Origin of the sequence: Mycobacterium sp. SP-6446, from assembly GCF_001954045.1 — a bacterium.
Taxonomy (GTDB): domain Bacteria; phylum Actinomycetota; class Actinomycetes; order Mycobacteriales; family Mycobacteriaceae; genus Mycobacterium.
In genome coordinates this window covers 1-53,616 of sequence record NZ_MBEM01000154.1, presented here as the reverse complement: position 1 = coordinate 53,616, position 53,616 = coordinate 1, and the positions used below count along the sequence as shown (strand labels likewise).

The 53,616-nt window shown below is 68.3% G+C and carries 62 protein-coding genes and 1 riboswitch (1 of these 63 only partly in view); of the genes, 37 read left to right on the top strand and 25 right to left on the bottom strand.

Features of this window, described 5'->3' with window-relative positions:
- Positions 1-2,185 carry the 3' portion of a DNA translocase FtsK gene (locus A5736_RS14275; protein WP_254848362.1) on the top strand. The gene continues 290 nt to the left of window position 1, outside the view, so the window shows 2,185 of its 2,475 coding nt (coding positions 291-2,475); the start codon falls outside the window, past its left edge; it ends in the stop codon at positions 2,183-2,185.
- Positions 2,186-2,199: 14 nt separating this feature from the next.
- Here A5736_RS14275 and A5736_RS14270 read toward each other — a convergent pair whose 3' ends face one another.
- On the bottom strand, positions 2,200-2,715 hold the full coding sequence (locus tag A5736_RS14270; RefSeq protein WP_076122044.1) for an amino-acid N-acetyltransferase: 516 nt from the start codon (positions 2,713-2,715) through the stop codon (positions 2,200-2,202).
- Positions 2,716-2,772: 57 nt separating this feature from the next.
- Here A5736_RS14270 and pgsA point away from each other — a divergent pair, with 57 nt between their 5' ends.
- From pgsA to A5736_RS14250, 4 genes are all read left to right on the top strand, one after another.
- Entirely contained in the window at positions 2,773-3,363 is a 591-nt protein-coding gene (gene pgsA / locus A5736_RS14265) for a CDP-diacylglycerol--glycerol-3-phosphate 3-phosphatidyltransferase (protein ID WP_198938112.1), read from the top strand.
- A gap of 104 nt (positions 3,364-3,467) precedes the next feature.
- On the top strand, positions 3,468-3,818 hold the full coding sequence (clgR, locus tag A5736_RS14260; protein WP_076246883.1) for a transcriptional regulator ClgR: 351 nt from the start codon (positions 3,468-3,470) through the stop codon (positions 3,816-3,818).
- 96 nt (positions 3,819-3,914) lie between these two features.
- Positions 3,915-4,742, top strand: a complete 828-nt coding sequence (gene pspA / locus A5736_RS14255) for a phage shock protein PspA (RefSeq protein WP_076122046.1) — start codon at positions 3,915-3,917, stop codon at positions 4,740-4,742.
- 18 nt (positions 4,743-4,760) lie between these two features.
- Positions 4,761-5,585, top strand: coding sequence for a hypothetical protein (locus A5736_RS14250; protein ID WP_076246881.1), 825 nt, complete (start codon positions 4,761-4,763; stop codon positions 5,583-5,585).
- Positions 5,586-5,592: 7 nt separating this feature from the next.
- Here the strand turns inward: A5736_RS14250 and A5736_RS14245 are convergent, their stop codons facing one another.
- Together A5736_RS14245 and A5736_RS14240 are read right to left on the bottom strand one after the other, a co-directional pair.
- Complete coding sequence (locus A5736_RS14245; protein WP_076246880.1) at positions 5,593-5,991, bottom strand: DUF5313 domain-containing protein; 399 nt, start codon at positions 5,989-5,991, stop codon at positions 5,593-5,595.
- An 18-nt stretch (positions 5,992-6,009) separates the two neighbouring features.
- A complete protein-coding gene (locus tag A5736_RS14240) occupies positions 6,010-6,441 on the bottom strand; it encodes a limonene-1,2-epoxide hydrolase (protein ID WP_076122048.1) in 432 nt (143 codons plus the stop codon).
- A gap of 53 nt (positions 6,442-6,494) precedes the next feature.
- Between A5736_RS14240 and A5736_RS14235 the strand changes: the two genes are divergently transcribed.
- Both A5736_RS14235 and A5736_RS14230 read left to right on the top strand, forming a co-directional pair.
- The gene (locus A5736_RS14235; protein ID WP_076246918.1) at positions 6,495-7,661 is read left to right on the top strand and encodes a glycosyltransferase; all 1,167 of its coding nucleotides are present in this window, start codon (positions 6,495-6,497) and stop codon (positions 7,659-7,661) included.
- Between the two features lie 17 nt (positions 7,662-7,678).
- Positions 7,679-7,885: a DUF3046 domain-containing protein gene (locus tag A5736_RS14230; RefSeq protein ID WP_139333312.1), complete on the top strand. Its 207-nt coding sequence runs from the start codon at positions 7,679-7,681 to the stop codon at positions 7,883-7,885.
- A gap of 34 nt (positions 7,886-7,919) precedes the next feature.
- Here the strand turns inward: A5736_RS14230 and A5736_RS14225 are convergent, their stop codons facing one another.
- Positions 7,920-8,594 (bottom strand): (2Fe-2S)-binding protein, encoded by a 675-nt coding sequence (locus tag A5736_RS14225; RefSeq protein ID WP_076246877.1) that lies wholly within the window; start codon positions 8,592-8,594, stop codon positions 7,920-7,922.
- A gap of 38 nt (positions 8,595-8,632) precedes the next feature.
- Positions 8,633-8,776: riboswitch (cobalamin riboswitch) on the bottom strand.
- A gap of 165 nt (positions 8,777-8,941) precedes the next feature.
- Here A5736_RS14225 and recA point away from each other — a divergent pair.
- From recA to A5736_RS14205, 4 genes are read left to right on the top strand one after another with little or no spacing between them, the layout of a single operon-like run.
- Positions 8,942-9,994: a recombinase RecA gene (recA, locus tag A5736_RS14220; protein ID WP_076063692.1), complete on the top strand. Its 1,053-nt coding sequence runs from the start codon at positions 8,942-8,944 to the stop codon at positions 9,992-9,994.
- A complete protein-coding gene (gene recX / locus A5736_RS14215) occupies positions 9,948-10,481 on the top strand; it encodes a recombination regulator RecX (RefSeq protein ID WP_083667418.1) in 534 nt (177 codons plus the stop codon). The genes recA and recX overlap by 47 nt, the downstream gene beginning before the upstream one ends.
- A 44-nt stretch (positions 10,482-10,525) precedes the next feature.
- Positions 10,526-12,022, top strand: coding sequence for a tRNA (N6-isopentenyl adenosine(37)-C2)-methylthiotransferase MiaB (gene miaB / locus A5736_RS14210; RefSeq protein ID WP_076122052.1), 1,497 nt, complete (start codon positions 10,526-10,528; stop codon positions 12,020-12,022).
- Positions 12,019-12,636, top strand: coding sequence for a hypothetical protein (locus tag A5736_RS14205; RefSeq protein WP_076246874.1), 618 nt, complete (start codon positions 12,019-12,021; stop codon positions 12,634-12,636). Before miaB ends, A5736_RS14205 begins: the two co-directional genes overlap by 4 nt.
- Here A5736_RS14205 and A5736_RS14200 read toward each other — a convergent pair.
- Complete coding sequence (locus tag A5736_RS14200; protein ID WP_076246873.1) at positions 12,633-13,961, bottom strand: DUF349 domain-containing protein; 1,329 nt, start codon at positions 13,959-13,961, stop codon at positions 12,633-12,635. The genes A5736_RS14205 and A5736_RS14200 overlap by 4 nt on opposite strands.
- A gap of 305 nt (positions 13,962-14,266) precedes the next feature.
- Here A5736_RS14200 and A5736_RS14195 point away from each other — a divergent pair, with 305 nt between their 5' ends.
- The 7 genes from A5736_RS14195 to A5736_RS14165 all read left to right on the top strand — a co-directional run bounded on the left by A5736_RS14195 (position 14,267) and on the right by A5736_RS14165 (position 23,230).
- Positions 14,267-15,229 carry a DMT family transporter gene (locus tag A5736_RS14195; protein WP_076122055.1) on the top strand — a complete coding sequence of 321 codons (963 nt, stop codon included), beginning with the start codon at positions 14,267-14,269 and terminating at the stop codon, positions 15,227-15,229.
- A gap of 30 nt (positions 15,230-15,259) precedes the next feature.
- Complete coding sequence (locus A5736_RS14190) at positions 15,260-15,949, top strand: hypothetical protein (RefSeq protein WP_076246871.1); 690 nt, start codon at positions 15,260-15,262, stop codon at positions 15,947-15,949.
- 8 nt (positions 15,950-15,957) lie between these two features.
- Positions 15,958-16,899 carry a tRNA (adenosine(37)-N6)-dimethylallyltransferase MiaA gene (miaA, locus tag A5736_RS14185; protein ID WP_076246916.1) on the top strand — a complete coding sequence of 314 codons (942 nt, stop codon included), beginning with the start codon at positions 15,958-15,960 and terminating at the stop codon, positions 16,897-16,899.
- A gap of 4 nt (positions 16,900-16,903) precedes the next feature.
- Entirely contained in the window at positions 16,904-17,788 is an 885-nt protein-coding gene (dapF, locus tag A5736_RS14180) for a diaminopimelate epimerase (protein WP_076246869.1), read from the top strand.
- Positions 17,789-17,834: 46 nt separating this feature from the next.
- Positions 17,835-19,286 (top strand): GTPase HflX, encoded by a 1,452-nt coding sequence (gene hflX, locus A5736_RS14175; RefSeq protein WP_076246868.1) that lies wholly within the window; start codon positions 17,835-17,837, stop codon positions 19,284-19,286.
- A 90-nt stretch (positions 19,287-19,376) separates the two neighbouring features.
- Complete coding sequence (locus A5736_RS14170; protein ID WP_076122059.1) at positions 19,377-20,537, top strand: acyl-CoA dehydrogenase family protein; 1,161 nt, start codon at positions 19,377-19,379, stop codon at positions 20,535-20,537.
- 407 nt (positions 20,538-20,944) lie between these two features.
- Complete coding sequence (locus A5736_RS14165; protein ID WP_254848361.1) at positions 20,945-23,230, top strand: hypothetical protein; 2,286 nt, start codon at positions 20,945-20,947, stop codon at positions 23,228-23,230.
- Between the two features lie 9 nt (positions 23,231-23,239).
- On the opposite strand, the gene lexA is transcribed toward A5736_RS14165, so the two are convergent.
- A complete protein-coding gene (gene lexA, locus A5736_RS14160) occupies positions 23,240-23,944 on the bottom strand; it encodes a transcriptional repressor LexA (RefSeq protein ID WP_076246865.1) in 705 nt (234 codons plus the stop codon).
- A 327-nt stretch (positions 23,945-24,271) separates the two neighbouring features.
- On the opposite strand from lexA, the gene A5736_RS14155 reads away from it, so the two are divergent.
- From A5736_RS14155 to A5736_RS14145, 3 genes are all read left to right on the top strand, one after another.
- Positions 24,272-24,766: a LysM peptidoglycan-binding domain-containing protein gene (locus tag A5736_RS14155; protein WP_076122173.1), complete on the top strand. Its 495-nt coding sequence runs from the start codon at positions 24,272-24,274 to the stop codon at positions 24,764-24,766.
- 157 nt (positions 24,767-24,923) lie between these two features.
- Positions 24,924-25,403 (top strand): transcriptional regulator NrdR, encoded by a 480-nt coding sequence (nrdR, locus tag A5736_RS14150; protein ID WP_076122062.1) that lies wholly within the window; start codon positions 24,924-24,926, stop codon positions 25,401-25,403.
- Between the two features lie 9 nt (positions 25,404-25,412).
- Entirely contained in the window at positions 25,413-25,898 is a 486-nt protein-coding gene (locus A5736_RS14145; RefSeq protein ID WP_076122063.1) for a peroxynitrite isomerase, read from the top strand.
- Between the two features lie 23 nt (positions 25,899-25,921).
- Here A5736_RS14145 and A5736_RS14140 read toward each other — a convergent pair whose 3' ends face one another.
- The 3 genes from A5736_RS14140 to A5736_RS14130 are packed head-to-tail and all read right to left on the bottom strand — an operon-like array spanning position 25,922 to position 28,684.
- Complete coding sequence (locus tag A5736_RS14140) at positions 25,922-26,608, bottom strand: PhzF family phenazine biosynthesis protein (RefSeq protein ID WP_076246863.1); 687 nt, start codon at positions 26,606-26,608, stop codon at positions 25,922-25,924.
- A gap of 36 nt (positions 26,609-26,644) precedes the next feature.
- Positions 26,645-27,676: an alpha/beta fold hydrolase gene (locus A5736_RS14135; protein ID WP_076122065.1), complete on the bottom strand. Its 1,032-nt coding sequence runs from the start codon at positions 27,674-27,676 to the stop codon at positions 26,645-26,647.
- A gap of 33 nt (positions 27,677-27,709) precedes the next feature.
- Complete coding sequence (locus A5736_RS14130) at positions 27,710-28,684, bottom strand: proteasome assembly chaperone family protein (RefSeq protein WP_076246861.1); 975 nt, start codon at positions 28,682-28,684, stop codon at positions 27,710-27,712.
- A gap of 206 nt (positions 28,685-28,890) precedes the next feature.
- Here A5736_RS14130 and A5736_RS14125 point away from each other — a divergent pair, with 206 nt between their 5' ends.
- Complete coding sequence (locus tag A5736_RS14125) at positions 28,891-29,709, top strand: serine protease (protein WP_076246859.1); 819 nt, start codon at positions 28,891-28,893, stop codon at positions 29,707-29,709.
- A gap of 1 nt (position 29,710) precedes the next feature.
- Here the strand turns inward: A5736_RS14125 and sthA are convergent, their stop codons facing one another.
- The gene (gene sthA / locus A5736_RS14120) at positions 29,711-31,117 is read right to left on the bottom strand and encodes a Si-specific NAD(P)(+) transhydrogenase (RefSeq protein ID WP_139333311.1); all 1,407 of its coding nucleotides are present in this window, start codon (positions 31,115-31,117) and stop codon (positions 29,711-29,713) included.
- Positions 31,118-31,230: 113 nt separating this feature from the next.
- Here sthA and A5736_RS14115 point away from each other — a divergent pair, with 113 nt between their 5' ends.
- The gene (locus A5736_RS14115; protein ID WP_076246914.1) at positions 31,231-32,289 is read left to right on the top strand and encodes a DUF4192 domain-containing protein; all 1,059 of its coding nucleotides are present in this window, start codon (positions 31,231-31,233) and stop codon (positions 32,287-32,289) included.
- Positions 32,290-32,310: 21 nt separating this feature from the next.
- Here the strand turns inward: A5736_RS14115 and A5736_RS14110 are convergent, their stop codons facing one another.
- From A5736_RS14110 to A5736_RS14100, 3 genes are all read right to left on the bottom strand, one after another.
- A complete protein-coding gene (locus tag A5736_RS14110; RefSeq protein WP_076063733.1) occupies positions 32,311-33,006 on the bottom strand; it encodes a metal-dependent transcriptional regulator in 696 nt (231 codons plus the stop codon).
- A gap of 132 nt (positions 33,007-33,138) precedes the next feature.
- Complete coding sequence (gene sigB / locus A5736_RS14105) at positions 33,139-34,128, bottom strand: sigma-70 family RNA polymerase sigma factor SigB (protein ID WP_256386104.1); 990 nt, start codon at positions 34,126-34,128, stop codon at positions 33,139-33,141.
- 129 nt (positions 34,129-34,257) lie between these two features.
- Positions 34,258-34,701, bottom strand: coding sequence for a DUF3099 domain-containing protein (locus A5736_RS14100; protein WP_139333308.1), 444 nt, complete (start codon positions 34,699-34,701; stop codon positions 34,258-34,260).
- A gap of 53 nt (positions 34,702-34,754) precedes the next feature.
- On the opposite strand from A5736_RS14100, the gene A5736_RS14095 reads away from it, so the two are divergent.
- Complete coding sequence (locus tag A5736_RS14095) at positions 34,755-34,994, top strand: DUF3039 domain-containing protein (protein ID WP_076063738.1); 240 nt, start codon at positions 34,755-34,757, stop codon at positions 34,992-34,994.
- On the opposite strand, the gene A5736_RS14090 is transcribed toward A5736_RS14095, so the two are convergent.
- A complete protein-coding gene (locus A5736_RS14090; protein ID WP_076246855.1) occupies positions 34,995-35,969 on the bottom strand; it encodes a YihY/virulence factor BrkB family protein in 975 nt (324 codons plus the stop codon).
- A 65-nt stretch (positions 35,970-36,034) separates the two neighbouring features.
- A complete protein-coding gene (locus A5736_RS14085; protein WP_076063742.1) occupies positions 36,035-36,220 on the bottom strand; it encodes a hypothetical protein in 186 nt (61 codons plus the stop codon).
- Between the two features lie 138 nt (positions 36,221-36,358).
- Here A5736_RS14085 and A5736_RS14080 point away from each other — a divergent pair, with 138 nt between their 5' ends.
- Entirely contained in the window at positions 36,359-36,760 is a 402-nt protein-coding gene (locus A5736_RS14080) for a DUF952 domain-containing protein (RefSeq protein ID WP_076246853.1), read from the top strand.
- Here A5736_RS14080 and A5736_RS14075 read toward each other — a convergent pair.
- Positions 36,727-37,122, bottom strand: a complete 396-nt coding sequence (locus tag A5736_RS14075) for a RidA family protein (RefSeq protein WP_076246851.1) — start codon at positions 37,120-37,122, stop codon at positions 36,727-36,729. The two genes, A5736_RS14080 and A5736_RS14075, sit on opposite strands and share 34 nt — an antisense overlap.
- 94 nt (positions 37,123-37,216) lie before the next feature.
- Here A5736_RS14075 and A5736_RS14070 point away from each other — a divergent pair, with 94 nt between their 5' ends.
- From A5736_RS14070 to A5736_RS14060, 3 genes are all read left to right on the top strand, one after another.
- Positions 37,217-37,630, top strand: coding sequence for a nuclear transport factor 2 family protein (locus tag A5736_RS14070; RefSeq protein ID WP_076246850.1), 414 nt, complete (start codon positions 37,217-37,219; stop codon positions 37,628-37,630).
- 42 nt (positions 37,631-37,672) lie between these two features.
- Positions 37,673-38,026, top strand: a complete 354-nt coding sequence (locus A5736_RS14065; protein ID WP_076246849.1) for a DUF732 domain-containing protein — start codon at positions 37,673-37,675, stop codon at positions 38,024-38,026.
- A gap of 64 nt (positions 38,027-38,090) precedes the next feature.
- Positions 38,091-38,429 (top strand): hemophore-related protein, encoded by a 339-nt coding sequence (locus A5736_RS14060; RefSeq protein ID WP_076122077.1) that lies wholly within the window; start codon positions 38,091-38,093, stop codon positions 38,427-38,429.
- An 11-nt stretch (positions 38,430-38,440) separates the two neighbouring features.
- On the opposite strand, the gene A5736_RS14055 is transcribed toward A5736_RS14060, so the two are convergent.
- Positions 38,441-39,979 (bottom strand): RNA polymerase sigma factor, encoded by a 1,539-nt coding sequence (locus A5736_RS14055; protein ID WP_076122174.1) that lies wholly within the window; start codon positions 39,977-39,979, stop codon positions 38,441-38,443.
- Positions 39,980-40,156: 177 nt separating this feature from the next.
- The gene (ppgK, locus tag A5736_RS14050) at positions 40,157-40,966 is read right to left on the bottom strand and encodes a polyphosphate--glucose phosphotransferase (RefSeq protein WP_076122081.1); all 810 of its coding nucleotides are present in this window, start codon (positions 40,964-40,966) and stop codon (positions 40,157-40,159) included.
- A 79-nt stretch (positions 40,967-41,045) separates the two neighbouring features.
- Between ppgK and A5736_RS14045 the strand changes: the two genes are divergently transcribed.
- Positions 41,046-41,918, top strand: coding sequence for an inositol monophosphatase family protein (locus tag A5736_RS14045; RefSeq protein WP_076246846.1), 873 nt, complete (start codon positions 41,046-41,048; stop codon positions 41,916-41,918).
- Between the two features lie 14 nt (positions 41,919-41,932).
- Here the strand turns inward: A5736_RS14045 and cei are convergent, their stop codons facing one another.
- Positions 41,933-42,583, bottom strand: coding sequence for an envelope integrity protein Cei (gene cei, locus A5736_RS14040; RefSeq protein ID WP_076122083.1), 651 nt, complete (start codon positions 42,581-42,583; stop codon positions 41,933-41,935).
- A gap of 188 nt (positions 42,584-42,771) precedes the next feature.
- Here cei and A5736_RS14035 point away from each other — a divergent pair, with 188 nt between their 5' ends.
- Positions 42,772-43,074 carry a DUF4193 domain-containing protein gene (locus tag A5736_RS14035; RefSeq protein ID WP_003919098.1) on the top strand — a complete coding sequence of 101 codons (303 nt, stop codon included), beginning with the start codon at positions 42,772-42,774 and terminating at the stop codon, positions 43,072-43,074.
- Positions 43,075-43,080: 6 nt separating this feature from the next.
- Here A5736_RS14035 and A5736_RS14030 read toward each other — a convergent pair whose 3' ends face one another.
- On the bottom strand, positions 43,081-43,557 hold the full coding sequence (locus tag A5736_RS14030; protein WP_076115814.1) for a DUF3093 domain-containing protein: 477 nt from the start codon (positions 43,555-43,557) through the stop codon (positions 43,081-43,083).
- A gap of 25 nt (positions 43,558-43,582) precedes the next feature.
- Between A5736_RS14030 and dut the strand changes: the two genes are divergently transcribed.
- Both dut and A5736_RS14020 read left to right on the top strand, forming a co-directional pair.
- Positions 43,583-44,047: a dUTP diphosphatase gene (gene dut / locus A5736_RS14025; RefSeq protein WP_076115815.1), complete on the top strand. Its 465-nt coding sequence runs from the start codon at positions 43,583-43,585 to the stop codon at positions 44,045-44,047.
- The gene (locus A5736_RS14020; RefSeq protein ID WP_076246844.1) at positions 44,044-44,778 is read left to right on the top strand and encodes a DUF3710 domain-containing protein; all 735 of its coding nucleotides are present in this window, start codon (positions 44,044-44,046) and stop codon (positions 44,776-44,778) included. The genes dut and A5736_RS14020 overlap by 4 nt, the downstream gene beginning before the upstream one ends.
- On the opposite strand, the gene A5736_RS14015 is transcribed toward A5736_RS14020, so the two are convergent.
- Complete coding sequence (locus A5736_RS14015; RefSeq protein ID WP_076122085.1) at positions 44,775-45,473, bottom strand: hypothetical protein; 699 nt, start codon at positions 45,471-45,473, stop codon at positions 44,775-44,777. The two genes, A5736_RS14020 and A5736_RS14015, sit on opposite strands and share 4 nt — an antisense overlap.
- 136 nt (positions 45,474-45,609) lie before the next feature.
- Here A5736_RS14015 and A5736_RS14010 point away from each other — a divergent pair, with 136 nt between their 5' ends.
- Together A5736_RS14010 and A5736_RS14005 are read left to right on the top strand one after the other, a co-directional pair.
- A complete protein-coding gene (locus A5736_RS14010; RefSeq protein ID WP_076063766.1) occupies positions 45,610-45,978 on the top strand; it encodes an OB-fold nucleic acid binding domain-containing protein in 369 nt (122 codons plus the stop codon).
- A 2-nt stretch (positions 45,979-45,980) separates the two neighbouring features.
- Positions 45,981-46,655, top strand: coding sequence for a DUF3159 domain-containing protein (locus A5736_RS14005; RefSeq protein ID WP_076246913.1), 675 nt, complete (start codon positions 45,981-45,983; stop codon positions 46,653-46,655).
- Here A5736_RS14005 and A5736_RS14000 read toward each other — a convergent pair.
- Together A5736_RS14000 and A5736_RS13995 are read right to left on the bottom strand one after the other, a co-directional pair.
- Positions 46,652-47,326 carry a TrkA family potassium uptake protein gene (locus A5736_RS14000; RefSeq protein WP_076122086.1) on the bottom strand — a complete coding sequence of 225 codons (675 nt, stop codon included), beginning with the start codon at positions 47,324-47,326 and terminating at the stop codon, positions 46,652-46,654. The two genes, A5736_RS14005 and A5736_RS14000, sit on opposite strands and share 4 nt — an antisense overlap.
- Positions 47,323-48,006 (bottom strand): TrkA family potassium uptake protein, encoded by a 684-nt coding sequence (locus A5736_RS13995; protein WP_139333307.1) that lies wholly within the window; start codon positions 48,004-48,006, stop codon positions 47,323-47,325. The genes A5736_RS14000 and A5736_RS13995 overlap by 4 nt, the downstream gene beginning before the upstream one ends.
- Before the next feature lie 89 nt (positions 48,007-48,095).
- Between A5736_RS13995 and A5736_RS13990 the strand changes: the two genes are divergently transcribed.
- Positions 48,096-50,090: an APC family permease gene (locus A5736_RS13990; RefSeq protein ID WP_076246843.1), complete on the top strand. Its 1,995-nt coding sequence runs from the start codon at positions 48,096-48,098 to the stop codon at positions 50,088-50,090.
- Positions 50,006-51,292 (top strand): class I SAM-dependent RNA methyltransferase, encoded by a 1,287-nt coding sequence (locus A5736_RS13985; RefSeq protein WP_371328386.1) that lies wholly within the window; start codon positions 50,006-50,008, stop codon positions 51,290-51,292. Before A5736_RS13990 ends, A5736_RS13985 begins: the two co-directional genes overlap by 85 nt.
- Here the strand turns inward: A5736_RS13985 and A5736_RS13980 are convergent.
- Positions 51,289-52,578 carry an SLC13 family permease gene (locus A5736_RS13980; RefSeq protein ID WP_076122090.1) on the bottom strand — a complete coding sequence of 430 codons (1,290 nt, stop codon included), beginning with the start codon at positions 52,576-52,578 and terminating at the stop codon, positions 51,289-51,291. The two genes, A5736_RS13985 and A5736_RS13980, sit on opposite strands and share 4 nt — an antisense overlap.
- Before the next feature lie 33 nt (positions 52,579-52,611).
- Positions 52,612-53,055 carry a CBS domain-containing protein gene (locus tag A5736_RS13975; protein WP_076122091.1) on the bottom strand — a complete coding sequence of 148 codons (444 nt, stop codon included), beginning with the start codon at positions 53,053-53,055 and terminating at the stop codon, positions 52,612-52,614.
- 70 nt (positions 53,056-53,125) lie between these two features.
- Here A5736_RS13975 and A5736_RS13970 point away from each other — a divergent pair.
- Positions 53,126-53,616: 1-deoxy-D-xylulose-5-phosphate synthase N-terminal domain-containing protein (locus A5736_RS13970; protein ID WP_305800078.1), on the top strand; the 491-nt coding region annotated here is incomplete at its 3' end.

Here is a 53,616-nt window from a genome sequence, read left to right as displayed (position 1 = left end):
CGGCCTGGCCGTCGTCGTCGCAGCCAGCTCGTGGTTCGACGCCGCCCGGCCGATCGGCGCCTGGGTCGACGTCGTGCTCCGGACGTTCATCGGGTCGGCCGTCCTGGCGCTGCCGGTGGTCTTGGGCGGCGTCGCGGTGGCGTTGATGCGCACCCGGCCCAACCCCGACGCGCGGCCCCGGCTGATCCTCGGCGCCAGCCTGATCGCCCTGTCGGTCCTCGGCCTGCGCCACCTATGGTCCGGCTCCCCGGAAGATCCCGAATTGCGCAGGCGCGCGGCCGGATTCATCGGCTTCGCCATCGGTGGCCCATTGTCGGACGGCCTGACGCCCTGGATCGCCGCGCCCCTGTTGTTCATCGGCTTCATGTTCGGCCTGCTGCTCCTGACCGGGACCACCATCCGCGAGTTGCCGGACATGATTCGGGCCACGTTCGGCACCCGGTTGATCGACGACGCAGACGGTGACTACGACGAGTCCGCCTACGACTACGCCGACGAGTTCGACGACCGGTTCGATGACGAGGAGCCACCCTTCGATCCGGAACCACAGGCGTGGTCGTCGGAGGGCGCCGGCGACGACGTGTACGACGAAACCCCCACGGTCCCCGAACCGGCCTTCGAAGCCGCCAAACCGCGCGCCCGCCGCGGCTCCCGCAAGCAGGTCCCGGTCACCGACCGGGTCGTCGAGGGCCCCTACACGCTGCCGTCGCTGGACCTGCTGGTCGCCGGCGATCCGCCCAAAAAGCGCAGCGCGGCCAACAACCAGATGGCCACTGCGATCGGCGAGGTGCTCACCCAGTTCAAGGTCGACGCGGCCGTCACCGGCTGCACCCGCGGGCCCACCGTCACGCGCTACGAGGTCGAGCTCGGCCCCGGCGTCAAGGTGGAGAAGATCACCGCGCTGCAGAAGAACATCGCCTATGCGGTCGCCACCGAAAGCGTCCGCATGCTGGCGCCGATCCCGGGCAAGTCGGCCGTGGGCATCGAGGTGCCCAACACCGATCGCGAAATGGTGCGCCTGGCCGACGTGCTCACCGCGCCGTCGACCCGCCGCGATCACCACCCGCTGGTGATCGGGCTGGGCAAGGACATCGAGGGCGATTTCATCTCGGCCAACCTGGCCAAGATGCCGCACCTGCTGGTGGCCGGCTCCACGGGCTCCGGCAAGTCCAGCTTCGTCAACTCCATGCTGGTGTCGCTGCTGACCCGGGCCACCCCGGAGGAGGTCAGGATGATCCTGATCGACCCGAAGATGGTGGAACTGACGCCGTACGAAGGCATTCCGCATCTGATCACCCCGATCATCACGCAGCCGAAGAAGGCGGCGGCCGCGCTGGCGTGGTTGGTCGAGGAGATGGAACAGCGCTACCAGGACATGCAGGCGTCGCGGGTGCGTCACATCGACGACTTCAACGCCAAGGTGCGATCGGGTGCCATCACGACGCCGCTGGGCAGTCAGCGGGAGTACCGCCCGTACCCGTATGTCGTGGCGATCGTCGACGAGCTGGCCGACCTGATGATGACCTCGCCGCGCGACGTCGAGGACGCCATCGTGCGGATCACCCAGAAGGCCCGGGCCGCGGGCATCCACCTGGTGCTGGCCACCCAGCGACCGTCGGTCGACGTGGTGACCGGGCTCATCAAGACCAATGTGCCGGCCCGGCTGTCGTTCGCGACGTCGTCGCTCACCGACAGCCGGGTGATCCTGGACCAGGCGGGCGCCGAGAAGCTGATCGGGATGGGCGACGGCCTGTTCCTGCCGATGGGCGCCAGCAAGCCCCTGCGCTTGCAGGGGGCGTACATCACCGACGAGGAGATCCACGCCGTCGTCGCCGCCTGCAAGGACCAGGCCGAACCCGAATACACCGACGGCGTGACCACAGCCAAGCCGACCAGTGAGCGCACCGACGTCGACCCGGACATCGGCGACGACATGGACGTGTTCTTGCAGGCCGTCGAGCTGGTGGTGTCCAGCCAGTTCGGTTCCACCTCGATGCTGCAGCGCAAGCTGCGCGTCGGCTTCGCCAAAGCGGGCCGCTTGATGGACCTGATGGAGACCCGCGGCATCGTGGGGCCCAGCGAGGGATCCAAGGCGCGTGACGTGCTGGTCAAGCCCGACGAGCTGGCGGCGACGTTGGCCGCGATCCGGGGCTCCGCGAGCGGATCCGACCTCCAAGACGAGTGAGCCCCGACGAATAGTCAGAGCAGCAGCAGCATCCGGGTATTGCCCAGAATGTTCGGCTTGACGTAGCTCAGGTCCAGGAACTCGGCGACACCGATGTCGTAGGAGCGGCACATCTCCTCGAACACCTCGGCGGTGACGGGCGTGCCCTCGATTTCGCTGAACCCGTGCTTGCCGAAGAACTCGGTCTCGAAGGTCAGCACGAACAACCGCTGCAACTGCAGCTCGCGGGCGACTTCGAGCAGCCGGTTGACGATCGCGTGGCCGACGCCACGGCCCGTCGCGGCCGGATCGACGGCGACGGTTCGGATCTCGCCGAGGTCGGACCACAACACGTGCAGCGCCCCGCAACCGACCACTTTTCCCGAGAGTTCGGCCACCCAGAACTCCTGAACGGCCTCATAGAGCGTCACCAGGTTCTTTTCCAGCAGGATCTTTCCGGAATAGGTGTCGACGAGTTCTTTGATCGCGGGCACATCGGATGTTCGCGCGCGCCGGACCACCGGCCGCTGATCCTGTTGGCTTTCGGTCACGGGTCAACAGTATTGACATCGGCCACGCCTGCGCTGGTCAACCGTTATTCTGTTGCGGTGTCGGGGCAGCCGCAAACGGGTCCGATAGTGCGGCGTGCCCGGATCGCCAACCTCGCGAACATCCTCACGTTGTTGCGCCTAGTGCTGGTCCCGATCTTTTTGCTCGCTCTGTTCGCCGGAGACGGCCACCAAATCGTCGGGCGCATAGTCGCTTTCGTGATTTTCACGATCGCCATGATCACCGACCGGCTGGACGGCTTGCTGGCCCGCAACTACGGCATGGCGACCGAATTCGGCGCGTTCGTCGATCCGGTCGCCGACAAGACGCTGATCGGGTCGGCGCTGATCGGATTGTCGATGCTTGGGAACCTCCCGTGGTGGGTCACCGTGCTGATCCTGACTCGCGAGGTCGGGGTGACCCTGTTGCGGTTGACGGTGATTCGTCGCGGAGTCATTCCCGCCAGCTGGGGCGGCAAAGTCAAGACCGTGGTCCAGGCGCTGGCGATCGGGTTGTTCGTGCTACCCCTCTCGGGGCCGTTCCTGGTGGGGGCTTCGGTGGTGATGGCGGCGGCGGTCGTGCTCACCGTGGTGACCGGCATCGACTACGTCGCGTCCGCCGTCCGGGAAATTCGCCAGACGACGGGCTGAGCGGGAATCCTGATCGGGAACTAGGCCACCGGTGCCGGCGTTGACCTAGAGAGCTCGTGTCGAGCAGGCCTGACTGGAACGAACCGGGACGAAGGAGAGCGGGAATGCCGCCATTGGTGCGCGAGGTCATCGGCGACGTGTTGCGCCTGGCCCGGACAACGCAGGGACGGACGTTGCGCGAGGTGTCCGATGCGGCTCGGGTGAGCCTCGGGTACCTGTCCGAGGTGGAGCGCGGCCGCAAAGAACCCTCCAGCGAGCTGCTCAACGCGATCTGCGATGCGTTGGAGGTTCCGCTGTCGACGGTCCTCACCGACGCCGGCGAGCGGATGGCGAGCGAGGAACGCGCCGCGCGCAGCGAGCCGACTGGCGAGCCGACCACCGTCGCAAGCGGTTCCACCATCGACCCCGGCACCAAGGTCGTCATTCCGCCGGTGGCGTCTCTGGCGGTGGCCTGAGCGCCCCACTAAATTGAGCGGCAGGGTGAGTACGAGCCCAGCAGGGCTCTACCCAAGGCCTACCGGGCCCACAAGTAGCGAAGGCGGAGCTAACCAATGGCCAATCCGTTCGTCAAAGCGTGGAAGTACGTCATGGCGTTGTTCAACGCGAAAATTGACGAGCACGCCGATCCCAAAGTCCAGATTCAGCAGGCCATCGAGGAAGCACAGCGCACCCATCAGGCCCTGACGCAGCAGGCCGCCCAGGTGATCGGCAACCAGCGTCAGCTGGAGATGCGGCTCAACCGTCAGCTGGCGGACATCGAAAAACTGCAGGTCAATGTGCGCCAGGCCCTCACCTTGGCCGACCAGGCCACGTCGTCCGGAGACACCGCGAAGGCCACCGAGTACAACAATGCCGCCGAGGCGTTCGCGGCCCAGCTGGTGACCGCCGAGCAGAGCGTCGAAGATCTCAAGACGCTGCACGACCAGGCGCTGCAGGCGGCGGCCCAGGCCAAGAAGGCCGTCGAACAGAATTCGATGGTGCTGCAGCAGAAGATCGCCGAGCGCACCAAGCTGCTCAGCCAGCTCGAGCAGGCGAAGATGCAAGAGCAGGTCAGCGCGTCGCTGCGGTCGATGAGCGAGATCGCCGCCCCCGGCAACACACCGAGCCTCGAAGAGGTGCGCGACAAGATCGAACGACGCTACGCCAACGCGGTGGGCGCGGCCGAGCTTGCGCAGGGTTCCGTGCAGGGGCGAATGCTCGAAGTCGAGCAGGCCGGTGTGCAGATGGCCGGTCACTCGCGGCTGGAGCAGATCCGCGCGTCGATGCGCGGCGAAGCCCTGCCGACCGGCTCGACTGCCGCGCCGGACGCCACCCCGGCCACTCCCGCGCCCGCCGAGACCGGCGGACAAGCCGCCGAGAAGCCCTTCGGTCAGTCCTAAACCGCGAAGGGTCCCACGATGTCGGTGAACGCGACGGGGCGCGGGTCCTGGCGTGCGTTGTTGCGGCGCGGGCTGGACACCGCCGCCGACCTTTCCGACCTGGTGGCCCAGAAGATCAGCGCCGCCGCGGACCCACGCGCCCGGCTGCTGCGACGGCGCCGCCGCGCGCTGCGGTGGGGCCTGATATTCGCCGCCGGCTGCGTGTTCTGGGCGGTGGTCACGGCCGTGCTCGCGGCCTGGGGCTGGTTCGCGTTGCTGCTGGAGATCACCGGGGCCATCGCGGTCGTCATGGTGATTCCGGCGACGTTGCTGCTGCTTCGCTACCACTGGCTGCGATCCGAGCCACTGCCGGCGAGCCGGCCCGCCAACGCGCGCAGGCTGCCGCCGCCCGGTTCGGCCGCGCGACCCGCGATGTACGCGCTGGGCGCCTCCGAACGCGGGTTCTTCTCGCTGCTGGGTGTGATCGAGCGGGGCGCCATGTTGCCGGCGGCCGAAATCCGCGACCTGACCGCGGCGGCGAACAAGACCTCGGCGGCGATGGCTTCCACCGCGGCCGAGGTCGTGTCGATGGAGCGGGCGGTGCACTATTCGGAGTCGTCGCGGTCGTATCTGGTGCCCACCATCAACGCATTCACCGCGCAGCTGAGCGCGGGCGTCCGTCAATACAATGAAATGGTCACCGCCGCAGCACAATTGGTGTCATCGGCCAACGGCGGTGGTGGTGCCGGGGGGGCGTTAGCCGCGTCGCAGCAACGCTACCGCGACGAGTTGGTCGGAGCGACGGATCGTCTGCTCGGCTGGGCGCAGGCGTTCGACGAACTCGGCGGACTGCTGCGCAAGTAGCGCGCCGCTAATCGTCCGGTCGCGGGCCGTAGCGCTCGATGTACGCCTGGTGGATGTGCGCGTCGCGCGCCCGGGCGCGTTCGTCGACGAGCCCGGGATCCAGCCCATGCACCGCCAGCATGTGCCGGCGCCACACTTTGTTGAGCGCGTGCGAGAAATACACGAACGGAATGAGAATCGGCAGCGTCATGCTCAGATGGACGTCGAGCGTAGTCGGGATGAACCAGAACGGGATGAGCACCAACACCGCCGGCACCGCGACGCGGATCATCATCCGCGCGACGGCGCCCTTGCCGGCCAAGTCGTTGCGCACCCAATCCCGCATCGAGTCGGGTAGCCGCCGCCCGCAGCAATAGCGGATGTACTGCAGGGCGTTGGGCTTGGTGCGGACGCTGTCGTTGGCCATGTCTGTCGTCATGCCCTGTCAGAACGACGCTTTGAGCGACGGTATTACCAATGCGGCAAGCCCACGCGCCGTGGCCTTGAGCATGTCGAAGAAGTCAAAGTAGTCGCGCCACAGGGTGATTCGCCCGTCGTGCACCTCGAACACGCCGCAGACCCAGAACTGAAGCCGCAGCGGACCGAAGATCAGCGCGTCGCTGCGTTCGGTGAGCACCGCGGCCCCGTCCGCGGCGATGCGGTGGATCTTGACCTCGAACGCGGCACGCCCGTCCATCTGCCGGAACAGCTTCATCGCTCTGGCGCGGCCATGGATTGTCGGCAGTCCGACGTTCTCGTAGACAAGATTGTCGTCCAACGACGCCTCCGCGGTTTCGTAATCCGCGTCCTGCAAGGCGTTCAGGAAACCTTCGACCGTCCTGGTGTTCGCGACGGCCGTACCAGTCGGCTCGGTCATGGCTGCCAGCGTAGGCGAGCCGGGCCGTCCGGCGCTGTGGCAGGGTGGGGATGATGCGCGTCGCCGTCGTCGCCGGGCCGGATCCCGGGCACTCGTTTCCGGCGATCGCGCTGTGCCTGCGGTTTCGCGAGGCCGGCGACGAGCCCACCCTGTTCACCGGTGAGGAATGGATCGACACCGCCCGCGGCGCCGGGATCGACGCGGTCGCGCTGGACGGCCTCGCCGCCACCGACGACGACGTCGACGCCGGCGCCAGAATCCATGGGCGCGCGGCGCGGATGGCGGAGCTCAACGTGCCCGCCCTGCGCGAGCTGGGACCCGACCTGGTGGTGTCCGATGTCATCACCGCGGGCGGCGGCATGGCCGCCGAGCTGCTGGGCATTCCGTGGATCGAGCTCAACCCGCATCCGCTGTACCTGCCGTCCAAGGGATTGCCGCCGATAGGCAGCGGACTCGCGCCCGGCACCGGCATCCGCGGCCGGCTGCGCGACGCCACGATGCGCGCGCTGACCGCGCGCTCCTGGCGGGCCGGGATCAAGCAGCGTGCCGCCGTCCGCCTGCAGATCGGGCTGCCCGCCGTCGATCCCGGGCCGCTGCGACGGCTGATCGCCACGCTGCCGGCGCTGGAGATGCCTCGTCCGGACTGGCCGGACGAGGCCGTGGTGGTCGGCCCGTTGCACTTCGAGCCGACCGACCGGGTGTTCGAGGTCCCGCCGGGCCGCGGGCCGGTGGTGGTGGTCGCGCCGTCGACCGCTGCGACCGGGACCGCCGGATTGGACGACGTCGCGCTGCGGCACCTGACGCCGGGCGACACGCTGCCGGCGGGATCGCGGTTGGTGGTGTCGCGGCTGGACGGACCGGATCTGGCCGTGCCGCGGTGGGCGGTGGTGGGGTTGGGACGCCAGGCCGAGCTGTTGACGCACGCCGACGTGGTGATCTGCGGCGGCGGTCACGGGATGGTGACCAAGACGCTGCTCGCCGGCGTGCCCCTGGTGGTGGTTCCCGGCGGGGGAGATCAGTGGGAGATGGCCAATCGAGTGGTGCGTCAGGGCAGTGCGCGGCTGGTCCGGCCGCTGACCGCCGACGCGCTGGTGGCCGCGACCAACGAGGTGCTGTCCACGCCCCGCTACCGCGAGGCCGCTCGCGAAGCGGCCGCCGGCATCGACGGGGTCGCCGACCCGGTGCGGGTGTGCCACGAAGCGCTGGCTCTCGCGGGGTAAGGCGCCGGCCGCCCAGTATCTTGGCTGGCGTGCGGCTGACGGAGTTCAACGAACGGGTGGTGTTGCGCTTCGGCGCCGCTTATGGCGCATCGGTGCTGGTGGATCACGTGCTGACCGGGTTCGACGGCCGGACTGCGGCCCAGGCCATCGAGGATGGCATCGAGCCGCGCGACGTCTGGCGGGCGTTGTGCGTCGACTTCGACGTGCCCCGCGATCAGTGGTGAAGCCGCGCGCTTGGGCGTGAGCGACTACGCACACTCATCTGTTGCTACGGCGTATCCGGCGAAAGACGCAATCGGCGCACACGGACTTCCCGGGGATGCGATAGAAGAGGCAGCAGCTGCGACGCCTGAAACCCAGGTGTGCGCTGGTGATCACACCGCATCCGGCCAACATGCCGGTGTCCAGCAGTGAGTCGGTGATGTCGAGGATGGGGCCGCGCAGATCGGGCCGGGCCGAGAGCAGGGTTCGCGACGCTCCCATGAGTGCGGACGCGATGTTGCCCGCGAGCAGGGCGGGGGCCAGTTTGACCCGCAGGCCGGCGGCGAACGGCTTCATGTGTTGTTTCACGACGATGCGGTACAGCAAATCCGCGGAGGGCGAGTCGACGGCTTGTCCGACGGGCTCGGGCATTCGAAGTTGGGCCGCGTCATCGGCGCGCTGCAGGCCTTTAAGATCCGGAACGACCCCGTGCCCCAGCGCGCACGCGAGCACGGGTGACCACAGGCGGGTGGCGTGGCCGAGATGAACCAGCGAGGCGGCGATCCGCAGGTCCGACGTGCGATAGCGCCGGGCGGTGGCGTCGATCAGATCACTGAAACCGTCGGCGTAGGACTGCCCGACCGGATGCCATCCGACTGCGTCGCCCCCGACAGTGAAGGTGAAAAACCGTTTGTAAGAAGATATTTCGGCCAGCTCGGCAGAAATGTCCATGCGCGACCAAACCTCTCTGGGGAAATCCGCCCCAGTTGTCGTGAGGAAGCGCTGACGGTGAGTATCTGGCTCTCGGGTCAGGACGTGTCCGTCCCCGATCACAGTGGCGGGACCGCACCGGATTCACACCGGTTTCCTCGGCTTTAGCAGGCTGCTTTGGCCCCGTCAGCGCCTTTCGGTAGCAAATGTTGCCATACGCCGTTACCGTGCCCGGCGTGTCCTCTTGAATCGAACACGTGTTCGGCTACTGTGGTGAGCGTTCGGAGACTTGTCGGACCCCGCGCCTAGGGTCACGGCCAACCGACCGATACCGGTCACCGAACACACCGACGATAGGAAGAGGCACCATGACGCAAGCCCCCGACCGCGAGAAGGCTCTCGACCTGGCGATGGCCCAGATCGAAAAGAGCTACGGCAAAGGCTCGGTGATGCGTCTCGGCGACGAGACGCGTCAGCCGATCTCGATCATCCCGACCGGATCCATCGCACTGGACGTGGCCCTGGGCATCGGCGGCCTGCCGCGCGGCAGGGTCGTGGAGATCTACGGTCCGGAGTCCTCGGGTAAGACCACCGTCGCACTGCACGCGGTGGCCAACGCCCAGGCCGCCGGCGGCGTCGCGGCGTTCATCGACGCCGAGCACGCCCTGGACCCCGACTACGCAAAGAAGCTCGGCGTCGACACCGATTCGCTGCTGGTCAGCCAGCCCGACACCGGTGAGCAGGCGCTGGAGATCGCCGACATGCTGATCCGCTCCGGCGCGCTGGACATCCTGGTCATCGACTCGGTCGCGGCCCTGGTGCCGCGAGCGGAACTCGAGGGCGAGATGGGGGACAGCCACGTCGGGCTGCAGGCCCGGCTGATGAGCCAGGCGCTGCGGAAAATGACTGGCGCGCTGAACAATTCGGGAACCACGGCGATCTTCATCAACCAGCTCCGCGAGAAGATCGGGGTGATGTTCGGCAGTCCCGAAACCACCACGGGTGGAAAGGCTTTGAAGTTCTACGCGTCGGTGCGCATGGACGTGCGCCGGATCGAGACGCTCAAGGACGGCACCAACGCGGTCGGCAACCGCACCCGGGTCAAGGTCGTCAAGAACAAGGTGGCGCCGCCGTTCAAGCAGGCCGAGTTCGACATCCTCTACGGCCGGGGAATCAGCCGGGAGGGTTCGCTGATCGACATGGGTGTGGATCAGGGCTTCATCCGCAAGTCCGGTTCCTGGTTCACCTACGAGGGCGAGCAGCTCGGCCAGGGCAAGGAGAACGTCCGCACTTTCCTGATGGAGAACGCCGACATTGCCAACGAGATCGAGAAGAAGATCAAGGAAAAGCTTGGCATTGGCGCGGTCGTGACCGATGACCCCTCAGCCGATGGTGTCCTGCCCGCCCCCGTCGACTTCTGAGCCCTCTCGCGAGGAGCAGGCGCGGGCGTTGTGCCTGCGCCTGCTCACCGCGAGATCGCGCACGCGGGCCGAGCTGTCCGGTCAGCTGGCCAGACGCGGATATCCCGACGACGTCAGCGCCCGGGTATTGGATCGACTGGCGTCCGTGGGCTTGGTCGACGACGCCGATTTCGCCCAACAATGGGTGGCGTCCCGGCGGGCGAGGGCCGGAAAGAGCCGGCGCGCCCTGGCCGCCGAGTTGCATACCAAGGGCGTCGACAACGACGCGATCACCGCGGCATTGGCCGGGATCGACGCCGGCGCCGAGCGCGATCGGGCCGAGCAGCTGGTGCGTGCCAAGCTGCGGCGCGAGACGCTGGCTGGCGACGACGCAAAGGTGAGCCGCAGGCTGGTCGGGATGCTGGCGCGGCGTGGCTACGGCCAGAGCCTGGCCTGCGAGGTCGTCTTCGCCGAGCTGGCGGCCGAGCGGGAGCGCCGGCGGGTGTAGCTGCGGATTAATCCGGTGGGAGCCGGTCGCCGTACCATGGCCCCGTGACTTCGACGGTGGCCCGAGACGTTTCGGGGGCGCGTACCTACCAGGTGCGCACCTATGGCTGCCAGATGAACGTCCACGATTCCGAACGCCTGGCCGGGCTGCTCGAGGCGGCCGGCTACCAACGGGCCGCCGACGGGACCGATGCCGACGTGGTGGTGTTCAACACCTGCGCCGTGCGCGAGAACGCGGACAACAAGCTGTACGGCAACCTCAGCCATCTGGCTCCGCGCAAGCGGGGCAATCCCGATATGCAGATCGCGGTCGGTGGCTGCCTGGCCCAAAAAGATCGAGACGCAGTGCTGCGCAAGGCGCCGTGGGTCGACGTCGTCTTCGGCACGCACAACATCGGATCGCTGCCCACGCTGCTCGACCGCGCCCGGCACAACAAGGTCGCCCAGGTAGAGATCGCCGAGGCGTTGCAGCAGTTTCCGTCGTCGCTGCCCAGCGCACGCGAATCCGCGTACGCCGCTTGGGTTTCCATCTCCGTCGGGTGCAACAACAGCTGCACCTTCTGCATCGTCCCGTCGTTGCGCGGCAAGGAAGTCGACCGCAGTCCGGACGACATTCTGGCCGAGGTGAGGTCCCTGGTGGACGACGGCGTGCTCGAGGTGACGCTGCTCGGCCAGAACGTCAACGCCTATGGGGTTTCCTTCGCCGACCCCGAGCTGCCGCGGAATCGCGGCGCCTTCGCCGAGCTACTGCGCGCCTGCGGAGAAATCGACAAGCTGGAACGCGTCCGGTTCACCTCCCCGCATCCGGCCGAGTTCACCGACGACGTTATCGAGGCGATGGCGCAGACGCCGAACGTGTGCCCGGCCCTGCACATGCCGCTGCAGTCCGGATCCGACCGGGTGCTGCGCGCGATGCGGCGGTCGTACCGCGCCGATCGTTATCTGGGCATCATCGACCGGGTTCGGGCGGCGATGCCGCACGCGGCCATCACCACGGACCTGATCGTCGGATTTCCCGGCGAGACCGAAGAGGATTTCGCGGCCACGCTCGACGTGGTGCGGCAGGCTCGGTTCGCGGCCGCGTTCACCTTCCAGTACTCCAAGCGGCCCGGCACCCCGGCCGCCGAACTCGACGGCCAGATCCCGAAAGCTGTTGTGCAGGAACGCTACGAGCGCCTGATCGAGCTGCAGGAGCAGATCTCGCTGGAGGGCAACCGCGCGCTGATCGGGCAGACCGTCGAGTTGCTCGTGGCCACCGGCGAAGGACGCAAGGACAGCCGGACATCGCGCATGACCGGACGCGCCCGCGACGGCCGGCTGGTGCACTTTTCCGCCGACACGGCGGTGCGGCCCGGCGACATCATCACCACGGCCGTCACCGGGGCCGCGCCGCACCACCTCGTCGCGGACGCCGGGGTGCTGACCCACCGCCGCACGCGGGCCGGTGACTCCGCAGGACAACGCCCGCGCGGCGTCGGCCTCGGCATGCCCGGTGTGGGGCCGTCCGCCGCCACCGCCCAACCGCTTGGATGCGCGCTATGAATGAACAGGAAAAGGAACACGCCGACATCGACGCCCTGCGTGCCGAAATCGAGGCCGCGGAGCGCCGCGTCGCGCGTGAGATCGACCCCGGCCCAAGGGCATTCGTCGTCGCCATTCTGGTGTTCGTGCTGCTGGGTTCGTTCATCCTGCCGCACACCGGCGCTGTGCGGGGATGGGATGTCCTGTTTTCCAGCCACGGTGCGGGTGCGGCCGCGCTGGGCCTGCCGTTGCGGGTGTTCGCCTGGCTGGCGCTGGTGTTCGGCGTCGGATTCTCGATGCTGGCATTGCTGACCCGGCGGTGGGCGCTGGCATGGATCGCGCTAGCGGGCACGGCGATCGCCAGCGGCGCCGGGCTGCTGGCGGTGTGGTCGCGCCAGACCGTGGCCGCCGGTCATCCCGGCCCGGGTGTGGGCCTGATCGTGGCGTGGATCACGGTGATTCTGTTGACGTTTCACTGGGCCCGGGTGGTGTGGGCCCGCACCATCGTGCAACTCGCGGCCGAGGAGCAAAGGCGCCGGATCGTGGCGCAGCAGCAGTCGAAGACGCTGCTGGACAGCCTCGACAAAAACGAAACCCCCGAAAAACCCGACGGTCCGGAAAAACCCGAAGCCTAGGTCCGCCGCGTCAGCGCCTCGGCCGCCGCGTCGGCCCACTGCCGCCACTGCGCGGCGTTGGCTTTGGCCTCCTCGGCTTCTTTGGTGCGGCCGGCCGCCTCGGCCTTGCGCGCCTGCTGTTCGTATTGCTCGGCCCGGGTCGCGAACTGCTCGGCGCGGGCCTGCGCCTGGGGATCGGACCAATCCGATTCACCGGCGTCGCGCACCTTTTTCTCGACCGCCCGCAGCCGCCGCTCCAACTCGGCGGAGCGCTCACGGGGGACTCGGCCGATCGCGTCCCACTTCTCCGCGATCGATCGCAGCGCCGCCCGGGCCGCGTCGTGATTGCTCGTGTCGAGCTTCTCCGCTTCGGCGAGCAGCGCCTCCTTGGCGGTGGCATTGGCCCGCAACTCCGAATCCTTTTCCGCCGCAGCGGCATTGCGTGCGGTGAAAAACGTGTCCTGGGCGGCCTTGAAGCGGCGCCACAAGGCGTCGTCGACGTCCCTGCTGGCCCGGCCCGCCGCCTTCCATTCGGAGAGCAGCTTGCGGAATTCCGCGCTGGTCGCGGTCCAGTCCGTCGAATCGGACAGCTCTTCGGCCCGTTCGCAGAGCCGCTCCTTGGATTCCCGAACCCCCGATCGCTCGCGGTCCAGCTCGGCGAAGTGGGCGCCCCGGCGCCGGTTGAAGGCTTCGCGGGCGGCCGAGTAGCGCTTCCACAACGCGTCGTCGACCTTGCGGTCCAGGCCGCTGATCGTCTTCCACTCGTCGAGGATCGCTCGCAGCCGGTCGCCGGCGATTTTCCATTGGGTCGAGTTTGCGGCCAGCTGCTCGGCCTCGGCCGCCAGCGCCTCCTTGCGGGCGGTCTGAGCGGCGCGATGCTCCTCGCGGCGGGACTTGTCGGCGGCCGCCGCCGCCCCGGCGTGCTCGAGCAGCGTCGTCAGCCGGCCCGCGAGGGCATCGATGTCGCCCAGTACGCACGCGGTCGGCAGCGCCTCGGCCAGTTCGGATGCGTGGGCTTTGATCTTGCGGGCATCGCCGGTACCCGACGTCAGCCGTTCTTCCATCAGCGTGATCTCGGTGGCGAGGTCATCGAACCGGCGGCCGAAGTGTGCGAACGCGGCCTCGCGGTCGCCGGCCTGCCAGGATCCGACGATGCGTTCGCCCGCCGCGCTGATCAGCCAGACGGTGCCGTCGTCGTCGACGCGCCCGAACTGGTGCGGATCGCTCGACGGGGGCACGGCGACCGGGTGGATTGCGGGCCGCGAAGTCGGTCGCGGCCCGGGTCGCGGTCCCGGACGCGGCGACGGCGTAGGTGAATCGTTGCCGCGGGGCTCGTCAGCGGTCATCGCTCGTCACCTGCCCTTTGCCACCTTCGCGCGGGTGGTGTTCCGCGCGCCTGCCGCGCGTAGCGGCACCGATACTTCCCTAAGCGCTTCCCACAGTATTCAAGCAGCTTGGCGGACTGTGCGCGGCCACCTTGGCAGCCCTCTATGGTGAGGGCCGGCGATAAGTATTGATGCGCTCGCCGCGCCGCGATTGTGGCCGGGATGGCACCCCGGTCGAACTACAGTCGAACTACAGTAGTCGAGAACCCGTATGAAACTGCACGTGTACGGAAAGCTTTGGGGGGAGCGCTGGTGAGGGGGTTCCCATGTCCAAAGTGGACGTCGCGGCACTGATTGCCTTGTGCGCGGCGCTGGCCTCCGCGATGGGCGACGTCATCCGGCAGCGATCCGCACACGAAATCACCGACAAACACGTCGGGCATCTCGAGTTGTTCCGTATGTCGTTGCGCGACAAGCGGTGGTGGTTGGGCGGCCTGGCGGCGATCGTCAACTACAGCCTGCAGGCCGGGGCCCTGGCGTGGGGGTCGGTGGTCTTGGTGACCTCGCTACAGGTGACCGCGCTTCTGTTTGCCCTGCCGATCTATGCGCGGCTGACCGGGCACCGGGTCACCCGCTGGGAGTGGATCTGGGCGATCGTGCTGGCCGGTTCTTTGGCGGTGGTCATCATCGTGGGCGACCCGACGGTCGGTCAGCAGCGGGGAGCGCTGTCCCAGTGGATCATCGTGGCTCTGGTCATGGGTCCCATCCTGGTGTTGTGTTTGCTGGGGGCGCGCATCTGGTCCGGTCGCCCGGTCGCGGCCGTGCTGCTGGCCCTGGTGGCGGGTTCGTCGTTGGCGTTGTTCGCGGTGCTGACCAAGGGCCTCGTCGAACTGCTCGAAGAAGGCTTGGGCGCCGCCCTGACTTCGCCGGAGTTCTTTCCGTGGCTAGTGCTGATGCTGGCCGGGATGATTTTCCAGCAGTCGGCCTTTCGTGCCGGGGCGCTGACCGCGTCGTTGCCGACGATGACCGTGGCCAAGCCGCTAGTCGGCGGGGTACTCGGGGTGTTTCTTCTCGGCGAGACGTTCGACGCCCACGGGCCCCAGGCGTTCGTGCTGGTCGCGGCGGTGGCCATGGTGATTGTCGCGACGGTAGCGCTGGCCCGTGGGGAGGCCGCGTCGATCGCGGCGGAGACTGGGCGCGACCTCAAGCGCACCGTGGCTCCCGCGGCGCAGGACGAACCGCCGCAGAGCGATGCGGCCCCGTCGGAGGAAAGCCGCACGATCACCTGACGCGGTCGATCCGTCCGTTAGTTTGGTGGCGTGCTGAGCGCCATCGCGATCATTCCCTCGGCGCCGGTGCTCGTCCCGCAGCTCGCCGGAACGGCCGCCGCCGAATTGGCCGACGCGTCCGCCGCGGTCCTGGCCGCGGCCGCCCTGCTGCCGCCGCGCTGGATCGTCGTCGGGACGGGACGAGCGGACGACGTCCTCGGTCCCGACGGCGTGGGCACCTTCGCGGGCTTCGGCGCCGACGTGCGGGTCCGGCTGTCGCCCCAAACCGCGGCCGAGCGACCGGCCGAGATGCCTCTGTGCGCGCTGCTTGCCGCCTGGGTTCGCGGCCAGGTCCGGCCCGAGGCCAGCGCGCGGGTCCACGTCTACCGCGATGACCACGACGCCGACACCGCGCTGACGCATGGCCGGCAACTACGCGCCGCGATCGACCGGGCGCCCGACCCTGTCGGAGTGTTGGTCATCGCCGACGGCGCCAACACCCTGACACCGAGCGCGCCCGGCGGCTACCACCCCGGCAACGCCGACGCCCAGCTGGCCCTCGACGACGCGTTGGCAACCGGCGATGCCGCCGCATTGACCCGGCTGGCGCCGGAGATCCGGGGCCGGGTCGCCTTCCACGTGCTGGCGGGGCTGGCCGAACCGGGGCCGCGATCGGCCAAGGAGCTCTACCGCGGAGCGCCCTACGGGGTGGGCTACTTCGTCGGCGCCTGGCAGCCGTGAGCCAAGCCGTGCGACCGCTCGCGATCATCGGCCCGACCGGTACCGGCAAGTCGCAGCTGGCGCTCGACGTCGCCGAGCGTCTCAGCGGCGAACTCGCGGTAGAGATCATCAACGCCGACGCGATGCAGCTCTATCGCGGCATGGACATCGGAACCGCCAAGCTGCCCGTCGAGGCCCGCCGCGGCATCCCGCACCACCAGCTCGACGTGCTCGACGTCACCGAGACCGCGACCGTCGCCCGCTACCAGCGGGCCGCCGCCGCTGACATCGACGCGATCGCCGCCCGGGGCGCGCTGCCGGTGGTGGTCGGCGGCTCGATGCTCTACGTCCAGTCGCTGCTCGACGACTGGTCGTTCCCCGCGACCGATCCCGCGGTGCGCGCGCGCTGGGAGCGACGGCTCGCCGAGGAGGGGGTGGGGCCGCTGCACGCCGAGCTGGCCCGGCGCGACCCCGCGGCGGCCGCCGCGATCCTGCCCACCGACGGCCGGCGCACGGTACGGGCGCTCGAAGTGGTGGAGCTCACCGGCCAGCCGTTCGCCGCGTCCGCGCCGCGCATCGGCACTCCGCGCTGGGGCACCGTCATCATCGGATTAGATTGTGACACAACGCTTCTCGACGAGAGATTGGCGCGCCGCACAGATACGATGTTCGAGCAAGGCCTGGTCGACGAGGTACGCGCACTCCTCAAACAGGGCCTGCGCGACGGCGTCACCGCCTCGCGTGCGCTGGGCTACGCCCAAGTACTCGCGGCGCTGGACGCCGGCGGCGCGTCCGACCTGCTGCGCGCGGCGCGCGAACAAACCTACGTCGGCACCCGCCGGTACGTGCGGCGGCAGCGCTCCTGGTTTCGCCGCGACCACCGGGTGCACTGGCTCGAGTCTGAAAAAGGCGAAGCCGACCGCACCCGCGTCGTCGACGAAGCGGTGCGGGCGTGGCGGCACGTATCCTGAGCTGGTGATCTTCGCTAAGGGGCACGGCACGCAAAACGATTTCGTGCTGCTGCCCGACGTCGGCGCCGAACTGGCGCTCACCCCGGAGTCGGTGGCCGCGTTGTGCGACCGGCGCCGCGGATTGGGCGCCGACGGCGTGCTGCGGATCACCACGGCCGACGCGGCCGTGGCCACCGGGGTGCTCGAGCGCCTGCCCGACGGCGTCGGGACGAGCGACTGGTACATGGATTACCGCAACGCCGATGGATCGATCGCTCAGATGTGCGGCAACGGTGTGCGGGTCTTCGCACACTACTTGCGGGTCAGCGGTCTGGAGTCGCGCGATGAGTTCGTCGTGGGATCGCTGGCCGGCCCGCGGCCGGTCACCCTGCACCACGCCGACGCGACCGACGCCGACGTCACCGTCGACATGGGCAAGGCGAACCGGCTGGGCAGCGGCGGCGACGCGTTTGCGGCCGTCGTCGGCGGCCGGCGATTCACCGGGCTGGCGGTCGACGTGGGCAACCCGCACCTGGCGTGCGTGGATCCGCGGCTGACCCCCGACGAGCTCGCCGCGCTGGACGTGGCCGCCCCGGTGCAATTCGACCGCGCGCAATTCCCCGACGGCGTCAATGTCGAAGTCCTCACCCCGGCCGTCGGCGGGGTGACTCACATGCGGGTCCACGAGCGCGGTGTGGGCGAAACCCGATCCTGCGGCACGGGAACGGTCGCCGCCGCGGTCGCCGCGCTGGCCGATGCCGGCGCGGACACCGGGACGCTGACCGTACGGGTGCCGGGCGGCGACGTCACGGTCACCATCACCGACGCCACCAGCTACCTGCGCGGCCCGTCGGTGCTGGTGGCCCGTGGCGAGATCAGCGAGGAATGGTGGCGCGCACAGCAGCGCTAAATCGGGTGCGCGCAACCGATTTAGCGTGCACTATTGCTAATTGCCTATGACTCATCCAGAAACTCCCTTTCACGATCAGCCGGATCTAGAACCCAGCGCGGGCGAGCTCGCCCTCGAAGACCGATCGGCGCTGCGCCGCGTCGCCGGGCTGTCGACCGAACTCGCCGACATCTCCGAGGTCGAGTACCGCCAGCTCCGGCTGGAGCGCGTGGTGCTGGTCGGCGTCTGGACGCAGGGCAGCGCCGCCGACAACCAGGCGAGCCTGGCCGAGCTGGCCGCCCTGGCCGAGACCGCCGGCTCGCTGGTGCTCGAAGGCCTCATCCAGCGCCGCGACAAGCCCGATCCGTCCACCTACATCGGCTCGGGCAAGGCGCAGGAATTGCGCGAGGTCGTCCTGGCGACCGGCGCCGACACCGTCATCTGCGACGGTGAACTGTCACCGGCGCAGCTGACCGCGCTGGAGAAGGCCGTCAAGGTCAAGGTCATCGACCGCACCGCGCTGATCCTCGACATCTTCGCCCAGCACGCCACCAGCCGGGAAGGCAAGGCGCAGGTGTCGCTGGCCCAGATGGAGTACATGCTGCCGCGGCTGCGCGGCTGGGGTGAGTCGATGTCCCGGCAGGCCGGTGGACGCGCCGGCGGCAGCGGCGGCGGCGTGGGTCTGCGCGGTCCCGGTGAGACCAAAATCGAGACGGACCGGCGCCGCATCCGCGAGCGAATGTCCAAGCTGCGCCGCGAGATCAAGGACATGAAGCAGGCTCGCGACACCCAGCGCAGCCGTCGGCTCGGCAGCGACATCCCGTCGATCGCCATCGTCGGATACACCAATGCGGGCAAGTCCAGCCTGCTCAACGCGCTGACCGGGGCCGGGGTGCTGGTGGAGGACGCGTTGTTCGCGACGCTGGAGCCCACCACCCGGCGCGCGGAGTTCGACCCCGGAACCAAATGGGCTCGGCCGTTCGTGCTGACCGACACGGTCGGGTTCGTCAGGCACCTGCCCACCCAGCTGGTCGAGGCGTTTCGCTCCACGCTGGAGGAAGTCGTCGACGCCGACCTGCTGGTGCACGTCGTCGACGGCTCCGACGTCAACCCCTTTGCCCAGATCGATGCGGTACGGCAGGTGATTTCGGAAGTCTTCACCCCCTACACGGCCGACCGCGACGGTGCCCCGCCGCCGGAGCTGTTGGTGGTGAACAAGGTCGATGCCGCAAGCGATCTGACGCTGGCCAAGCTTCGCCACGGGCTGCCCGGGGCGCTGTTCGTGTCCGCGCGCACCGGCGACGGCATCGACGCGCTGCGCCGCCGGATCGCCGAACTCGCGGCGCCCACCGACACCGCCGTCGACGTGGTGATCCCCTACGACCGCGGTGACCTGGTGGCCCGCGTGCACGCCGACGGCCGGGTACAGCAGGCCGAGCACAACTCGCAGGGCACTCGCCTGGTGGCCCGCGTTCCGGTCGCGCTGGCCGCGAGCCTGCGCGAGTTCTCCGCGAAGTAAGCCTCAGCCGGGCCCGGCCGCCCAGCCGCCGACCAACCGTCTGGTTGGTATATCTTGGGCGGCAGAGTCCCCGTCGCCCGGAGGTCAGTTATGAGCAGTGCCATCAAGTACCAGCGCACTCTTTTCGAGCCCGAGCACGATTTGTTCCGCGAGTCCTACCGCGCCTTCCTCGATCGTCACGTCGCGCCGTATCACGACGAATGGGAGAAGGCCAAGATCGTCGACCGCGAAGTGTGGCTCGAGGCCGGCAAACAGGGCTTCCTCGGCATGGCCGTGCCCGAGGAGTACGGCGGCGGCGGCAACCCCGATTTCCGGTACAACACGATCGTCACCGAGGAGACCACGGCCGGGCGCTACAGCGGCATCGGATTCGGCCTGCAAAACGACGTGGTGGCGCCCTACCTGTTGCGCCTGGCCACCGAAGAGCAGAAGCAGCGCTGGCTGCCCAAGTTCTGCAGCGGGGAGTTGATCACGGCGATCGCGATGACCGAGCCGGGCACCGGCAGTGACCTACAGGGCATCAAGACCCGTGCCGTCAAGCACGGCGATCACTACGTGCTCAACGGCTCAAAGACGTTCATCACCAACGGGATCAACTCGGACCTGGTGATCGTGGTGGCGCAGACGGATCCCGAGATGGGCGCGCAGGGCTTTTCGCTGCTCGTCGTCGAGCGCGGCATGAAGGGCTTCGAACGCGGCCGCCACCTGGACAAGATCGGACTGGACGCGCAGGACACCGCCGAGTTGTCGTTCACCGACGTCCATGTTCCTGCCGAAAACCTGCTCGGCGAGGAGGGCAAGGGGTTCATCTACCTCATGCAGAACCTGCCGCAGGAGCGAATCTCGATCGCGATCATGGCGGCCGCCGCGATGGAAGCCGTGCTGAACGACACGGTGCAATACACCAAGGAGCGCAAGGCTTTTGGCAAACCGATCGGCAGCTTCCAGAACAGTCGCTTCGTGCTCGCCGAGCTGGCGACCGAGGCCACCGTGGTGCGCGTCATGGTCGACGAGTTCATCCGGCTGCACCTCGAGGAGAAGCTGACGGCCGAACAGGCCGCGATGGCCAAGTGGTACTCCACCGAGAAGCAGGTGCAGCTGATCGACCGCTGCCTGCAGCTGCACGGCGGATACGGCTACATGCGCGAATACCCGGTCGCGCGTGCCTATCTCGATGCCCGGGTTCAGACGATCTACGGCGGCACGACCGAGATCATGAAGGAGATCATCGGCCGCGGCCTCGGTGTCTAGGCCGGAGGCGGCCGCCGTCGGCGCATCGCGCGGGACGCAATCGCGTTGGCGGCCAACGAAATGTGACCGTGCGGCAAATTGATCTATTTCGCGTATCGCCGTTTTGGCCGGGTAGATTCCGGGTCAATTGACGGCCTCGCGTACCGTCGGCACATGCGTTTGGATGCTGGCCGGTCGCGACATGGGTGCGGTCGCGCATCATTTCGACATCGGAGCGATATCCGTTTTCCCAAAATTCGTGATTTGGCTTCGCATTTTCTGCTCGCTGGAGCAAAGTTATGCGAGCCCGGCGATAATGCGTACCCACGCGGGTTAGTCACTCGCGGTGGGGGTATCACCCGCTCGCAGGGTCTGCAGGATGCGGGAATGGCCACAAACCGGGGCCTATCCGTCGGCTGGGAGGCTTGGTGAACGGGCAGGGAGGTCGATTGCGCAGGCTATTCGGGCGCGCGCTGATCAGCATGGCGGCCGCCGTGGCGGCCGCGGCATTCCTGGCACCCGGAGCCTCGGCATCCCCGATCGGCGACGCCGAGGCGGCCATGATGGCCGCGTGGGAGAAGGCCGGCGGCGACGGTTCACCGCTGGGCGCCCGGAAGGGCGACGTCTACCCGGCCGGTGACGGATTCGTCCTGGACTTCGACGGCGGCAAGATGTTCTACACCACCGACACGGGCGCCAAGTTCGTGTACGGGCCGATCCTGGACAAGTACGAGGCGCTCGGCGGCCCGGTCAACAGCGATCTCGGATTCCCGACCATCAACGAAGTTCCCGGCCTCGCCGGACCCGACAGCCGCGTGGCGACCTTCTCCGCCAGCGACAAGCCCGTGATTTTTTGGACGGCCGAGCACGGCGCGTTCGTCGTGCGCGGCGCGATGAACGCGGCGTGGGACAAACTCGGCAGCTCCGGCGGCGTGCTCGGCGCACCGGCCGGCGATGAAACCTACGACGGCGAGGTCATTTCGCAGAAGTTCAACGGCGGTCAAATCTCCTGGAACCGCAAGACCAAGGACTTCACCACCACCCCGCCGGCATTGGCCGACCAGCTCAAGGGTCTGCAGGTGGCGACCGATCCCACCGCGGCCATCAACATGGCCTGGCGTGCCGCGGGTGGCGCCTCGGGCCCGCTGGGCGCCAAGCAGGGCGGGCAATATCCCATCGGCGGTGACGGAATCGCCCAGAATTTTGCCGGCGGCAAGGTGTTTTTCAGCCCGGCCACCGGCGCAAGCGCTATCGAGAGCGACATTCTGGCCAAGTACGAGTCGGCGGGCGGGCCAGTAGGAAGCGACCTGGGGTTCCCGATCGCCAACGAGTCCGACGGCGGCATTCCCTCCAGCCGGAGTTGCACGTTCGCCGCTGCCGACAAGCCGGTGATCTTCTGGACACGCGAGCACGGCGCGTTCATCGTCCGTGGTGCCATGAAGGCCGCGTGGGACAAGCTTCGCGGTGCCGGCGGGAAGCTGGGCGCGCCGGTCGGCGATCAAGCCGTGGACGGCGACGTGATCTCGCAGAAGTTCACCGGCGGCAAGATCTCGTGGAACCGCGCGAAGAACACGTTCACAACCGAGCCGTCCAACCTGGCGCCGTTGCTCTCCGGCCTGCAGGTGTCGGGGCAGAATCAGCCCAGCGGCGCGGCGATGCCGCCCCACGCCAAGAAGTTCGCCTGGCATTCGTGGTATCTGCTGGTCGTCATTCCGGTCGCGATAGTGCTTGCGCTGCTGGCGTTTCTGCCCTTGGGGTTGCGCCGGCGTCGCGCCCGGCGGGAGGCCGCGGCGGCCGCCGCCTACCAGCACGACCGCGACGTCGACCTCGGCGGCTACGACGCCGTCGCCGACGGGCACTGGGGCCACGACTACGGCCACGAGGACGCTCACGAGGACGCCCGCGTCCACGCCGATGCCGCCACCGACCACTTCCTGTTCGGCGAGCCGCAACCATCCGAAGAGGCGGGCGACGAGTCCGGAGCCCGGGTCAGCTGGTCGCGCGGCGACGAGGCCGCCGCGGAATACGGCGGCGAATGGCCGCCCGCACCCGATGAGGGCGCGGACCGGTCGGGGATCGAGTCGGTGATCGAGTCGGGGATCGAGGAGGAAGACCCCGACGCGGTGGACACCGATTCCATACCCGTCGTGTCAGAGGAGGTTCTCGCCGGATCCGACTACCCCGAGGCCGCCTACCCAGAACCCGCCTACCCCGAGGCCGCCTACCCGGAGGCCGGCTATCCGGAAGAGGACGAACCGGCCTATCTCGACGTTGACGAAGCCCTTGAGGCCGAAGAAGCCGAATATCCGGACGTGGCCGTTCCGCATACCCCAGCGGATGCTGCCCATCCGGAGGACGCCTACCCCGCCGCGGCGCCGGAGCCGGTCGATTCGGACGTCGGGTATCCCGACGTCGCGGTCGCGCACACCGCCCCAGACGTCGCGGCACCGGGCGTCGTCCCCGCCGCCGGGCCGAGGCCTGGGCGGCACGCCGCCGTCGACGCCGAAGAGGTCTCGGGCCCGGCCGGACGCCCGACCATCCACCTGCCGTTGGATGATCCGTATCAGATGCCGGACGGATATCCCATCAAGGCCAGCGCGCGCTTCGGCCTGTACTACACCCCGGAGAGCGAGCTCTACCCGGACACGCTCGCCGAGATCTGGTTGTCCAGCGAAGAAGTCGCGCAGGCCAACGGCTTTACGAAGGCCGACTGACCCCGCTCGCTAAATCTTGCGGATCACCGTGACGACCTTGCCGAGCACGGTCGCCTCGTTGCCGGGGATGGGATCGAATGCGGGATTGTGCGGCATCAGCCACACCTGACCGCCCGCGCGCTTGAACGTCTTGACGGTGGCCTCGCCGTCGAGCATGGCGGCGACGATGTCGCCGTTGTCGGCGACATTCTGCTGCCGCACCACCACCCAGTCGCCGTCACAGATCGCGGCTTCGACCATGGAGTCGCCGACCACCTTGAGCAGGAACAGCGCGCCCTCGCCGACCAATTCGCGGGGCAACGGGAAGACGTCCTCGACCGCCTCTTCCGCAAGGATCGGGCCGCCGGCCGCGATGCGCCCGAGCACGGGGACGAAGGTCGGTTCCGGCAGGGCGTCCGAGCCGGCGACTTCGGTGGCGGGCACCGCCGCCGCCGGGACGTCGTCGACACCGCGGACGTCGACGGCCCGGGGCCGGTTCGGGTCGCGGCGCAGGTACCCCTTGCGCTCCAGGGTGCGCAGTTGGTGAGCCACCGACGACGTCGACGTCAGCCCGACGGCGTCTCCGATTTCCCGGATGCTCGGCGGATAACCGCGGCTGGTCACCGACTCGCGGATGACCTTGAGGATGGTGCGCTGCCGCTCGGTAAGCGATGGATCCACGGAATGCAACCGGCCGGCCGCGCCGGCGGCGGAAGTGTCGTTGCTGTCGCTCATGGCACTGAATGTAGCCCGCGGGCCGCCAAGAATCAAACATGTGTTCGACTGGCGTGTCGCGGCGTCATCGAACCGGGGTCGAACGACTCTAGGGGCGGTGAATTAAGACCCTAAAACGGGTGAATCACACGCGTGTAACTTTCGGGGGGACCGGGTACTTCTCCTGCATGTGAGGGGTGGTGGCCGAGGTTCGGCGACGAACTTGTCGGTACCGGGGTCTAACGTTTGGGTCGTCCGACACGCTTCGCTCAAATGTTCGGGTTTCGAACACACGAGCGACTATAGTCGAACACACGAGCGAGGATTTAGTTGACCGGAGGAATGGACATGACAGTCATCCACACAGTCTCGCCGCGTACCAGCGGCACCCGGCGCCCGGCCAGTGGGCTGGTCGACTGTCCCCGCTACGACGGGGAACGGCTGGTGCGCTCCCGCCGTCCGCGCTCGTCACGGCCGGCCGGCGCGCCCATGCGTTACCACGGCACCGGCGTCGCGATGTCGGTCGCGCCGCATCGCAAGCGTCCCGTCACGCTGCTGACGACGGTCGGGCTGGCCCTGCTCGCCGGGGTGATCACCCTGTGGCTGGGGCTGGTCGCGAACCTCGGGCAGCAGGCCAACGGCGACTCCGGCCCTAAGGCCGCCGCGGTGCCCGACAGGCTGGCCGTCGTGCGGGTCGAAGCCGGGGAGTCCCTGCAAGATGTCGCGCACCGGGTGGCGCCGGACGCGCCGGCTCGCCAGGTGGCCGACCGCATCCGCGAACTCAACGACCTGAACTCGCCCGCGCTGGACGCCGGCCAGACGCTGATCGCGCCGGTCGGCTGACGGCGTGGCGGCGCATTGCGAAAACCGCTCTACGCCAAGGCTGCTCGGCTCCCGCGGAGGTGGACGGATCCTTATCGCGGCGGTATTGGCCCCGGTGGGCGGCGCGCGGGTACGCTCGGAGTGTTCTGCGAGGTATCGGCACGGCGAAGGAGCGGTCATGCACTGTCCGTTCTGCCGGCATCCCGATTCCCGGGTGATCGACTCGCGGGAAACCGATGAAGGCCAGGCGATTCGGCGCCGCCGGTCCTGTCCCGAATGCGGGCGGCGGTTCACCACCGTGGAAACCGCGGTCCTTGCCGTCGTCAAACGCAGCGGCGTGACCGAGCCGTTCAGCCGCGAGAAGGTCATCAAAGGCGTCCGCCGCGCGTGTCAGGGCCGGCAGGTCGACGAGGACGCGCTGAACCTACTGGCCCAGCAGGTGGAAGACGCGGTGCGCGCCGCGGGCTCGCCGGAGGTCCCGAGCCATGAGGTCGGCCTGGCAATCCTGGGGCCGTTGCGCGACCTGGACGAGGTGGCCTACCTGCGATTCGCGTCGGTGTATCGGTCGTTCTCGTCGGCGGAGGATTTCGAGCGCGAGATCGAAGCGCTGCGCGCGCACCGCAACGTGCCGACGGATCCGGAACCGGCCACTCGCTAGGCTGTTTTCATGCCTGCCGACTTGCATCCCAACGTCGCGGCGCTGGCGCCTCTGCTCGGCACCTGGGCCGGTCGAGGCGCCGGAGAATACCCGACGATCCAGCCCTTCGAGTATCTCGAGGAAGTCGTGTTCTCCCATGTGGGCAAACCGTTTCTGGCGTATGCGCAGAAGACCAAAGCGGTGGCCGACGGCAAACCGTTGCACGCCGAGACCGGATACCTTCGGGTGCCGCAGCCGGGTCACGTCGAGCTGGTCCTGGCGCACCCGAGCGGCATCACCGAAATCGAGGTGGGCACGTATTCGGTGACCGGCCAGCGCATCGAGGTGGAGTTGTCCACCACCGACGTCGGGTTGGCCCCGACCGCCAAAGAGGTGTCCGCGCTTGGCCGTTCGTTGCGCATCGACGGCGACGAGCTGTCGTACTCGGTGCGGATGGGTGCCGTCGGGCAACCCATGCAGCATCACCTCGCCGCGGTGTTGCACCGAAAGTCCTGACCGGTCCCGGTGCCAGCCGGAACTCAATTCAGCTGTGTCACACCGTCATTGACGACGCGCCCGGCCACCCGAACCCAGCCCTCGGGGCTCCAGGTCGTCTCGATCATGGAGCCCTTGCCCTGCGTGATGCGCAGGTCCCGGCTGAGGTGGTCGGTGATCCGTATCGCCGCGGAGCCGGTCGCTTCGTCCTCCGGCACACCCAGATTCGCGGCGAACATGCGGGCTCGCAGCGATCCGGCGGTTTGATCGATCCACGCCCACAGGTAGTGGGCGGTGTCGTCGGGATAATCGGCGGGGTCGGCGGCGAGCAGGTCGTCAACCGTATCGAATTCGTGCACGAACAATTCGGGGGCCCACTCCGAGCGTGCGCTGATGACCGTCAGCTCATCCTGGTAGCCGACCTGCACGAGGCCGGCCGGCACCCGCAGCGTGTTGACCGGCATGCCGTTGTCGCGCAGCCACCACGACAGGCCGACGGTCGGATGTCCGGCGAACGGAATTTCGGTTCGCGGGGTGTAGATCGTGGCGTGCGCAGTGGGGGAGCCGGCGGTCGGGAGATCGACGAATATCGTTTCGCTGTAGCCCAATTGGGCGGCCAGCCGTTGCCGGTCGCCGGCGTCGACCTGACTCGCATCGACCACGCCGAGGGGATTGCCGAAGTTGCGGTCGGGATCGGTGAACACCCGCAGCACCGTGACGTCGATACCCATGGCCCGACTGTACGACGCTGGGCAATGCCGCGATTATCAGGTGGCGCTGCGTTCGTCGGAGCCCATGGCGTTGAGGACCGCGACGCGGGTGTCGGCCGGGCCGGAGACGGTTTGCGCGCCGCTGCCCGTGCGGAGCAACTGGCGAAGCGCTGCCTGGTCGTATTCGGCGGGCTCGGTGGTGTCGATGAAGCGCTGGACGACGTCGATGAAGCGGGCCGGGTCGTCGTGGAAGGGGAAATGGCCGGAGCGCTGAAAGATCTCCAGCCGGGAGCCGGGCATCGCGGCGTGTGCCATGCGGGCGTGGCGGACGGGGACCACTACGTCGCGGCTGCCCCAGATGATCTGCACTGGGATGGCCTCGGTCAAATAACATCGGTCCAGCATGGTGACGATCTGCCCGCGCCAGTCCACGACGGCGCGCAGGGTGCGGCTGAACGCCGCCGACGCCGTCGGTTCGGGTAGGTCGTCCAGTATCCGCAGCACGTTGGGCAGGTCACGGCCGAGGTCGGTCGACCCGATCGCCAGGCCCGCCAGACGCCCCGCCAGCTGAACCGCCGGCAGCACCAGGGGCAGCCGCAGTAGGGCCAGGGCTTCGCTGCCCATCGGCAACGACGCGAGCCGGAAGACGACGTTGACATCCTTGGTGACGCCGCCGGCGGCGACCAAAATCAGCCGATCGACCAGATGCGGGAATTGGTAGGCGAATTGCATCGCCACCCCGCCGCCCAGCGAATGACCCACGATGGTGACGCGCTCGATGTCGAGGACGGACAGCAGGTCGCGCATCCCGTTGGCGTAGGCGGCGACCGAGTAGTCGGCTCGCGGCTTGTCCGACTGCCCGTGGCCCAGCAGGTCGGGGGCGATCACGGTAAAACGTTGGGCGAGCTTGGCCTGCACCGTATTCCACGTGGTGGAGTTGTCGCCGATGCCGTGAATCAGCAGCAGGGCCGGGCCCGAGCCGGCGATGCGGAACGCCCGCTTGTAGCCGTGGATGGTTCGGAACTGCAGGGTCGGCGCGGTCACTTCCCGCACCGGGCGAAGATTGCTCTTTCGCTTCCGCTCAGTCATCCGCCCACCTCGTTGTCGGGCCAGTTCTGAGCGTTAGCCCGAGTCGTCGTCGTCGGACTTCTTCTCGGCCTGCTGCGCCAGGAATCGCTCAAACTCTGCGCCAATCTCCTCGCCGCTAGGCAGGTCCTCGTCGCGAGTCAGTAACGACCTGTTTGCCTGAGCGTCGATGAAGGCATCGTACTGGCGCTCGAGCGCGGCCACCACTTGGGCGACTTCCGCGCTGGCCTGCACCTGCTCGTCGATTTTGGCCCGGATTTCCGCGGCCGCTTCGGTCAGCTCCGACAGCGGCAGCTCCAGCGACCCGGACTTGGCCACCTGCTCGAGCAGCGCCTGCGCGGCCGCGGGGTAGTCGGTCTGCGTCAGGTAGTGCGGCACGTGCACGGTGAACCCGACGACCTCGTGGCCATGCTGGGCCATCCGGTACTCGAGCAGGTTGGACGCGCTGCCCGGGACCTGGATCTCGGAGATCCACGGCTGGAAGTCGGCGATCAGTTCCTTGTCGTTGGAGTGCGCGGTCAGCGTGATCGGCCGCGTGTGTGGCACTGCCATCGGGACGGTGCCCAGGCCGATCGTGCGGCGCACGCCCAGTCGCTCGGCCAGCAAGCGCACGGCGGTGACGAAGCGCTCCCACTTCAGATCCGGCTCCATGCCGGCCAGCAACAGGAATGGGGTGCCGACGCTGTCCCGCAACGCGTACAAGCTCAACTCTGGATCGTCGTAATTGGTGAAGTGGTCGGTCTTGAAGGTCATCAGCGGCCGCCGGGAGCGGTAGTCCAGCAATTCGTCGATCGCGAAGGACGCGACCAGCTCGGTGTCCAGGGCGTCCTTCAGGTGCGTGGCGGCCAGGCGTATCGCGTGACCGGCGTCGGAGAACCCTTCCAGCGCGTGCACTAGCACCGGGCCGCGGCCGTCTGACGTCGACAGCTGGGGTCCCGGGAATTCGAGCTCGTACATGCCGGGCTGCCCTCGCTGATAGAGCCCGTCGTCCCGGCTTTGATCGTGGGCCATCGGGGTTGCCTCCTTTCGGGGGTTTCTCCAGGGTGCCTTAAACCAGTGTCCCCCAAATCGATGGGCACCAATTACTGCAACGCTCGGGTGCCGGACCTTAATCTGTGCGGTGCCGTACGCCCCGCGCCGAGCAGGCAAAACTATCAACACACCGTGTCCGCGATGATTGTGCTTGCGAGCGCGTGGTCAGGCATGATTGCACTCAAATGCGCGTGCCGAGGGTGTTGCTGTGTGCGGTGATCGGGGTGGCGGCGTTGCTGACGTCGTGCGACCGGCCCGCCGATCATGCGCGCCCCACCATCACCGTCCCGGTGGCCACCGGCCCGTTGGTGCAGCGGATGAGCCAGCCCCAGCAGAAGGCGGTCGCGGGCCCGGTGGACCCGGACAGGCGCGTCGGCGCGATCTTCATCGACAACGGGCCGCTGCACGTCTGCACGGGTTCCGTCGTGCATTCGACGGGCGGGAACCTGATGATCACGGCGGCGCACTGTTTGGCCGGAGCCGCCAAGATCACCTTCGCGCCCGGCCTCGTCGGCGACGCCCAGCCCGCCGCGGTGTGGAAGGCCGACGCCGTCTACCTGGACCCGCGCTGGACGGCCGGCAAGGATCCACACGCCGATTACGCGATCGCGCGGGTCAGCAACGACGCCGGCACCTCGGTCGAATCACATGTCGGCCTGGCGCTCACGCTGGGTACCACGCCGCCGCCGGGCAGCCACGTCACGGTGATGGGCTATCCGGCCGGGGTCGGCGGCTCGCCGATCGGCTGTCAGACCAGCACGTCGGTCAACGATGCCGGCTTCCCCTCGGTGGTGTGCGAAGGGCTGGTGGACGGCACCAGCGGCGCGCCGTGGGTCAGCGGCACCACCCTCACCGGGCTGATCGGTGGCTTCGAGCGCGGCGGGTGCGCCGCGAACGTGTCGTACTCCGCCCCGTTCGACGCCCAAACCGCGCAGCTGCTGGCCCGCGCCGAAGCCGGCGGGCCCGGCGATCCCGTGCCGAACGACCTCGACGACAGCTGCTGACCTAGCGGCGGAACTGAGACAGCGCGCGCATCTTGTTGGTCACGTCGAGCGCGGCGACCTTGTATGCCTCCGAGAACGTCGGGTAGTTGAACACCGCGTCGACCAGGTAGTCGACGGTGCCGCCGCATCCCATCACGGCCTGCCCGATGTGCACCATCTCGGTGGCGCTGGTGCCGAAGATGTGGACTCCCAACAGTTTTCGGTCATCGGTCGACACCAGCAGCTTGAGCATGCCGTAGGAGTCCCCGGCGATCTGGCCGCGGGCCAGCTCCTTGTACCGCGCGACGCCGACCTCATAGGGCACCGCGTCCTTGGTCAGTTCCACCTCGGTCGCCCCGACGTAGGAGATCTCGGGAATCGAGTAGATCCCGATCGGCTGCAGGTCGGTGATGCCGTCGCACGCTTCGCCGAACGCGTGGTAGGCGGCCAGCCGCCCCTGTTCCATCGAGGTCGCGGCGAGCGCGGGGAAGCCGATGACGTCGCCGACGGCATAGATGTGTTCGACCTTGGTCTTGAACTTGTCGTCGACCCAGATCCGCCCGCGGCCCTCCACCTCGAGGCCGGCATTGTGCAGATCGAGGTGGTCGGTCTGGCCCTGGCGTCCCGCGGAGTACATGACCGTCTCGGCGGGAATCTGTTTGCCGCTGGCCAGCGTCGTGACGGTGCCGGCCGAGCCGACGTCGACGGCGGTCACCTCCTCGCCGAAGCGGAACGTCACCGCGAGGTCGCGCAGGTGGAACTTCAGCGCCTCGACCACCTCGGGGTCGCAGAAATCCAGCATGTCGTCCCGCTTTTCCACGACGGTGACCTTGGTGCCCAGCGCGGCGAACATCGAGGCGTACTCGATGCCGATCACGCCGGCGCCGACGACGACCATCGAGGCGGGCAGGGATTTGAGGTCCAGGATCCCGTCGGAGTCGAGCACCCGTTCCTCGTCGAACTCGACGCCGGATGGCCGGGCCGGTCGGGTGCCGGTGGCGATGACGATGAATTCCCCACTGACGGTGGTCATTTCCCTGCGGCCGGGGTCTTCGACGACGATGGTGTGCGGGTCGATGAATCGGCCGTGCCCGAGCAGCAGGTCGATTCGGTTGCGCATCAACTGGTTGCGCACCACGTCGACTTCCTTGCCGATCACGTGCTGGGTCCGCGCCAGCAGGTCGGCCGGCGTGATCCGGTCCTTCACGCGGTAGCTCGCGCCGTAGAGCTCGCGCTGATTCATCCCGGTGAGGTAAAGCACGGCCTCGCGCAACGTCTTTGACGGGATCGTGCCGGTGTTGACGCAGACACCGCCGAGCATGCGGCCGCGTTCGATGATCGCCACGGATTTCCCGAGTTTGGCCGACGCGATGGCGGCCTTCTGGCCGCCCGGTCCCGAACCGATGACGACGATGTCGTACTCCTGCATCGAACCCATGGGATAGACGATAAGGCCCACAGTCGCGACTTTCTCCACAGACGGACGGCCCGGTCCGCGGGCGCGAGCGCGGCCTGACGGTGGCGGCCGTCAGCGTGGGGCCCATGACGACGCATCGAGCAGATTTCGACCTGAACCATCCCGGCGCGCTGATCGCCGCGCTACCGGCCGTTCTCGGCTTCGTTCCGGAGAATTCACTGGTCCTGGTGTCGGTAGGCGACGGCGAACTGGGGTCGGTGCTGCGGGTCGACCTCGGTCCGGAACTCGTCGAGCGGGTGGGGCATCTCGCCGAGGTCGCCGGCGCGGCCGGGCCCGAGGCCGCGATCGCGGTGATCGTCGAGGCTGAGGGCGCGGACTGCCCGGGGTGCAACGAGGAGTACCGGCAGCTGAGCGCCGCGCTCACCGAGGCGCTGGCACGACACGACATCGAACTGTGGGCGGTGCACGTGGTGGATCGGGTCGAGGCGGGCGGGCGCTGGCACTGTGTGGACGAGTGCGGCGCGGGCGGCGCCGTCGACGACCCGTCGGCGTCGCCGTTGGCGGCCGCGGCGGTACTCGACGGCCGGCGGCTCTATCGCCGCCGCGCCGACCTGCAGGCCGTCGTCGCGCCCGACGAGCGGGCGCAGCGCCCCGAGTTGGCGGTCGCGGTGACCGAGCGGGCGGCCGCGCGCGAAGCCGCGCCGGGCGCGGACCCAGCGGGCCGCTGCCGTCGCGACGTGCGCAACGCGATGGCCGCCGCCGCCCGGGTCGCCGGTGGTCAACCCCTCTCCGACGCCGAGGTGGCGGAATTGGGTTGCGCGCTAAGCGACCCGCAGGTGCGCGACATCCTGTACGCCCTTGCGGTCGGCCAGAAGGCCGGGGACGCCGAGTCGCTGTGGGCCGCGCTGGCGCGCGCCCTGCCACCGCCGTGGCGCGTCGAGGCGCTGGTGTTGCTCGCGTTCAGCGCTTACGCCCGCGGCGACGGGCCGCTCGCCGGCGTGTCGCTGGATGCCGCGCTGCGCTGCGCGCCGGACCATCGGATGGCGGGCATGCTGGACACCGCGCTGCAGTCCGGTCTGCGGCCCGAGCAGATCCGCGGGCTGGCGGTCAGCGGGTATCGCCTGGCCAAGCGCCTCGGCGTGCGGTTGCCGGCGCGGCGCGCATTCCGCCGACGCGCGGGCTAGCCGCGTGGATAGGGGTGTGGCTCAGACCTTTTCGACCTTGACGGCGTGCGCCATCTCGTGCGGCAGGGTGACGTTTTCGTGGCCCGGTATCAGGATGGTCACCCCGCCGCCGGCGGGGCTGGTCTCGACGGTCACTCGCGCGTTGGGCACCACGCCGGCGTCCTTGAGCCGCGTGATCAGGTCGATGTCGCCCTGGACATGCTCGGTGAGCTGGCGGACGACCACCGCCACCGGCGACCCGGCGGGCAACTCGGTCAACCGGACCAGGTCGGCGTCCTCGGCCCTGGAGTCCGGGCCCACGCCCAGGTCCAAGAGGCCGGGGATGGGGTTGCCGAACGGGGAGGTGGTCGGGTGGTTGAGCACCTTCACCAGTCGGCGTTCGACGTCCTCGCTCATCACGTGTTCCCACCGGCACGCCTCGGCGTGCACCTCTTCCCATGGCAAACCGATGACGTCGACGAGCAGCCGCTCGGCGAGGCGATGCTTGCGCATCACGGAAATGGCCAGCGCCCTGCCCTTGTCGGTGAGCTCCAGGTGGCGGTCGCCCGCCACGTGGAGCAGTCCGTCGCGCTCCATGCGGGACACGGTCTGGCTGACGGTCGGCCCACTCTGGTCGAGCCGTTCGGCGATCCGGGCGCGCAGCGGCGTCACGCCCTCTTCCTCGAGGTCGTAGATAGTGCGCAGATACATCTCGGTGGTATCGACCAGCTCGTTCATTCAGCACCCTCCGTCGACGCTGAGTCTACTTGGCCAGCTGCGCGAATGGGTCTAACGCGTCCTAGGCAGACAGTATGCCCGCCGCATCAGCGGCGGGCATACTGTCTGCTACCAGGTTCTGGTTTAGCGGTGCTAGCTCGCGTACGACCGTAGCCGATCGGCGCGCTCGCCGTTGCGCAGTTTCGCCATCACGTCCCGCTCGATCTGACGCACCCGCTCGCGGGACAGACCGAACAGTTTGCCGATCTGGTCCAGGGTCCGCGGTTGGCCGTCGTCCAGGCCGAAACGCAACCGGATCACCTGGTGCTCGCGCTCGTCGAGCGTGGCCAGCACGCTGCGGATGTCGGTGTGCAGCAGCTCGGCGATCACCGCGTTCTCGGCGGACATCGCCTCGGCGTCTTCGATGAAATCACCGAGCGGGGCTTCTTCTTCCGAGCCCACTGGCATGTCCAGGCTCACCGGGTCGCGGCTGTGCTCGAGCAGATCGTTGATCTTTTCGACCGGAATTCCGGATTCCGCGGCCAGCTCCTCGTCGGTGGCTTCGCGGCCCAGGTTCTGATGCATCTCGCGCTTGATCCGCGCCAGCTTGTTGACCTGCTCGACCAGGTGAACCGGCAGCCGAATGGTGCGGCTCTGGTCGGCCATGCCGCGGGTGATCGCCTGGCGGATCCACCACGTGGCGTACGTCGAGAACTTGAATCCCTTTGTGTAGTCGAACTTCTCCATCGCGCGGATCAGACCCAGGTTCCCCTCCTGAATGAGATCCAGCAGCGGCATGCCCCGGCCCGTGTAACGCTTGGCGAGCGAAACCACCAGGCGCAGATTCGCTTCCAGCAGGTGACGGCGCGCAGCCTCGCCGTCGCGCGCGACGGCCGCCAGCTCGCGTTTGCGGTTCTCGCCGAGGCGCTTCCGCGTTTGCAGCAGATGCTCGGCGTAAAGCCCGGCCTCGATGCGCTTGGCCAGTTCAACCTCGCCGGCGGCGTTGAGCAACGCGGTCTTACCAATACCGTTCAGATAAACGCGCACTAGGTCCGCAGCGGGGCTTTGAGCATCTAGATCGCCGTCAATCCTGGTAGTGGTGGCGTTCGCCATAGCGACCTCCCGATTGGCTTGTACTGTCACGTCGTTTAACGACAGACCCGCCTTTGGAGTTCCCGCCGATCCGAATCTCACACGCTTTGACGTGCAGGAATGTGTCCCAGACCTGAGAATGTCCTGAGAAGTCCGTTCCGATGGCCGGTTGGCCGGAACCTACGCCGAACCTGTGTCGCCGCCCGGCCCCGGGTGGTTCAGCGGGTGCCGGCGAGCCTCGAGCGCGGGCCGCTCGGCCGTCGGGAACAACGGGGTGCGGCGCCGCTCGTTGTCGAACCGCCGAGGCTCGTTGGCGCGCCGCGGCGGGCGGTCGTTGGCGATCAGCACGGCCATCCACGGCAGCGGCACCGACGCCGCGACGATCAGCAGCGAGATCAGGCCGTTGTGCCACGCGCCATAGGCCAGCGCGGCGAAGATGAGCGCCGGAACCCGGAACGCCATCAGCGTCAGGTATTTACGTACTCGCGCGCGATGCTGCTCTTCGTACGAGGGTTCGGCGGCGGTAATGAGCACCGGCCGGCCCTTGTGGCCGTCGAAGTCATCGAACCTGTCGTCGTCGAACCCCGGATCGGAGCCGCGCTTCATTCCTCCACTGTCCCACACGCGATCGATTCCGGCTTGGCCGGTTTCGCAGGCGGCAGTGCACAATGAGGGGTATGCAGACCCAGACGATCGAACGCACCGAGACCGACGAACGCGTCGACGACGGGACCGGCAGCGATACCCCCAAATACTTCCATTACGTCAAGAAGGACAAGATCGCCGAGAGCGCGGTGATGGGCAACCACGTCGTGGCCTTGTGCGGTGAGGTCTTTCCCGTCACGCGGGCGGCCAAGCCGGGCTCGCCGGTCTGCCCGGACTGCAAGCAGATCTACGACAAGCTCAAGAAGGGCTGATCAGGCCGGCGGCTCGGCCGCGGCGGAGCCGTGCTGCGGCGAGGAATCGGTGGAACCCCTGACGGACCGCGTCCGCGCCAGCAACCAGTTGCGCAGCCGGTGGGCGTGCGTCGCCGGCGCCGGAAACTCCTCCTGAATGGCGGCGTTGAGTTCGGCGCCCAGCATGATGGCAAACCCGCCGAAGAACGCGAACAGCAGGAACGCGATCGGGGTGGACAGCGCGCCGTACGTGTAGCCGGTGCTGGTGATCCACCTCAGGTAGAACCGCAGGCCCAGCGTGGCGGTCACGAAGAACGCCGTCGCCAGCACGGCGCCGAAGACCAGCCGGTGGGTCGGCAGCGGAACCGGCAGCGATACCCGATACAGGAGCACGATCCCGATCACCAGGCCGAGAATCAGCGCGGGGTAGTACCCGTACCGCAGCACGTTGGCCAAGGTGAACGGGATGTGCTCGCTGACCTTGCGCGGCCCTATCACCATGACCGGCGCGGCCACCACCGCGAACACCAGCATCACGACGTAGAGGAATAGCGCGAAGAATCGCTGCCGCACCGGGTGCCGCAGCGGGGTCTGGTCGTGCGCCTCCACCACGGCGTCGACGTAGGACGAGATCGCCGACGATCCCGCCCACAGCGAGATCACGAAACCCAGCGACACCACCTCGCCCCGCGCGTTGGCGGTGACGTCGCGGATGGTGGGCACGATGATCTCGTTGACGACACTCGACGAGAAAAAGCTGTGGGTCGTGGAGATGATGCTTTTTTCGATGGACGGCAAGGTATCCCGGCCGAAGAGCGGCGCGACGTAGGCCAAGCTGCCCAGCATTCCCAACAGCAGCGGCGGCAGCGAGAGCGCCGACCAGAAGCCGGCCTGTGCCGACTCGGAAAAGATCGAGTCGTCCCAGCTCTTGGATAGGGTCCGGAGACTGATTCGCCAGATGTGGTGGCGGGACGGCCTTGCGATCTGATCGCTCATAGGAGTCCAGCATTACCGATCACCGCGCCCGCCCTCCACATTGCGGGTGGGTGAGTTGGGCGGACCTAGTTGCCGCTGACCTCCAGCACGGCCGACAGCTCGGTGAGCTTGGCCTCGTGCTCGTTGGCGTGGTGCTGGCAGAAGAGAAGCTCAGCTCCGGAAGGCAGCTTGGCGCGTACCCGAGCGGCGGCACCGCAGCGGTCGCAGCGGTCTGCTCTAGTCAGCTCGGGACTGGTCAAAGTTGCGTTCATTGGCTTCTCCCGTTCCTTCGTACGTTCACTGTCTCAGACGTTCGGGGTTTTCGCGTTGTTCCCCGATCGTTATCGGGTGTGTCGTTTCTCACGGGCTTTTCCACCTGCGTTTAGGCATTCGCTCTAAGGTGACCGAACATGACATTCGCTCCCGGCGTGTTGGTGCATTTGTGCGGCGCAAAAGCGTGGGCAGACGCCCGCGTGCGCGGCGAAATTCGCCCGGCGGCGCCCGGCTCGGACGCCGGGGACCGGTTCATCCATCTCTCGACGCCCGACCAGGTGCATCTGCCGGCCAACCGGCTCTACCGCGGTCGCGACGACCTGGTGCTGCTGCATATCGATCCTGCCCGGTTGAACGCACCGGTGCGTTGGGAGCCGGGTGTGCCGACGGATCCCCGGTCGATGTTGTTTCCGCATCTGTACGGCCCGCTCCCGGTGGCCGCTGTGACGAGCGTCACGGCCTATGCGCCGGGGCCCGACGGCACGTTCCCGGCGGTCGGCGGGGGTCAGGGCACGGATTCGGCCGGGGAGTCCACGTAGGCGTCGGCTTCGATCTCCACCAGCAGCTCGGGGGCGATGAGCGCGGCGACCTCGACCATCGTCGCCGCGGGACGCACCTCACCGAAGACTTCCGCGTGCACCGCCGCAACTTCGCGCCAGCGGGCGATGTCGGTGACATAAATGCGCGTCCGGATTACGTCGGTGAGCTCGGCGCCCGCTTGTTGGAGCGCAATCTCGATGCGGCGCAACACCTCTCGGGTTTGGCCCGCGATGTCGCCCGCTAGCCCGGGTGCGGTTGTCCCCGCCACCGCCACGTGTGGGCCGACGCGAACGGCGCGCGAGTAGCCGACCACCGACTCGAATTCGGAGCCGGAAGAGACGACTTTTCGGTCGGCTGACATACGGTCACCCTAGCCGACGAAAAAGCCGACGAAACATGTTGGACGGCAGGCGATTAAGCTCGGCGGCACGGGCCGTCGGGCGGAGGGAGCGGCGATGACCACACCCGGCATCTCCGAGGACGCGCTGCTTGCGCAAGAGGCGTGCTTCGCGCGGGCGTTCGCCGAGGGCGATCCGGCGATCGCGCGGGATCTCTATCAACCCGATGTGGTGTATGTGAGCCCGACGGTGCGTCTCTTCGATTGGCCCGCCGAGATCGAAGGCATCGAGCGCACGCTCGAATTCATCGCGCTCACCATTCGTGGCTGCTCGGCCATCCGCTACGAGGCGACCGAGCACGCGATCGCGCCCGGCGGGGACGTCGCGTTCGTGCGCGTGCGGTTCGACTGGGATTCGGGTGGGCAACGCCTGCGCTCGACCTACGTGGTCGTCTACCGCTACCGCGACGGCCTGATCGCCCGCCAGGAGCTCTATTACGACCCGAGCGGGCCGCTGCAGCGGCTCACCTAGCCGGATGCGCGCCGGCCGCGAGTCTGGGACACTCGACGGGTCATGAAACTTCGCTCCGCAGTGGCAAGCGCCGTCGTCCTGATCGGCCTCGCCGCCCCGGCCTACGCCGACGACGGGGACGGCGCGGACGCCGGCACCGACAAAGCCTTCCTGGCGGAACTCCAACAGGCCGGCCTGACCTACCAAGACCCGAATAGTGCGGTGGCCGCCGGGAAATCGGTGTGCCAGCTCGTCGACGAGGGAAAGTCGGCCGCGGAGATCATCGCCGAACTGCGTAACCGCAACCCGTCGTTCCAGGGGACGAGCGCCGCGAAGTTTACCGCGCTCGCGGCCGCCGCTTACTGCCCCCAGTACATGACCGGCGGCGGCCTGACCGACGGCGCCGGCGCGCACTAGCGGCGCGACTTTCGCTGTGCTGCACGAAAAGTGACGTAGCCTGGGTCAGGGAAGGAGTCCACGCATGCCCAAACTGTCGTTGACCAGACTTGCCGTAGCGGTTGGTGGTGTGACATTGGCGCTGACCGCCGGGGTCGGCGTCGCGTCGGCGGATCCCGATCTGGGTCCGGCCGTCAACACCACCTGCACCTATGACCAGCTCGTGGCCGCGTTGAACGCGCAAGACCCGACGATCGCCGCCTTTTTCAACTCCTCGCCGCAGATGCAGTCCGGACTGCGTGACTTTCTCGCCGCGGGGCCCGATCGGCGGAGGCAAATCGCCCACGACATCGTGAACGGTCCGCACGCCGGGCCGTACATCCCGGTTCTCCAGCGGACCTTCGCTACCTGCAACAACTTCTGAGCGAGGCTCGCTCAGTCGAGGTAGTCGCGCAACACCTGAGAACGGCTGGGGTGGCGCAACTTTGACATCGTCTTGGACTCGATCTGGCGGATGCGCTCCCGGGTTACGCCGTATACCTGCCCGATCTCGTCGAGGGTCCGCGGCTGGCCGTCGGTGAGGCCGAAGCGCAGCCGTACTACGCCGGCCTCGCGCTCCGACAGGGTTTCCAGTACCGACTGCAGCTGGTCTTGCAGCAGCGTGAACGACACCGCGTCGACGGCCACCACGGCCTCGCTGTCTTCGATGAAGTCACCAAGCTGGCTGTCGCCCTCGTCGCCGATGGTCTGGTCCAGCGAAATCGGCTCGCGCGCGTATTGCTGGATCTCCAGCACCTTTTCGGGCGTGATGTCCATCTCCTTGGCGAGCTCTTCGGGCGTGGGCTCGCGGCCCAGGTCCTGCAGCAGCTCGCGCTGGATGCGGCCCAGCTTGTTGATCACCTCGACCATGTGCACCGGGATGCGGATGGTGCGGGCCTGATCGGCCATCGCGCGGGTGATGGCCTGGCGGATCCACCATGTCGCGTAGGTGGAGAACTTGTAGCCCTTGGTGTAGTCGAACTTCTCGACCGCGCGGATCAGGCCCAGGTTCCCTTCCTGGATCAGGTCGAGGAACGCCATGCCGCGGCCCGTGTAGCGCTTGGCCAGTGAAACCACCAGCCGCAGATTGGCTTCCAGCAGATGGTTCTTCGCGCGGTCGCCGTCGCGGCAGATCCACATCATGTCGCGGCGCTGGGCGGCGGGCAGTTTATCGCCGCGCTCGGCCAGCTCGGTCATCAGCTGCGTGGCGTACAGGCCGGCCTCGATCCGCTTGGCCAGCTCCACCTCTTCCTCCGCATTGAGCAGCGCCACCTTGCCGATCTGCTTCAGGTACGCGCGAACCGAGTCCGCCGAGGCGGTGAGTTCGGCGTCCTTGCGGGCCTGCCGCAACGCCTCGGATTCGTCCTCGTCCCAGACGAAATCACCGGAGGCCTTGTCCTTTTCGCTGGGCTCGGCGATCTCCTCGTCCTCTTCGGCGGCGGGCTCGCCGGCGGCCGCGGCGGGCACGGCGTCGCCTTCCGCGGCCGGCTCCAGGTCGGCGTCCGGCGCGACGTCTTCCTCCAGGTCGTCGAGGTTGAGGTCGGCGGCGTCGATCTCGATGTCCTCGCCGGGCTCGATGTCGGGTTCGCCGTCGAAGTCTTCGGCGGCGTCGGAGTCGACGGCTTCCAGATCGGCTTCCGGATCCTCCGCGGCGGCTTTCTTGGAGGACGCCTTGGTCCCGCGGCCCGACGGCGCTTTGGCCGGCGCGCTCTTGGCGGCCGCGCGGGTCTTCTTCGCGGCGCCGGTCGCCGCCGCGGGCTCGGTGGCCGCGGCGGACTTGGTGCTCCGCGATGCCGTCTTAGCCGTCGCCTGAGTGGCGCGCTTTGCCGGCGCGGAGCCATTGGCGGCCTTTGCCGCCGAGCGCTTGGCGGGGGACTTGGTGGCGGTGCGTTTCGCCGGCGCTTCAGTCGCCGTGCTGGTCTTGGTCGCTGCCACGTACACCCCTTCGGTTGGGCTCACTTCCGGTGGGTCTGGGCATGGTGGACCGAAAGTGTCTGCTATGTCGAATGTCGGCGTTGATCTCGGCGTGAGTACTGGCACGCTATCGGTCGGGCGGTCGCCGGTGACCATTGTAACGACAGTGCGCGCTTGTACCGGCCCACCGGGCGAAATTCAGTGCGTCACGTCCGAGGTGGACGCCATCGCCGCGCCGACGATGCCGGCCGTGTTGAGCAGGGCAGCGGCCACCACCGGGGTGCGGTTTGTCAGCAGCGGCAGCCATTTATCCGCCTTGCGGCTGATGCCGCCGCCCGCGATGAACAGGTCGGGCCACATCGCGTTCTCGATGGCGACCAGCACCCTGGTCACCTGCTTGGCCCACTTCTCGTAGCTCCAGTCGTTGCGCTCCTTGACTGACGACGCCGCCCGTTGCTCGGCCTCCTTGCCGCCGACCTCGAGGTGGCCGAACTCGGTGTTGGGTATCAGCGTCCCGTTGTGGATGACCGCCGATCCGATTCCGGTTCCGAACGTCAGCAACACCACCAAGCCGGAGTTGTCTTTGCCCGCCCCATACCGCTCTTCGGCGAGGCCGGCCGCGTCGGCGTCGTTGAGAACCGTGACCTCCTGGCCGTTGAGCTCGGCGGCGATGATGTCGCGCGCGTTGGTCCCGATCCACGACTTGTCCACGTTGGCCGCCGTGTGGACGATGCCGTGGGTGACGACGCCGGGGTAGGTCACCCCGAGCGGGCCGGTCCAGCCGAACTCGTGGACGACCGCCGCGATGGTCTTGGCGACGGCCGGGGGCGTGGCCGGTTGGGGGGTCAACAGCTTGAACCGGTCGCCGATCAGCTGTCCGGTGTCCATGTCGACGATTCCGCCCTTGATTCCGCTGCCGCCGACGTCGATCCCGAATCCGCGACGTTGCGGGGTGCCGCCGGCCCCGTCGGTGGCGGGCGTGTCCGTGGTCGAGTCGGTGCTGGTCATCGAATCTCCTCGGCGAGACTTGCGCTGTGAGCTCACCTTAGCCCCGCCGCGGCCGGGGCGACTGTGATGCGATAGGTGGGTGACGCGGTATGACGGTGACCCCAAGCCGCTGCGTTCCGTCGCCGAGACGCTGGCCGCCGAGGCCGCCGAGTTCGTGCGCGCTCGTCGCGCCGAGGTCTTCGGTGCCGCGGCCGGCGCCCCCGACAGCGGTGCGGTGCGCTCGAAGAGCACCCCGACCGATCCGGTCACGGTGGTCGACACCGAGGCCGAACGGCTGTTGCGCGACCGGTTGGCCCAATTACGGCCTGGGGAGCCGATTCTCGGGGAGGAAGGCGGCGGGCCGACCGGCTCGGCGCCCACAGCCGACACGGTCACCTGGGTGCTGGACCCCATCGACGGGACGGTGAATTTCGTCTACGGCATCCCAGCCTATGCGGTGTCGGTCGCGGTTCAGGTCGACGGTGTGTCGGTGGCGGGAGCCGTGGCGGACGTTGTCGCCGGCCGGGTGTACTCGGCGGCGAACGGCCTCGGCGCCCACGTCACCGACGGGCGCGGGACGCACGCGTTGCGATGCAGCACCGTCGACGACTTGTCGATGGCGTTGCTGGGCACCGGTTTCGGATATTCGAGGCGGCGCCGCGCCACCCAGGCGGCGCTGTTGGCGCGGATGTTGCCGGTGGTCCGCGACGTGCGCCGGATCGGTTCCGCCGCACTGGATTTGTGCATGGTCGCGGCCGGCCGGTTGGACGCGTTCTACGAGCACGGGCTGCAGGCGTGGGACTCCGCCGCGGGCGCCCTGATCGCCGCCGAAGCGGGGGCCCGGGTGCTGCTGCCGGCGCCCAACGGATCGGTCGGCGGCACCGGATTGGTGGTCGCGGCCGCCCCCGGCATCGCCGACGAGCTGCTGGCGGCGCTCGAGCGGTTCAACGGCCTCGAACCGATCCCGGACTGATCGCGCCGGCGAATTCAGCAGCTGCTGGCGTGAATCTTTTGCAGCAGCGCGGGATCCGACGCATCGGGGGCACCCGGGCGGAGGCCGGCGAGCACGGTGTCGATGTCGTCGTTGTGCGCGAGCCCGGAGAAGTCGGTGCCCACGGCGAGGTCGACGGTTTCGTCGGCGCGGTTGTCGTTGAACAGTTCGGTGCACGGCGCCACCAGCCACACCGCGGCCGCGGCGGCCTGCCCGGCCGTCCCGAACCGGATCTGGCCCGGGCAGGTCAGCCGGGTGCCCGCGTAAATCGGGTCGTTGGCGGCCGTCGGCGCGGCGAAGCCCAGGTCCTTCAGCGCGCCGGCCACGTCGGCGGCCTGCCCGCCCCGGCCGCTGGCGTTGAGGACGCGGACCTTGGTGTCGGTGAGCTTGGCGGGTGTGACGTCCGCCATGGCGGATCGCGACATCTGCTCACCGAGCTGCGGCGTCGCGGATCCCTGCTTCTGCGGAGGCGGATTGCATACCGCCACCTCGTGCACCTTGGCGGGCCGGGTCAGGGCGATGGTCCACGCCACGCCCGTCACCACAACCAGGAAAATCAGCACCACGATCGCGGGGCGGGGATTGCGTCGCCGAAAGGGCCGACCGTGCTTGTCAAAGGCGGTACCCTCGGTGATTTGTGCGACCACAGGTGCACTCTAGCGGCACCCCAAACGCACTGTTTAGAGGCGAACACAAGGGTCAATCCAGGGGTGTGACGTAAATCACAACTTAATGGGCCGTGATCCGGGCACGAATCATTTGGTGGATGCGTTCGACGCTGGTACAAAGCGTTCCTTGGGTAACGCGGGAACGCGGGCATAGAGGGGACAGGACGATGCCTACCGACTATGACGCTCCACGGCGCACCGAGACGGACGACGTCTCGGAGGATTCGCTGGAGGAGCTCAAAGCACGACGGAACGAAGCGGCCTCGGCCGTCGTCGACGTGGACGAATCCGAATCCGCCGAGTCTTTCGAACTGCCTGGCGCCGACCTCTCCGGTGAAGAGCTCTCGGTACGCGTTATTCCGAAGCAGGCCGACGAGTTCACCTGCTCTAGCTGCTTTCTGGTGCAACACCGCAGCCGGCTCGCCAGCGAGAAGAACGGCGTGATGATCTGTACCGACTGCGCGGCCTGAGCCAGGTCAGCTTCGCAATGCCGACAGCACCCGCTCCGGGTGACGGCAGCTCACCAGCCAGTACGGCGTCGGGTCGTCTGGGTCATCGAGGACCAGGAGGATCAGCGGACCAACCCACGCCCGGTGCACCACGTAGGCCGCCGGATCGAGCTGGCGCCCCAGCGCCGCCGATTTCGCCGAGCGCGCTATCTCCGCGGAGCGGGCGATCACGGTGACCGGCAGATGCGCGTCGCCCGCCCACATTTCGACCCCGTCGGCGCCGGCGGTGACTTTGATCTCGACGCGGCCCAGCCACAACAGCGCCGCGGCGGCCACCGCGAACAGGGCGACGAAAGGAAGCCACGCGGGTAGTGAGCGAACACCGAGGTTGACTTCGAAAGCGATGAGCCCCGCCAGGCCGAAACCCAGTGGCCACCACCACCATGGAACCCACAGCCGTTCGCGATATCGCACGCTGTGTGGCGCGACGCGCGTACCAGACACGCGGTCAAGGGTAATCTGTGGCCCCGTGTCGACCACTCTGGCTGTTGTCCGTCTCGATCCCGAGCTCCCGCTGCCCAGCCGCGCCCACGACGGCGATGCCGGCGTCGATCTCTACAGCGCCGAGGACGTCAGGCTGGAGCCCGGGCACCGGGCCCTGGTGCGAACCGGGGTCGCGGTCGCGATTCCGCACGGGATGGTCGGGCTGGTTCATCCGCGCTCGGGATTGGCTGCGCGCGTAGGGCTTTCGATCGTCAACAGCCCGGGCACCATCGACGCGGGCTATCGCGGCGAGATCAAGGTTGCGTTGATCAACCTCGACCCGGCCGAGCCCATCCTGGTGCATCGCGGCGACCGTATCGCCCAGTTGCTGGTGCAACGGGTCGAGTTAGTCGATTTGGTGGAGGTCTCGTCGTTCGACGAGGCCGGGCTGGCCGGAACATCCCGTGGCGACGGCGGCCACGGGTCCTCCGGCGGACATGCGAGTTTGTGATGGCACTGGGTAGACGCTCCGACAAGGACGACATCGAACCGGCGGCGGCCGAGGACGTCGAGGCGTCGGACGACACCGACGAAGAGATCGAGGGCCCGTTCGACATCGAGGACTTCGACGACCCCGCGGTCGCCGAGCTGGCCCGACTCGACCTGGGCTCGGTGCTCATCCCGATGCCCGACGGCGGCCAGCTCCAAGTCGAGTTGACCGAGACCGGTGTCCCGAGCGCGGTATGGGTCGTCACGTCCAACGGCCGCTTCACCATCGCCGCCTACGCGGCGCCCAAGACGGGCGGGCTGTGGCGCGAGGTGGCCGGCGAGCTCGCCGACTCGCTGCGCAAGGACTCGGCCCAAGTCAGCATCAAGGACGGCCCGTGGGGCCGGGAAGTGGTCGGCGTCGCCTCCGGTGTGGTGCGCTTCATCGGCGTCGACGGCTACCGCTGGATGATCCGCTGCGTCGTCAACGGGGCGCCCGAGACCATCGAGGCGCTGGAGCAGGAGGCGCGGGCGGCGTTGGCGGACACCGTGGTTCGCCGCGGCGACACGCCCCTGCCGGTGCGGACGCCGCTGCCGGTGCAGCTGCCCGAGCCGATGGTTGAGCAGCTGCGGGCGGCGGCGGCCCAGCAGGCCGCGGAACAAACCGACGCCCCGCAGCCGCCCGGCGAGCCCGCCGCGCGCCGCAGCGCCGAGGGCTCGGCCATGCAGCAGTTGCGCACCACCACCGGCGGCTAGAGGTCTCCCAAGGCGGCCAGGCAGGCCGCGCCCAGCGCCGCGGCGTCCTCGCCGATCTGATCGAGCGTCACCGTCCGCAGCGCCGCGCGCGGCGCGGCGCGGGCCCAGTCGACACCCACCTGCAGCGGGTGAATGGGATCGTCGACCGCCGCGGCGACCCCCAGCGGCGCGGCCAGCCCGGCCAGCTCCGCGCAGCTGGGCGCGACGTAAGCCGCGGCTTCCTCCATCGCGTCGGGCAGTTGCGGCCACTGGGCCCGCCACGAGCGGGCCAGCTCGTCGGCCAGCCAGGCCGGGCTGGAGGCCCGCATCTGCGTGGTCGTCGCCGCCAACCCGTCGGCACGCAGCTGCGCCGCCGAATGCCGCGCCGCGAGAGCCGCCGGGGCGGATCCCGGGGCGCCGGCCCAGGCCGGCAGCGCGGCCAGGACGGCGACCGTGCGATCGGGATGCGCGAGCGCCCACGCCGCCGTCACGGCGGCACCGATCGACACGCCGCCGACGGCGATCGGGCCGTCGCGGGCGGCGTCGTCAAGTGCGGACAGATAGCCGTCGATCAACCGGTCCGGGCGCGGCGCCGGGGTCACCAACAACGCGCCGACCTTCCGCAACGGCCCGGAAAACGCCCGGTAGACGTAGTCGTCGTCGGATCCGGTGCCCGGCAACAACACCGTCGTGACACCGCGCAGATCGACAGCCACCCCTCGATAGTGCCCGGCGCCGACGAGCGCCCAAAATCCGGTTTGGGTTCGGTTGGCGCGGGGGAACCAAGAGGTCTACGGTGTCCGTTGGCATAGAGGAAGCGCCGAAGCTTTTACAGCATTGTCAGGAGTGGCCATGGGGGCCCAGGGATATCTACGCCGGCTCACCCGTCGATTGACGGAGGACCCGGAACAACTCGACTCCGAGGAGTTGTCCGACGAGGTGGCCAGCACCGGCGCGCAGCGCGTGATCGATTGCGAGCGCGGCCAGGAAGTCACGATGGTGGGCACGCTGCGCAGCGTGGAATGCAACGGTAAGGCCTGCGCGGGCGGAGTCCGCGCCGAACTGTTCGACGGCACCGACACGGTCACGCTGGTGTGGTTGGGACAACGCCGGATCCCCGGCATCGACTCGGGCCGCACGCTGCGGGTGCGGGGCCGGCTGGGCAAGCTGGAGAACGGCACCAAGGCCATCTACAACCCGCACTACGAAATTCAGCGGTGAGCATTCCCGGCGAGACCGGCAATCGCACCACACTGGAACGGCTGCTGGCACAGGCGGGCGGGGTGAGTGGTGTCATCTACTCGTCGCTGCCGGTTGTGACTTTCGTTACGGCTTCGTCGTTGTTCGGCCTGCTGCCCGCGATCGGGTCCGCGCTGGGCGTGGCCACGCTGGTCTTGCTGTGGCGGCTGATCCGGCGCGAGTCGCCGAATCCGGCGTTCTCCGGATTCTTCGGCGTCGCGTTCTGCGCCCTTGTCGCCTACCTGATGGGGGAGTCGAAAGGGTACTTCCTGCTGGGCATTTGGGGATCGCTGTTCTGGGCGGTGGTGTTCGCGGTGTCCATCCTGATCCGCCGCCCGGTGGTCGGCTACCTGTGGACCTGGGCCAGCGGCCGCGACCACGGCTGGCGCGGCGTTGCCCGGGCCGTGTATGCGTTCGACATCGCCACGCTCGGCTGGATGCTCGTATTCGCCGCGCGGTACGTGGTTCAGCAGCAGCTCTACGACGCCGGTCGGACCGGTTGGCTGGGCGTGGCGCGGATCGGGATGGGCTGGCCGCTGACCATCCTCGCCGGGCTGCTCACCTACGCGGCCGTCAAGGCCGCCCAGCGTGCGATCTCCGCGGCGGGTAAGGCGGGCGACCCCGCCGCTTCGGTGGAGGCGGACACCGGCCTCGACTAGTCGGCGGGCGGGGCGGCGGGCAGCAGCAGCTTGCGCAGGTCTTCCTCGACCTCGGTAACCGCGACGAAGAGCAGTTCGTCGCCGCCCTCCAGCGGCTCGTCGGCCTCCGGCACGATGACCCGCGGCCCGCGCAGGATCGTCACCAGCGCGGCATCCCGTGGCAGCTGCAAGCGGCGCACCGGCTTGCCGCCCCACGGTGTGTCGTCGGGCAGGGTGATCTCGACCAGGTTCGCCTGGCCCTTGCGGAACTCCATCAGCCGCACCAGATCGCCGACGGCGACGGCCTCCTCGATCAGCGACGCCAGCATCCGCGGGGTGGACACCGCCACGTCCACGCCCCAGGCGTCGGTGAACAGCCATTCGTTGCGGGGATCGTTGACCCGCGCGACCACCCGCGGCACCGCGAACTCGGTCTTGGCCAGCAGGCTGAGCACCACGTTGACCTTGTCGTCGCCGGTCGCGGCGACCACCACGTCGAAATCCTCCAGGTGCGCCGATTCCAGCAGGCTCAGCTCGCAGGCGTCGCCCAGCCGCCAGTGCGCGGCCGGGATGGCGTCGACGTCGACGTGTTCGGGGTTGCGCTCGATCAACGTCACGTCGTGCCCGTTGCCGATCAGCTCGCGGGTGACCGAGCGGCCCACGGCGCCCGCGCCGGCGACGACTACCTTCATCGGCCCGCTCCCGCCTCGAGATCCTCAGCCGGCGGCAACGCGGCGATGGCCACCGCCTCGGCCGCGCGGCCGGATATCGCGGTGATGTAGACCTGATCGCCGGCCTGGATGATGGTCTTGGGCTCCGGCAACACGCCGGTGCCGAACCGGATCAGGAAAGCGACCCGCGCGCCGGTGGCCTGCTCCAGATCGGTGGCCCGGTGCCCCACCCAGTCCTCGTGCAAGACCACCTCCGAGACGACGACCGTGCCGGTCGGATCGCGCCATTTGGCGGTCTCGCTCTCCCGGGTCAGCGCGTTGAGCAGCCGATCGGTGGTCCACGGCACGGTGGCGATCGTCGGGATGCCGAGGCGCTCGTAGACCTCGGCGCGCTTGGCGTCGTAGATCCGGGCGACGACCCGGTTGACACCGAAGGTCTCGCGGGCCAGCCGGGCCGAGATGATGTTGGAGTTGTCCCCGGATGACACCGCGGCGAAGGCGTCGGCCTTCTCGATGCCGGCCCTCAGCAGCACATCCCGGTCGAATCCCTGGCCCAGCACGCGCTCACCGGCGAACTCCGGGCTCAGCCGGTTGAAGGCGGCGCTGTCGCGGTCGATGACAGCCACGTCGTGCCCGATCCGGGACAGGCCGTCGGCCAGTGAGGAGCCCACCCGGCCGCAGCCCATCACAACCACCCGCACTTGAGGTCCTCTCGGCTGGGTTCTGCGTGCGTTACTTCTCGCCTAGGGAACGCTACCGGCAAACCGGGGTGGGCCTACCCTTGGCTCTCGTGTCCAAACTTTCAACAGCCGCGCGCCGGTTGCTGATCGGCCGGCCGTTTCGCAGCGACCGGCTGAGTCACACGCTACTGCCCAAGCGGATCGCCTTGCCGGTGTTCGCCTCCGACGCCCTGTCCTCGGTGGCGTACGCACCCGAGGAAGTCTTCCTGATGCTCTCGGTGGCCGGCGTGACCGCCTACGCGCTGACGCCGTGGATCGGCCTTGCGGTGGCCGCGGTCATGTTGGTCGTGGTGGCCAGCTACCGGCAGAACGTCCATGCCTATCCGTCGGGCGGCGGCGACTACGAGGTGGTCACCACCAACCTCGGCGACACCGCCGGCCTCGTGGTGGCCAGCGCCCTGATGGTGGATTATGTTCTCACCGTGGCCGTTTCGACCGCATCGGCGATGTCGAACATCGGCTCGGCGATCCCGATCGTGGCCCAACACAAGGTGCTCTTCTGCGTGGCCGCCATCCTGCTGGTGATGGCCCTGAACCTGCGCGGGGTCCGCGAGTCCGGGCTGGCGTTCGCCATTCCGACCTACGCGTTCATCGTCGGCGTCCTCGTCATGATCGGCTGGGGTTTGTTCCGGATCTTCGTGCTGGGCAACCCGCTGCGGGCCGAGTCCGCCGGCTTCCAGATGCACGCCGAACACGGCCAGATCGTCGGTCTCGCTTTGGCATTCCTGGTGGCGCGGTCGTTCTCCTCGGGGTGCGCGGCGCTGACCGGTGTCGAGGCGATCAGCAACGGGGTGCCGGCGTTTCAGAAACCCAAGTCGCGCAACGCGGCGACCACGCTGCTGATGCTCGGCGGGATCGCGGTGACCCTGCTCATGGGCATCATCGTGTTGGCCCAGCAGATCGGGGTCAAGCTCGTCGAGGATCCGGCAAGGCAGCTGACCGGCGCCCCGCCGAACTACTACCAGAAGACGTTGGTCACGCAGCTGGCCGAGACGGTGTTCGGCAGTTTTCACATCGGGTTCCTGCTCATCGCCACGGTGACCGCGCTGATTCTGGTGCTGGCGGCCAACACCGCGTTCAACGGGTTCCCCGTGCTCGGCTCGATCCTGGCGCAGCACAGCTACCTGCCGCGCCAATTGCACACCCGCGGAGACAGATTGGCGTTCTCCAACGGAATCCTGTTCCTGTCCGGGGCGGCCCTCTTGGCGATCATCGCGTTCCGGGGCGAGGTCACCGCGCTGATCCAGCTGTACATCGTCGGCGTGTTCATTTCGTTCACGCTGAGCCAGATCGGCATGGTCCGGCACTGGACCCGGTTGCTGCGCACCGAGACCGATCCGCGCGTGCGGCGCAAGATGGTGCGTTCGCGGATCGTCAACACGGTCGGATTGCTGTCCACCGGCGCCGTGTTGTTGGTTGTCCTTGTCACGAAGTTCGTCGCGGGGGCGTGGATCGCGCTGTTCGCGATGAGCCTGCTGTTCATCATCATGAAGATGATTCACCGCCACTACCACACCGTCGGCCGGGAATTGGAGGAGCAGGCGGCCGCCCAACACGACGTGGTGTTGCCCAGCCGCAACCATGCGCTGGTGCTGGTGTCGAAGTTGCACCTGCCCACCCTGCGCGCGCTGGCCTACGCGCGCGCAACCCGCCCGGATGTGCTCGAGGCCCTCACGGTCAGCGTCGACGACGCGGAGACCCGTGACCTGGTGCACAAGTGGGAGGACAGCGAAATCAGCGTGCCGCTGAAGGTCATCGCCTCTCCCTATCGCGAAATCACCCGTCCCGTACTCGATTACGTCAAACGGGTCAGCAAGGAGTCGCCGCGCACGGTGGTCACCGTGTTCATCCCCGAGTATGTGGTGGGCCACTGGTGGGAGCAGGTGCTGCACAACCAGAGCGCGCTGCGGCTCAAGGGTCGGCTGCTGTTCATGCCCAACGTGATGGTCACTTCCGTTCCCTGGCAACTGACTTCGTCCGAGCGGCTCAAGGCGTTTCAACCGCATGCGGCGCCCGGCGACGCCCGTCGCGGAATCTTCGATTGAGCACCGAAGGCCAGCGCCGCGAACTCACGCTGGACACCGGAGCGCCCGCCAACGGCGGCAGCTGCGTGGCGCACCACGAAGGCCGGGTCGTCTTCGTCCGCTACGCGCTGCCCGGCGAGCGGGTGCGGGTGCGCGTCACCGCGGATCGCGGATCGTATTGGCACGCAGAGGTTGTCGAGGTGATCGAGCCGTCGGCCGACCGGATCGAGTCACTGTGCCCGATCGCGGGGGTGGACGGCGCAGGCTGCTGCGATCTGGCGTTCGCCCGCCCGGAGGCGGCCCGCGCGCTCAAGGCGCACGTCGTGGCCAATCAACTCCAGCGCCTTGGCGGATACAGCTGGAGCGGTGCAGCCCAACCGCTCTCGGAGCGCGGCCCCACCGGTTGGCGCACCCGGGTCCGGCTCGAGGTGGGCGCCGACTGTCGCCCCGGCTTCCACCGCTACCACAGCGACGAACTGGTGACCGACCTGCGCTGCGCGCAGCTGCCCGCCGGGATGCTGGACGGCCTGAGTGAGCCCGACTGGCCGCCCGGCGCCCAGCTGCACGTGGCCGTCGACGACGACGGCGAGCGCCACGTGGTGTGCACGTTGCGGCAGGGCAAGCGGACGGCGACCAACGTGGTGCAGGGCAGTTACGAGGCGCTGCAGCGGGTGGGCGCGCGGAGCTGGCGGGTTCCGGTCACGGCGTTCTGGCAGGCGCACCGGGACGCGGCGGCGGTCTACAGCGGTCTGGTCGCCGACTGGGCGCAACCCGCCGCGGGCATGACGGTATGGGATCTCTACGGCGGCGCGGGCGTCTTCGCCGCGGCGCTGGCCGACGCGGTGGGGGAGTCCGGTCGGGTGCTGACGGTCGACACCTCGCGCGCCGGGACGCGGGCCGCGCGGGCCGCGCTGGGCGACCTGCCCCAGGTCGACGTCGTCACCGATTCGGTGCGGCGGGCCTTGGCTTCACAACGCACAGATTCAAGAGCGGATGTCGCGGTGCTGGATCCGCCGCGGTCGGGCGCCGGGCGCGAGGTCATCGACCTGCTGGCCGCCGCCGGGGTGCCCCGGGTGGTGCACATCGGTTGTGAGGCAGCGTCTTTCGCGCGCGACATCGGGCTGTACCTGGGCCACGGTTACCGCGTCGAGAAGATCACCGTGTTCGACGCGTTCCCGCTGACCCATCACAGCGAATGCGTGGCGCTGCTGACGCGCGGCTAGCTCAACACGAAATACCGCAACCACAAGTACAGCGCGGACAGCGCCGCGGAGACCACGGTGACGATCGCGCCCTTGCGGGTGAATTCCCAAAACGAAATGGGGCTGTCCGCCCGTTTCGCAATCCCGAGGATGACGACGTTTGCGCTGGCGCCGACCGCGGTGAGGTTGCCGCCGAGGTCGGTGCCGAGCGTGAGGGCCCACCACAGCACCTGCGGGTGCACGTGGCCCACCATCGATGAAACGAGCTGTCCGACAACGGGTGCCATCGTCGCGGCATAGGGAACGTTGTTGATGATGCCGCTGAGCACCAGCGACAGCACGAGGATGAACATCGTCGTCAACAGGGCGTGCCCACCGGTCGCGTCGGTGGCCAGCCGGGCCAGGTCCTTGACCACGCCGGTCTTCACCAGGGCGCCGACCATCACGAACAGGCCGGCGAAGAACAGCAACGTGTCCCATTCCACGCCGGACAGGTAGTCCGAATGGTCCAGTCCGGAAATCACTATGAGGACGCCGGCGCCCAGCAGCGCGACCAGCGACGGCTCCAGGTGTATCGCCGAATGCGCGACGAACCCGGCCAGCACTGCCGCCAGGACCACCCCGCATTTGATGAGCAGCCGCGGATCGCGGATGGCTTCGCGCTCCTCGAGGGACATGACGTCGGCGACCCGTTCGGGGTCGACGTCGAAAGCCCCCGGGAACAGCCGCGGTAACAGCGCGACGAAGACGCCGACGATGATGATCACGATCGGCGTCAGGTGGATCAGAAAGTCGTTGAAGGTCAAGCCCGCCCGGCTGGCGATGATGATGCTGGGCGGGTCGCCGATCAACGTGGCCGTGCCGCCGATGTTCGACGCGAACGCCTCGGCCATCAAAAACGGTGCCGGACCGATCTCCAGCCGGTCGCACACCAGCAGCGTGACGGGGGCGATCAGCAATACCGTGGTGACGTTGTCGAGCAGTGCCGACGCGAACGCGGTCACCAGCACCAGCAGGATCATGATGCGCAGCGGTGAGCCGCGGGCGCGCTTGGCGGCCACGATCGCGGTGTATTCGAAGACGCCGGTCTGCCGCAGCACGCTGACGATGATCATCATGCCCAGCAGCAGAAAGATGACGTCCCAGTCGATTCCGGTGTCGCGGGAGTAGAACACGTCGTCGGAGTGGATCACCGGCAGCAGCAGCATGACCGCCGCCCCGGCCAGCGCCACCAGCGTCTTGTTGAATCGGTCGCCGGCGATCAGTGCGTAGGCGACGACGAACACGACGACCGCGACGGCGCTCATCGATTGTCCTGTGTGCTCAAGGCTTTGGGGATATCAGTGTCCGAGCGCCGCCGCCAGCAAGCGCGATGCGGTGATCACGCCGAACAACGTTCCGTCTTTGACCACCGCGATCAGCGGGCTGCGCAGCCGCGCCATCATCGCGGCGACTTCGATGATCGTGTCGTCGGCATCCGCGAAAGGCACGTCGGTCAGGTGGTCCGGCAGGACGTCGCGCACCTTCTTGCCGCCCAACTTGTCCGCGGCGCGGTCGGCCATGGATTCGTTGAGCACGCCGGCCAGCGACGGGTCGTCCTGCACGTAGCGGGGCACGATGAACCGCACCACTTGGGACGCCGGCAGCACCGCGAAGGGTTTTCCGGCGGCGTCGGTCACGACGATTCCGGGCAGGCGGTGCTCGGCGAGCAGGCGGGCGGCGTCCAGCGCGCCGGAGTCGACGGTGACGACCGGGAAATCCTCGGCGAGTTCCGCGGCACGCATAGTGCAGACAATACGTCGGGGCGCCGCGGCGAGAACTAGTGATCCCGCGGCCGCTGCGTAGACTAACGGGATGCTGGAACAGATCCGCGGGCCCGCTGATCTGCAGCACCTTTCCCAACAGCAGCTCCGCGATCTGGCCGGCGAGATTCGCGAGTTCCTGATCCACAAGGTCGCTGCCACCGGGGGGCACTTGGGGCCGAACCTCGGCGTCGTCGAGCTGACCCTGGCCCTGCACCGGGTGTTCGACTCGCCACACGACCCGATCATCTTCGACACCGGCCACCAGGCCTACGTCCACAAGATGCTGACCGGCCGCTGCCACGACTTCGAAACCCTGCGCAAGAAGGGCGGGCTGTCGGGGTATCCGTCGCGCGCCGAGAGCGAACACGACTGGGTGGAGTCCAGCCACGCCAGCGCCGCGTTGTCCTATGCCGACGGCCTGGCCAAGGCGTTCGAGCTGACCGGGCACCGCAACCGGCACGTGGTCGCGGTGGTCGGGGATGGCGCACTCACCGGCGGCATGTGCTGGGAGGCGCTGAACAACATCGCCGCGACCCGGCG

What these genes read in the sequence shown, in the direction of transcription:
- A5736_RS14140 (WP_076246863.1), bottom strand. Translation starts at nt 26,608, where the DNA reads ATGGGTATCGACGTCACGGTGCTGCGGGTGTTCACCGATCCCGACCGC.
- A5736_RS14170 (WP_076122059.1), top strand. Translation starts at nt 19,377, where the DNA reads ATGAGCAGTGCCATCAAGTACCAGCGCACTCTTTTCGAGCCCGAGCAC.
- A5736_RS14000 (WP_076122086.1), bottom strand. Translation starts at nt 47,326, where the DNA reads ATGAAGGTAGTCGTCGCCGGCGCGGGCGCCGTGGGCCGCTCGGTCACC.
- nrdR (WP_076122062.1), top strand. Translation starts at nt 24,924, where the DNA reads ATGCACTGTCCGTTCTGCCGGCATCCCGATTCCCGGGTGATCGACTCG.
- A5736_RS14065 (WP_076246849.1), top strand. Translation starts at nt 37,673, where the DNA reads ATGAAACTTCGCTCCGCAGTGGCAAGCGCCGTCGTCCTGATCGGCCTC.
- A5736_RS14250 (WP_076246881.1), top strand. Translation starts at nt 4,761, where the DNA reads ATGTCGGTGAACGCGACGGGGCGCGGGTCCTGGCGTGCGTTGTTGCGG.
- A5736_RS14245 (WP_076246880.1), bottom strand. Translation starts at nt 5,991, where the DNA reads ATGGCCAACGACAGCGTCCGCACCAAGCCCAACGCCCTGCAGTACATC.
- A5736_RS14035 (WP_003919098.1), top strand. Translation starts at nt 42,772, where the DNA reads ATGCCTACCGACTATGACGCTCCACGGCGCACCGAGACGGACGACGTC.
- A5736_RS14060 (WP_076122077.1), top strand. Translation starts at nt 38,091, where the DNA reads ATGCCCAAACTGTCGTTGACCAGACTTGCCGTAGCGGTTGGTGGTGTG.
- A5736_RS13980 (WP_076122090.1), bottom strand. Translation starts at nt 52,578, where the DNA reads ATGAGCGCCGTCGCGGTCGTCGTGTTCGTCGTCGCCTACGCACTGATC.
- A5736_RS14135 (WP_076122065.1), bottom strand. Translation starts at nt 27,676, where the DNA reads ATGACTGAGCGGAAGCGAAAGAGCAATCTTCGCCCGGTGCGGGAAGTG.
- A5736_RS14225 (WP_076246877.1), bottom strand. Translation starts at nt 8,594, where the DNA reads ATGGACATTTCTGCCGAGCTGGCCGAAATATCTTCTTACAAACGGTTT.
- clgR (WP_076246883.1), top strand. Translation starts at nt 3,468, where the DNA reads ATGCCGCCATTGGTGCGCGAGGTCATCGGCGACGTGTTGCGCCTGGCC.
- lexA (WP_076246865.1), bottom strand. Translation starts at nt 23,944, where the DNA reads ATGAGCGACAGCAACGACACTTCCGCCGCCGGCGCGGCCGGCCGGTTG.
- A5736_RS14075 (WP_076246851.1), bottom strand. Translation starts at nt 37,122, where the DNA reads ATGTCAGCCGACCGAAAAGTCGTCTCTTCCGGCTCCGAATTCGAGTCG.
- A5736_RS14115 (WP_076246914.1), top strand. Translation starts at nt 31,231, where the DNA reads ATGACGACGCATCGAGCAGATTTCGACCTGAACCATCCCGGCGCGCTG.
- A5736_RS13975 (WP_076122091.1), bottom strand. Translation starts at nt 53,055, where the DNA reads ATGCGTGCCGCGGAACTCGCCGAGGATTTCCCGGTCGTCACCGTCGAC.
- A5736_RS14080 (WP_076246853.1), top strand. Translation starts at nt 36,359, where the DNA reads ATGACATTCGCTCCCGGCGTGTTGGTGCATTTGTGCGGCGCAAAAGCG.
- A5736_RS14200 (WP_076246873.1), bottom strand. Translation starts at nt 13,961, where the DNA reads ATGACCGCTGACGAGCCCCGCGGCAACGATTCACCTACGCCGTCGCCG.
- A5736_RS14125 (WP_076246859.1), top strand. Translation starts at nt 28,891, where the DNA reads ATGCGCGTGCCGAGGGTGTTGCTGTGTGCGGTGATCGGGGTGGCGGCG.
- A5736_RS14085 (WP_076063742.1), bottom strand. Translation starts at nt 36,220, where the DNA reads ATGAACGCAACTTTGACCAGTCCCGAGCTGACTAGAGCAGACCGCTGC.
- A5736_RS14130 (WP_076246861.1), bottom strand. Translation starts at nt 28,684, where the DNA reads ATGGCCCACGATCAAAGCCGGGACGACGGGCTCTATCAGCGAGGGCAG.
- A5736_RS14240 (WP_076122048.1), bottom strand. Translation starts at nt 6,441, where the DNA reads ATGACCGAGCCGACTGGTACGGCCGTCGCGAACACCAGGACGGTCGAA.
- hflX (WP_076246868.1), top strand. Translation starts at nt 17,835, where the DNA reads ATGACTCATCCAGAAACTCCCTTTCACGATCAGCCGGATCTAGAACCC.
- A5736_RS14070 (WP_076246850.1), top strand. Translation starts at nt 37,217, where the DNA reads ATGACCACACCCGGCATCTCCGAGGACGCGCTGCTTGCGCAAGAGGCG.
- pspA (WP_076122046.1), top strand. Translation starts at nt 3,915, where the DNA reads ATGGCCAATCCGTTCGTCAAAGCGTGGAAGTACGTCATGGCGTTGTTC.
- A5736_RS14155 (WP_076122173.1), top strand. Translation starts at nt 24,272, where the DNA reads ATGACAGTCATCCACACAGTCTCGCCGCGTACCAGCGGCACCCGGCGC.
- A5736_RS14145 (WP_076122063.1), top strand. Translation starts at nt 25,413, where the DNA reads ATGCCTGCCGACTTGCATCCCAACGTCGCGGCGCTGGCGCCTCTGCTC.
- A5736_RS14010 (WP_076063766.1), top strand. Translation starts at nt 45,610, where the DNA reads ATGGGGGCCCAGGGATATCTACGCCGGCTCACCCGTCGATTGACGGAG.
- A5736_RS14110 (WP_076063733.1), bottom strand. Translation starts at nt 33,006, where the DNA reads ATGAACGAGCTGGTCGATACCACCGAGATGTATCTGCGCACTATCTAC.
- sthA (WP_139333311.1), bottom strand. Translation starts at nt 31,117, where the DNA reads ATGCAGGAGTACGACATCGTCGTCATCGGTTCGGGACCGGGCGGCCAG.
- A5736_RS14095 (WP_076063738.1), top strand. Translation starts at nt 34,755, where the DNA reads ATGCAGACCCAGACGATCGAACGCACCGAGACCGACGAACGCGTCGAC.
- A5736_RS14195 (WP_076122055.1), top strand. Translation starts at nt 14,267, where the DNA reads ATGTCCAAAGTGGACGTCGCGGCACTGATTGCCTTGTGCGCGGCGCTG.
- A5736_RS14235 (WP_076246918.1), top strand. Translation starts at nt 6,495, where the DNA reads ATGCGCGTCGCCGTCGTCGCCGGGCCGGATCCCGGGCACTCGTTTCCG.
- recA (WP_076063692.1), top strand. Translation starts at nt 8,942, where the DNA reads ATGACGCAAGCCCCCGACCGCGAGAAGGCTCTCGACCTGGCGATGGCC.
- ppgK (WP_076122081.1), bottom strand. Translation starts at nt 40,966, where the DNA reads ATGACCAGCACCGACTCGACCACGGACACGCCCGCCACCGACGGGGCC.
- A5736_RS14090 (WP_076246855.1), bottom strand. Translation starts at nt 35,969, where the DNA reads ATGAGCGATCAGATCGCAAGGCCGTCCCGCCACCACATCTGGCGAATC.
- A5736_RS14205 (WP_076246874.1), top strand. Translation starts at nt 12,019, where the DNA reads ATGAATGAACAGGAAAAGGAACACGCCGACATCGACGCCCTGCGTGCC.
- recX (WP_083667418.1), top strand. Translation starts at nt 9,948, where the DNA reads ATGACCCCTCAGCCGATGGTGTCCTGCCCGCCCCCGTCGACTTCTGAG.